At 54.8% G+C, this 57,281-nt stretch carries 56 protein-coding genes, 1 tRNA gene and 1 pseudogene (1 of these 58 running past the window's edge); 38 read left to right on the plus strand and 20 right to left on the minus strand.

Annotated features, from left to right (window positions below):
• The 3 genes from tuf to LUQ43_RS06390 form a co-directional block, all read left to right on the plus strand.
• Positions 1-1,161, plus strand: a 1,161-nt coding sequence (tuf, locus tag LUQ43_RS06380) for a translation elongation factor EF-1 subunit alpha (RefSeq protein ID WP_299965287.1), incomplete at its 5' end; no start/stop codon positions are given.
• Between the two features lie 15 nt (positions 1,162-1,176).
• Complete coding sequence (gene rpsJ / locus LUQ43_RS06385) at positions 1,177-1,485, plus strand: 30S ribosomal protein S10 (RefSeq protein WP_015286469.1); 309 nt, start codon at positions 1,177-1,179, stop codon at positions 1,483-1,485.
• Between the two features lie 9 nt (positions 1,486-1,494).
• A complete protein-coding gene (locus LUQ43_RS06390) occupies positions 1,495-3,156 on the plus strand; it encodes a flippase activity-associated protein Agl23 (RefSeq protein WP_299965294.1) in 1,662 nt (553 codons plus the stop codon).
• Between the two features lie 404 nt (positions 3,157-3,560).
• Here the strand turns inward: LUQ43_RS06390 and LUQ43_RS06395 are convergent, their stop codons facing one another.
• Positions 3,561-4,697, minus strand: coding sequence for a hypothetical protein (locus LUQ43_RS06395; protein WP_299965296.1), 1,137 nt, complete (start codon positions 4,695-4,697; stop codon positions 3,561-3,563).
• Positions 4,698-4,702: 5 nt separating this feature from the next.
• Positions 4,703-5,884, minus strand: coding sequence for a tubulin/FtsZ family protein (locus LUQ43_RS06400; protein WP_299965298.1), 1,182 nt, complete (start codon positions 5,882-5,884; stop codon positions 4,703-4,705).
• A 193-nt stretch (positions 5,885-6,077) separates the two neighbouring features.
• On the opposite strand from LUQ43_RS06400, the gene LUQ43_RS06405 reads away from it, so the two are divergent.
• From LUQ43_RS06405 to LUQ43_RS06475, 15 genes are all read left to right on the plus strand, one after another.
• Positions 6,078-7,319 carry an NAD(P)/FAD-dependent oxidoreductase gene (locus LUQ43_RS06405; RefSeq protein WP_299965300.1) on the plus strand — a complete coding sequence of 414 codons (1,242 nt, stop codon included), beginning with the start codon at positions 6,078-6,080 and terminating at the stop codon, positions 7,317-7,319.
• Entirely contained in the window at positions 7,316-8,032 is a 717-nt protein-coding gene (locus LUQ43_RS06410; RefSeq protein WP_299965303.1) for a dolichyl-phosphate beta-glucosyltransferase, read from the plus strand. Before LUQ43_RS06405 ends, LUQ43_RS06410 begins: the two co-directional genes overlap by 4 nt.
• On the plus strand, positions 8,016-8,990 hold the full coding sequence (locus LUQ43_RS06415) for a lysylphosphatidylglycerol synthase transmembrane domain-containing protein (RefSeq protein WP_299965305.1): 975 nt from the start codon (positions 8,016-8,018) through the stop codon (positions 8,988-8,990). Before LUQ43_RS06410 ends, LUQ43_RS06415 begins: the two co-directional genes overlap by 17 nt.
• A complete protein-coding gene (locus LUQ43_RS06420; protein WP_299965307.1) occupies positions 8,959-10,992 on the plus strand; it encodes a DUF2298 domain-containing protein in 2,034 nt (677 codons plus the stop codon). The genes LUQ43_RS06415 and LUQ43_RS06420 overlap by 32 nt, the downstream gene beginning before the upstream one ends.
• Before the next feature lie 146 nt (positions 10,993-11,138).
• Positions 11,139-11,507, plus strand: coding sequence for a 50S ribosomal protein L7Ae (gene rpl7ae, locus LUQ43_RS06425; protein ID WP_299965310.1), 369 nt, complete (start codon positions 11,139-11,141; stop codon positions 11,505-11,507).
• Between the two features lie 10 nt (positions 11,508-11,517).
• Entirely contained in the window at positions 11,518-11,727 is a 210-nt protein-coding gene (locus LUQ43_RS06430) for a 30S ribosomal protein S28e (RefSeq protein ID WP_299965312.1), read from the plus strand.
• A 3-nt stretch (positions 11,728-11,730) separates the two neighbouring features.
• Positions 11,731-11,922 (plus strand): 50S ribosomal protein L24e, encoded by a 192-nt coding sequence (locus LUQ43_RS06435; protein WP_299965314.1) that lies wholly within the window; start codon positions 11,731-11,733, stop codon positions 11,920-11,922.
• Positions 11,923-11,928: 6 nt separating this feature from the next.
• Positions 11,929-12,381: a nucleoside-diphosphate kinase gene (gene ndk / locus LUQ43_RS06440; protein WP_299965317.1), complete on the plus strand. Its 453-nt coding sequence runs from the start codon at positions 11,929-11,931 to the stop codon at positions 12,379-12,381.
• A gap of 207 nt (positions 12,382-12,588) precedes the next feature.
• Entirely contained in the window at positions 12,589-12,789 is a 201-nt protein-coding gene (locus tag LUQ43_RS06445; RefSeq protein WP_299965320.1) for a hypothetical protein, read from the plus strand.
• A gap of 11 nt (positions 12,790-12,800) precedes the next feature.
• A complete protein-coding gene (locus tag LUQ43_RS06450; protein ID WP_299965322.1) occupies positions 12,801-13,613 on the plus strand; it encodes a nitrilase-related carbon-nitrogen hydrolase in 813 nt (270 codons plus the stop codon).
• Between the two features lie 75 nt (positions 13,614-13,688).
• A complete protein-coding gene (thrC, locus tag LUQ43_RS06455; protein WP_299965324.1) occupies positions 13,689-14,894 on the plus strand; it encodes a threonine synthase in 1,206 nt (401 codons plus the stop codon).
• The gene (locus tag LUQ43_RS06460) at positions 14,831-15,469 is read left to right on the plus strand and encodes a DUF5803 family protein (protein WP_299965326.1); all 639 of its coding nucleotides are present in this window, start codon (positions 14,831-14,833) and stop codon (positions 15,467-15,469) included. Before thrC ends, LUQ43_RS06460 begins: the two co-directional genes overlap by 64 nt.
• A 129-nt stretch (positions 15,470-15,598) precedes the next feature.
• Complete coding sequence (locus tag LUQ43_RS06465) at positions 15,599-16,099, plus strand: DUF350 domain-containing protein (protein ID WP_299965328.1); 501 nt, start codon at positions 15,599-15,601, stop codon at positions 16,097-16,099.
• A gap of 354 nt (positions 16,100-16,453) precedes the next feature.
• On the plus strand, positions 16,454-17,482 hold the full coding sequence (locus LUQ43_RS06470; protein WP_299965330.1) for a DUF5667 domain-containing protein: 1,029 nt from the start codon (positions 16,454-16,456) through the stop codon (positions 17,480-17,482).
• 69 nt (positions 17,483-17,551) lie between these two features.
• A complete protein-coding gene (locus tag LUQ43_RS06475; protein WP_299965332.1) occupies positions 17,552-18,547 on the plus strand; it encodes a helix-turn-helix domain-containing protein in 996 nt (331 codons plus the stop codon).
• Between the two features lie 161 nt (positions 18,548-18,708).
• Here LUQ43_RS06475 and mch read toward each other — a convergent pair whose 3' ends face one another.
• The 4 genes from mch to LUQ43_RS06495 form a co-directional block, all read right to left on the minus strand.
• Positions 18,709-19,653: a methenyltetrahydromethanopterin cyclohydrolase gene (gene mch, locus LUQ43_RS06480; protein ID WP_299965335.1), complete on the minus strand. Its 945-nt coding sequence runs from the start codon at positions 19,651-19,653 to the stop codon at positions 18,709-18,711.
• A gap of 82 nt (positions 19,654-19,735) precedes the next feature.
• Complete coding sequence (locus tag LUQ43_RS06485) at positions 19,736-20,860, minus strand: ORC1-type DNA replication protein (protein ID WP_299965337.1); 1,125 nt, start codon at positions 20,858-20,860, stop codon at positions 19,736-19,738.
• Positions 20,861-21,061: 201 nt separating this feature from the next.
• Entirely contained in the window at positions 21,062-22,213 is a 1,152-nt protein-coding gene (locus LUQ43_RS06490) for a cofactor-independent phosphoglycerate mutase (protein ID WP_299965339.1), read from the minus strand.
• A gap of 1 nt (position 22,214) precedes the next feature.
• Positions 22,215-23,150: an NAD-dependent epimerase/dehydratase family protein gene (locus LUQ43_RS06495; protein WP_299965342.1), complete on the minus strand. Its 936-nt coding sequence runs from the start codon at positions 23,148-23,150 to the stop codon at positions 22,215-22,217.
• A 39-nt stretch (positions 23,151-23,189) separates the two neighbouring features.
• On the opposite strand from LUQ43_RS06495, the gene LUQ43_RS06500 reads away from it, so the two are divergent.
• The 5 genes and pseudogenes from LUQ43_RS06500 to porB all read left to right on the plus strand — a co-directional run bounded on the left by LUQ43_RS06500 (position 23,190) and on the right by porB (position 27,720).
• On the plus strand, positions 23,190-24,062 hold the full coding sequence (locus LUQ43_RS06500; protein WP_299965345.1) for a methanogenesis marker 12 protein: 873 nt from the start codon (positions 23,190-23,192) through the stop codon (positions 24,060-24,062).
• Between the two features lie 780 nt (positions 24,063-24,842).
• The gene (locus LUQ43_RS06505; protein ID WP_299965347.1) at positions 24,843-25,385 is read left to right on the plus strand and encodes a pyruvate ferredoxin oxidoreductase subunit gamma; all 543 of its coding nucleotides are present in this window, start codon (positions 24,843-24,845) and stop codon (positions 25,383-25,385) included.
• Positions 25,385-25,645, plus strand: coding sequence for a pyruvate synthase subunit PorD (porD, locus tag LUQ43_RS06510; protein WP_299965349.1), 261 nt, complete (start codon positions 25,385-25,387; stop codon positions 25,643-25,645). The genes LUQ43_RS06505 and porD overlap by 1 nt, the downstream gene beginning before the upstream one ends.
• Positions 25,646-26,809 (plus strand): annotated as a pseudogene (gene porA / locus LUQ43_RS06515) (pyruvate ferredoxin oxidoreductase).
• 2 nt (positions 26,810-26,811) lie between these two features.
• Entirely contained in the window at positions 26,812-27,720 is a 909-nt protein-coding gene (porB, locus tag LUQ43_RS06520) for a pyruvate synthase subunit PorB (RefSeq protein WP_299965351.1), read from the plus strand.
• Between the two features lie 126 nt (positions 27,721-27,846).
• Here the strand turns inward: porB and LUQ43_RS06525 are convergent, their stop codons facing one another.
• Positions 27,847-28,581, minus strand: coding sequence for a PP2C family serine/threonine-protein phosphatase (locus tag LUQ43_RS06525; RefSeq protein WP_299965353.1), 735 nt, complete (start codon positions 28,579-28,581; stop codon positions 27,847-27,849).
• Between the two features lie 156 nt (positions 28,582-28,737).
• Here LUQ43_RS06525 and LUQ43_RS06530 point away from each other — a divergent pair.
• Positions 28,738-28,811 (plus strand) — tRNA-Val (locus LUQ43_RS06530).
• Positions 28,812-28,837: 26 nt separating this feature from the next.
• On the opposite strand, the gene LUQ43_RS06535 is transcribed toward LUQ43_RS06530, so the two are convergent.
• Positions 28,838-29,404, minus strand: a complete 567-nt coding sequence (locus LUQ43_RS06535; RefSeq protein ID WP_299965356.1) for an FKBP-type peptidyl-prolyl cis-trans isomerase — start codon at positions 29,402-29,404, stop codon at positions 28,838-28,840.
• A gap of 167 nt (positions 29,405-29,571) precedes the next feature.
• Here LUQ43_RS06535 and nifB point away from each other — a divergent pair, with 167 nt between their 5' ends.
• The gene (nifB, locus tag LUQ43_RS06540; RefSeq protein ID WP_299965358.1) at positions 29,572-30,465 is read left to right on the plus strand and encodes a nitrogenase cofactor biosynthesis protein NifB; all 894 of its coding nucleotides are present in this window, start codon (positions 29,572-29,574) and stop codon (positions 30,463-30,465) included.
• A 114-nt stretch (positions 30,466-30,579) separates the two neighbouring features.
• Here the strand turns inward: nifB and LUQ43_RS06545 are convergent, their stop codons facing one another.
• Both LUQ43_RS06545 and LUQ43_RS06550 read right to left on the minus strand, forming a co-directional pair.
• The gene (locus LUQ43_RS06545; RefSeq protein ID WP_299965360.1) at positions 30,580-31,017 is read right to left on the minus strand and encodes a hypothetical protein; all 438 of its coding nucleotides are present in this window, start codon (positions 31,015-31,017) and stop codon (positions 30,580-30,582) included.
• A gap of 83 nt (positions 31,018-31,100) precedes the next feature.
• Positions 31,101-31,430: a hypothetical protein gene (locus LUQ43_RS06550; RefSeq protein ID WP_299965363.1), complete on the minus strand. Its 330-nt coding sequence runs from the start codon at positions 31,428-31,430 to the stop codon at positions 31,101-31,103.
• 180 nt (positions 31,431-31,610) lie between these two features.
• Between LUQ43_RS06550 and LUQ43_RS06555 the strand changes: the two genes are divergently transcribed.
• The gene (locus LUQ43_RS06555; RefSeq protein WP_299965365.1) at positions 31,611-32,459 is read left to right on the plus strand and encodes a DNA glycosylase; all 849 of its coding nucleotides are present in this window, start codon (positions 31,611-31,613) and stop codon (positions 32,457-32,459) included.
• Between the two features lie 17 nt (positions 32,460-32,476).
• On the opposite strand, the gene LUQ43_RS06560 is transcribed toward LUQ43_RS06555, so the two are convergent.
• The gene (locus LUQ43_RS06560) at positions 32,477-33,703 is read right to left on the minus strand and encodes an adenosylhomocysteinase (RefSeq protein WP_299965367.1); all 1,227 of its coding nucleotides are present in this window, start codon (positions 33,701-33,703) and stop codon (positions 32,477-32,479) included.
• Between the two features lie 151 nt (positions 33,704-33,854).
• On the opposite strand from LUQ43_RS06560, the gene hisF reads away from it, so the two are divergent.
• Positions 33,855-34,661, plus strand: coding sequence for an imidazole glycerol phosphate synthase subunit HisF (hisF, locus tag LUQ43_RS06565; protein WP_299965370.1), 807 nt, complete (start codon positions 33,855-33,857; stop codon positions 34,659-34,661).
• Here hisF and pheT read toward each other — a convergent pair.
• Genes pheT through endA form a run of 4 tightly spaced genes read right to left on the minus strand, consistent with a single transcriptional unit; the run spans position 34,630 to position 40,434 of the window.
• Positions 34,630-36,258 carry a phenylalanine--tRNA ligase subunit beta gene (pheT, locus tag LUQ43_RS06570; protein ID WP_299965372.1) on the minus strand — a complete coding sequence of 543 codons (1,629 nt, stop codon included), beginning with the start codon at positions 36,256-36,258 and terminating at the stop codon, positions 34,630-34,632. The genes hisF and pheT overlap by 32 nt on opposite strands.
• Before the next feature lies 1 nt (position 36,259).
• Positions 36,260-38,155 carry a phenylalanine--tRNA ligase subunit alpha gene (locus LUQ43_RS06575; protein ID WP_363318497.1) on the minus strand — a complete coding sequence of 632 codons (1,896 nt, stop codon included), beginning with the start codon at positions 38,153-38,155 and terminating at the stop codon, positions 36,260-36,262.
• 2 nt (positions 38,156-38,157) lie between these two features.
• Positions 38,158-39,414 carry a tryptophan--tRNA ligase gene (locus LUQ43_RS06580; RefSeq protein ID WP_299965375.1) on the minus strand — a complete coding sequence of 419 codons (1,257 nt, stop codon included), beginning with the start codon at positions 39,412-39,414 and terminating at the stop codon, positions 38,158-38,160.
• A gap of 9 nt (positions 39,415-39,423) precedes the next feature.
• Positions 39,424-40,434 carry a tRNA-intron lyase gene (gene endA, locus LUQ43_RS06585; protein ID WP_299965378.1) on the minus strand — a complete coding sequence of 337 codons (1,011 nt, stop codon included), beginning with the start codon at positions 40,432-40,434 and terminating at the stop codon, positions 39,424-39,426.
• Positions 40,435-40,764: 330 nt separating this feature from the next.
• On the opposite strand from endA, the gene LUQ43_RS06590 reads away from it, so the two are divergent.
• The 6 genes from LUQ43_RS06590 to LUQ43_RS06615 are packed head-to-tail and all read left to right on the plus strand — an operon-like array spanning position 40,765 to position 48,006.
• Positions 40,765-41,364, plus strand: coding sequence for a 4Fe-4S single cluster domain-containing protein (locus tag LUQ43_RS06590; protein ID WP_299965380.1), 600 nt, complete (start codon positions 40,765-40,767; stop codon positions 41,362-41,364).
• 4 nt (positions 41,365-41,368) lie between these two features.
• Positions 41,369-41,767 carry a DUF1257 domain-containing protein gene (locus tag LUQ43_RS06595; protein WP_299965384.1) on the plus strand — a complete coding sequence of 133 codons (399 nt, stop codon included), beginning with the start codon at positions 41,369-41,371 and terminating at the stop codon, positions 41,765-41,767.
• Between the two features lie 4 nt (positions 41,768-41,771).
• Positions 41,772-43,334 (plus strand): AAA family ATPase, encoded by a 1,563-nt coding sequence (locus LUQ43_RS06600; RefSeq protein WP_299965386.1) that lies wholly within the window; start codon positions 41,772-41,774, stop codon positions 43,332-43,334.
• Positions 43,335-43,347: 13 nt separating this feature from the next.
• Positions 43,348-46,146, plus strand: coding sequence for a WD40 repeat domain-containing protein (locus tag LUQ43_RS06605; RefSeq protein ID WP_299965389.1), 2,799 nt, complete (start codon positions 43,348-43,350; stop codon positions 46,144-46,146).
• 1 nt (position 46,147) lies between these two features.
• Positions 46,148-47,752 carry a hypothetical protein gene (locus LUQ43_RS06610; protein ID WP_299965392.1) on the plus strand — a complete coding sequence of 535 codons (1,605 nt, stop codon included), beginning with the start codon at positions 46,148-46,150 and terminating at the stop codon, positions 47,750-47,752.
• Between the two features lie 50 nt (positions 47,753-47,802).
• Entirely contained in the window at positions 47,803-48,006 is a 204-nt protein-coding gene (locus LUQ43_RS06615) for a DUF2997 domain-containing protein (protein WP_299965395.1), read from the plus strand.
• A gap of 42 nt (positions 48,007-48,048) precedes the next feature.
• On the opposite strand, the gene LUQ43_RS06620 is transcribed toward LUQ43_RS06615, so the two are convergent.
• From LUQ43_RS06620 to LUQ43_RS06635, 4 genes are all read right to left on the minus strand, one after another.
• Complete coding sequence (locus LUQ43_RS06620; protein ID WP_299965398.1) at positions 48,049-49,071, minus strand: CAP domain-containing protein; 1,023 nt, start codon at positions 49,069-49,071, stop codon at positions 48,049-48,051.
• Between the two features lie 47 nt (positions 49,072-49,118).
• Positions 49,119-49,958 (minus strand): deoxyribonuclease IV, encoded by an 840-nt coding sequence (locus LUQ43_RS06625; protein WP_299965401.1) that lies wholly within the window; start codon positions 49,956-49,958, stop codon positions 49,119-49,121.
• A 96-nt stretch (positions 49,959-50,054) separates the two neighbouring features.
• A complete protein-coding gene (locus LUQ43_RS06630) occupies positions 50,055-50,828 on the minus strand; it encodes a winged helix-turn-helix transcriptional regulator (protein WP_299965404.1) in 774 nt (257 codons plus the stop codon).
• A gap of 8 nt (positions 50,829-50,836) precedes the next feature.
• Positions 50,837-51,508, minus strand: coding sequence for a hypothetical protein (locus tag LUQ43_RS06635; RefSeq protein WP_299965411.1), 672 nt, complete (start codon positions 51,506-51,508; stop codon positions 50,837-50,839).
• A gap of 263 nt (positions 51,509-51,771) precedes the next feature.
• Between LUQ43_RS06635 and LUQ43_RS06640 the strand changes: the two genes are divergently transcribed.
• The 3 genes from LUQ43_RS06640 to LUQ43_RS06650 are packed head-to-tail and all read left to right on the plus strand — an operon-like array spanning position 51,772 to position 55,270.
• The gene (locus tag LUQ43_RS06640; protein ID WP_299965414.1) at positions 51,772-52,689 is read left to right on the plus strand and encodes an ABC transporter ATP-binding protein; all 918 of its coding nucleotides are present in this window, start codon (positions 51,772-51,774) and stop codon (positions 52,687-52,689) included.
• A gap of 5 nt (positions 52,690-52,694) precedes the next feature.
• Positions 52,695-53,798 carry an ABC transporter permease subunit gene (locus LUQ43_RS06645; RefSeq protein WP_299965417.1) on the plus strand — a complete coding sequence of 368 codons (1,104 nt, stop codon included), beginning with the start codon at positions 52,695-52,697 and terminating at the stop codon, positions 53,796-53,798.
• Positions 53,795-55,270, plus strand: a complete 1,476-nt coding sequence (locus LUQ43_RS06650) for an NEW3 domain-containing protein (protein WP_299965420.1) — start codon at positions 53,795-53,797, stop codon at positions 55,268-55,270. Before LUQ43_RS06645 ends, LUQ43_RS06650 begins: the two co-directional genes overlap by 4 nt.
• Before the next feature lie 27 nt (positions 55,271-55,297).
• Here LUQ43_RS06650 and LUQ43_RS06655 read toward each other — a convergent pair whose 3' ends face one another.
• Complete coding sequence (locus LUQ43_RS06655; protein WP_299965423.1) at positions 55,298-56,143, minus strand: hypothetical protein; 846 nt, start codon at positions 56,141-56,143, stop codon at positions 55,298-55,300.
• A 105-nt stretch (positions 56,144-56,248) separates the two neighbouring features.
• Here LUQ43_RS06655 and LUQ43_RS06660 point away from each other — a divergent pair, with 105 nt between their 5' ends.
• Together LUQ43_RS06660 and LUQ43_RS06665 are read left to right on the plus strand one after the other, a co-directional pair.
• Positions 56,249-56,992 (plus strand): ribonuclease Z, encoded by a 744-nt coding sequence (locus LUQ43_RS06660; RefSeq protein ID WP_299965426.1) that lies wholly within the window; start codon positions 56,249-56,251, stop codon positions 56,990-56,992.
• Positions 56,993-57,156: 164 nt separating this feature from the next.
• Positions 57,157-57,281, plus strand: partial view of a HEAT repeat domain-containing protein gene (locus tag LUQ43_RS06665; RefSeq protein WP_299965429.1) — the beginning only. Its footprint extends 3,115 nt past the window's final position; only the first 125 of its 3,240 coding nucleotides appear in the window; it begins with the start codon at positions 57,157-57,159; its stop codon lies beyond the right edge, outside the window.

Genomic DNA, 57,281 nt, shown 5'->3' on the forward strand with positions numbered 1-57,281 from the left:
GAAGGGTACCGCAAGGAGGCTGAATCCAAGGGTAAGGCCACCTTTGAATTTGCATGGGTTATGGATAACCTGAAAGAGGAACGTGAGAGAGGTATCACCATCGATATCGCCCACAAGCGGTTCGACACACCCAAGTTCTATTTCACGGTCGTAGATTGCCCAGGGCACAGAGACTTCGTCAAGAACATGATCACCGGTGCATCCCAGGCCGATGCAGCGATCCTTGTTGTTGCAGCACCCGATGGTGCGATGGAACAGACTAAGGAGCACGTCTTCCTTGCAAGGACCCTTGGCATTTCACAGATCATCATTGCCATCAACAAGATGGACGCAGTAAAGTATGATGAGAAGCGCTTTAACGAAGTCAAGGCTGACATGTCGAATCTCATTAAGATGGTCGGCTACAAGCCCGAAGAGACTCTTTTCATCCCCATCAGCTCCCTGCAGGGAGTCAACATCAAGGCCAACAGCCCTGAAACCCCCTGGTACAAAGGAATTGCACTCATCCCGGCACTCGACACATTCAAGGAACCGGCAAAACCGACCGACAAGCCCATGCGCCTGCCTATTCAGGATGTATACAGCATCAGCGGTATCGGCACTGTGCCAGTCGGCCGTGTAGAAACCGGTATCGTGAAGAAGGGAATGAAAGTATCCTTCATGCCCGCCAACAAGGCTGGGGAAATCAAGTCCATTGAAATGCACCACGAAGAAATCCCTCAGGCAGTCCCCGGGGACAATGTTGGTTTCAACGTCCGTGGTATCGGAAAGGGCGACATCCGCCGCGGCGATGTAATGGGCCCCGCAGAAGCACCACCGACTGTTGCTGATGAATTCACCGCACAGATCGTCGTGCTCCAGCACCCGAGCGCACTGACCGTTGGATATACGCCGGTCTTCCACTGCCACACAACCCAGACCGCCTGCACGTTCATCGAGCTCAAGAAGAAACTCGATCCCCGCTCCGGCCAGACCAAGGAAGAGAACCCGACCTTCCTCAAGTCAGGGGATGCAGCCATTGTTGTCATCAAGCCGACAAAGCCGATGGTCATCGAAAACGTCAAGGAGCTCCCGCAGCTCGGAAGGTTTGCCGTCCGGGATATGGGTCAAACAATTGCCGCCGGCATGTGTATCGCCGTCCAGCCAAAACAGATGCTATAATTTTTTGGTGTTACCATGCAAAAAGCCAGAATTCGCCTGACAGGAACCGACTTTCAGAAAGTAGAGATGGTCTGTGACAGGATAAGAGAGATCGCAGAGCGAACAGGTGTTAATCTGGCCGGTCCAATACCGCTCCCGACCAAACGGCTGGTCGTACCAATCCGCAAGAGTCCTGATGGAGAAGGGACCGCAACCTGGGACCGCTGGCAGCTGCGCGTTCACAAGCGTCTCATTGACATTGATGCAGATGAGCGTGCACTTCGCCAGTTGATGCGCATTCAGGTGCCAAAAGATATCGGCATTGAGATTGTTTTAGAGAGTTGAAGGTGCGGCGTGCAGCAAGCCGCTCATTTTTCCCATAAAATCCGACAAATTTTTACTTTCGAAAGAATTTTTCTTCTTATACTCATCGCTGCATTTATCCTGAGATTCTGGCAGCTTGATCTTAAACTGCTCCATCACGATGAAGCCATCCATTCGTGGTTCTCGTACCAGTTACTGACAAAAAGTACCTGGGCATACGATCCCAGTTATCACGGACCGTTCCTCTATTTCGTCACCGCCGGGATGTTCTCAATATTTGGTGCATCGGATCTTGTCGCACGGCTGCTGCCTGCACTCTTCGGATTCCTGCTGATTCCCCTGGTCTATTGCATCTACCGGCTCAGGTATATTGACAAGACACAGACTCTGTTGGTGAGCCTGTTCATTGCCATATCTCCCGATATGATCTATTTCTCCCGATTCCTCAGGCACGATATTTTCATGCTCTTCTTCACGTTTCTGCTGATCGTTGCCCTCTTCTACTATTTCGAACGGGGACAGGCACGGTTCGCGGTTATCGCTGCCATTGCCGCGGCAGGAGCACTCAGCTGTAAAGAAGAGATGCCGGTTCTTTTGATTATTATCGGATCCTTTTTCCTGATCTCGATCTGGTGGAAACGATTCACCCTGCCCCCTCACTGGAAACGCGATCTCATTGTCAGTATACTTCTGGTTACCGCCCTCTGTATGATCCTGTACACTGGATTCGGCGGCCATACCGAGACAATTATCGGGGAGAATTTCGGTATAAAGGGTGCAGATGGGGCCATCCAATTCAATTATACCACTACCGGGTGGTACCAGGCCATTGATCACTGGATGGCAATGCATAACCAGCAGCGGTTGGGAGGTCCATTGTACTATTATCTCCCACTTAACCTGCTCTATGAACTGCCTATATTCATCCTGGCTCTATTCGGGGCGATCCAGATACTCTTTTCAAGTCCTGGTACCTCAACGTATTACCGACGCCTGAAGAACTGGATCCATAACCATCATTTTCAACTCACCGTAGGCGATCTTGCTGCCGTGAGTGTCAGCCAGCTGAAAAAATCGCAACAGGAGAATTCAAAATCCGAACTGTTCTTCAGGTTCTGTCTCTATTGGATGATCCTCACGATGGCATTTTATGCATACGTTGGAGAGAAAGTCCCGTGGCTTATTATCCCCCAGTTGCTCCCGATGTGTTTTGTTGCCGTGTATAAACTCAACTGGCAGAAACTCATTATTGCACTTGCCGGCTGCATCTTCCTCCTTGTCATGACCTGGCACGTAGCCTTCGTTCCCGTGGATATTAACGAACCAATTGTGCAGGTCCAGAATTCAGAAGAGATGCGCGAAGTAATGCAATTAATGGACGAGTCAGATGCTCTAGTGATTGCATCGAAGGATTATTGGCCGCTCCCATGGTATTTCCGGGGAGACCGTTGGGATAAAATTACACTATACAGTTCAGTACCTGAGGAAAAAGAGCTTATATCGAATGAACCGGGGGTTATTATCCTTCACGACACCGAGAGCCTGCCCTCCATTGATGGATATACAAAAAAGACGTACAAGTTGTCCTACTGGTTCTCATTTTATGACAACAATAATCGTCTTGCGGATTATTATCTCCACCGTGACGGCAAGATGGGCAGTATCAATATTGATGTGTTCACCAGAGGCTGAATACTGAGGGATATCTATCTCATCCCTCATTTTAATATCATCCAACTACTTGGTTTTTTATTCGAATTCCAAAGATCGGGATGTCTGCATCCCAGTCCCTACGATAATCTGGCATAATGGGATAAACCCCAGAATGAATGGATGAAAATAAAAAAGCACGAGAATCCAATTTGCTGATATAATCACTCTCCACTTAAACCATCACTCAACAAAAGGTGACCGGCATAATGTGATCCACAAAATTACCATTACAGGTAATCGCTCTTTTTTACAATACCATAATCACATGTTCAGCCGGGAGAATCACCCTGGCATTCGTTAGAACGTATTAAGGAGTGCCAAATCTACAACAAAAACAGGAATTTAAAGGTAGGGTAAACAAAAAGAGTGTTCTGGTGATGTGATCAACCAAGTTCATCCCAGCGTGAACGTTTACGGTAGATGATTATCCCCACAACAACAAGAACAACAACAATCACACCAATAATCAGGAATATTCCCCCGGGGATTTTAGGAAGTGTGATGTTCGGCAGAAACCCGGATTTCATCAGTTCTTTCTGGCGTACAAGTGCATCCGTGTACGATTCATTGCCTTTGGTAAATGCTTCGGCGGCCTTGGAACGGGCTTGCTCATAATTTTCTGAAGTAACTGCATCTTGCGCATTTGAGATATAGTTCACTGCCACTTCCCGTTTTGCAACAATAGCTGACAATTGAGAATCGCTGGAGGTACTTGAGTTCCCTTTAAACCAGGCAATAATGCCATCGACATTATTAATCGGAACCTGTGCATTTGCAATTTCATTCTCAGCCCATGCCAGTTCAAGTGCTTTTTCACCTGCATCGATTGCAGTCTGTGCAGAAGTCAGATCATTCAGGGCATCAGTATATTGCGTTGCGGGTCGGGATGATGCCGTAGATATTTTTGATTTAGCATCATTATAATAGGATTCGGCGTCGGAGGTATCGATACCCATGGCACTCTTTTCATCAATATGAGACTGAAGGGACTGGAGATTGGTATTTTCTTCTGATACAACCTTTGTTACATCACCAGTATTGATCACCAAAGCGGTTTTATTAACCATGGAACTGGCAACCGTATTCCCATTGGAATCAATCTCCTTGATGTTCACCATGATCTTGTTGGTTGTTGTATCAACCGACGGAGCAGTTCCTTCAAGAGTAACACTGACTTCCTCATCAACGCTTGACGGGTACGAGAGTTCAAATCCGCTCAAATCCAGTGTTTTCCCTCCAGTAGGATTGCGGGGATTTTCAACATCATCAAGAATAATTGTATATGTCCATTTCGGGTCGGTCAGATCGGTTGTCATGACCAAGTCGCTTTCGGAGGGAAACGTCAAATCTGACGATGCAGAAAATGTGACCTTGAATTTGACCGTAACCGCAGTATTTGGCGTGAGTGACCCGGAGGGGTCAATCGACATCTCTCCAACAGAAAATGCAGATACTAATGGTATGCATAAAATAGACACAACCACTGCAAGAATAACCAGTCTTGTTAATCCCTTCATCATCAACCTCACTCAAACAAGGGATCTATCCCTTCTTCAAACATACTCGTTTTTTTCTCCTTTGACTTTATAACATCTTCTTTTGTTTCTTTTGCAATATCAAGGAGTTCTTTGATTCGAGGGGCATTCCCGACAGTTGCCAGCATCACAACAGCCGCAACATACTCACTGTTGACCGGGTAATCACCGCCACGCACTTCCACACCGGCGATGTTCTCTTCCACCCAGCTCTTTGCCTTCTCTACACCTTTTCGGTCCATCTCATCTGGTGGCCCTGCAAGAAGAACCAGTGCACGCTCCGCCGTTGAGTAATCGCAGGGGAGAGTCAGTCGCCCGAGCATTGCCCTGCGCACAAGGGCAACGATCTTGGCCGAACGATCCTCACCCATCAGGACCTCGACGTTAGCATCCTTCTTGCCTCCGAATTTATCCTTTAATCCACCTAAAAGGCCACGCTTGTCTCTTGTTTGTTTGCTTACTACTTCACTGACCGCATACCCCACAGAGGTGATGCCGCCACCACGGAGCGTATTGATGATCTCACTTGAGTCGACCACCATCTCACCGACTCCCATACCCTTATTCACTTCACCGGCACGGAAGAGAACTGCAAACCGTCTCACAACCTCATTATTCAAGCGTGTGAATGCGGTTTTTACACTCTCCCCTTCGTTCTTCCAGGCACTGTTATCGAAAATAAAAGTATTATCGGCTTCATTAACAAGGGTGGTCAGGCTGCGGGCGGCATTATAGGAATAGAGCCTCCCTTCTTCCGGAGCGGGAATAATTCCGAGAGCATATACCGGCTCCCGGTAGATACGCTTGAGATGGCGGCAAAGAACCGGTGAACCCCCGGAACCTGTACCCCCCCCAAGCCCTGCTACCACGACAAATGCATCAACATCATGAGTGCCACGCATATCAATCGCACTGATGATGCTGTCAATTTCTTCAGCGGTAACCCGGGCACCGGTCACGTTGTCGGTGCCTACACCGTGACCCTTGACCATCGTCTGGCCGATAAGAATCCTATCCTTCATCTCAATATTTTGCAATCCCATCAGGTCCGTTCGCGCGGTATTGACGGCAATGCCTCTAAAACTGTGTGTTCCGAGCTTCTTATCCTGCTCAATGAACATATCAACAATTTTGCCGCCCGCCTGGCCAAATCCTATAAAAAATACCCGCATCCGGTGACACCATCCAATGGGCTAACAGATATGTAATTTCTTTTAATTCTTTTAAGTCCTTTTGCTGATATGAACCTTTATTTCAGCAGTACAAAAACCTTCTTATGAGATCTTCGAGGTAACATAGAAAATTCCAGCGTTTTTTCCGGAGCCTTTTTCATTTCGCCCCCAAAAGTACTATAGATTAACTGCCATGAAGATCGGGATTATCGGGGGTGGATTGACCGGGCTTGTTGCCGCCCATACCCTTGCGGGAGAACATGAGATTCAGCTCTTTGAAAAAATGCCCTATCTCGGGGGTTGCCTCTCCTCATATAACATGCATGATTACTGGATTGAGCGGTACTATCACCACTGTTTTTCATCGGATACATCCCTGTTTGCACTCTTGAAAGAGACCGGTCTTTTTGAAAAACTGGAATGGATTAACGGGACAACGGGATATTTCGCGAGAAATCATATCTATCCGCTGAATACCCCCAGAGAGATCCTTTCCTACCCGGAACTGACCCTTATCGACAAAGCAAAACTGGCATGGCTTACCCTGCGTGCAAACAAAATTGATCTCAAAGCGCTCGATGGTATCCCAGCGGACCAGTATATTATCGAGAAACTCGGGACCAATGTTTATTCATCGTTCTTTGAGCCTCTCTTAAAAAGCAAATTCGGCGAGCGGAGAAATGAGGTCTCCGCAGCATGGCTCATCAGCCGCATCGCTATTCGGTCCAATCGCGGCGTATCCGGGGAACGATTGGGATACCTGAATGGCGGGTTCCACCAGATTATCGGGTCACTTGAAACTGCGGTTGCCAGAAAAGGGGGATGTATTGAGAAACAGACCCCAGTCTCATCACTTTCACGCGAGGGAAATGCATGGATGCTCAACGGCACCCGGTTCGATGCCGTAATCTCCACCATCCCACCCCAGGAACTGGAACGGATCGGAGGCCCCGCCCAGCCACATATACCCTACCAGGGTGCTGCCTGCATGACTCTTGCACTGGACCGCCAGGTTACTGATGGGATTTACTGGCTGAACATGAAAGACTCTGCACCGTACGGTGCTGTTGTTTCCCATACGAATTTTATCCCCCAGGAGAGATATGGGGAGCATATCGTCTATCTTGCATCATATTTCTCCGGTACCATCCCCTGCCAGCTTGATGAGCGGATGATATTGGATTTCTGCCGTAGATTCAACGTATCCGAGCGGGAGATCCACTGGCACCGGATGGCAGTTGATCCGTGGGCAGGACCTGTCTATACAACGGGATACCGTTCCCTTATCCCGGGTTACGGACATGCCGGCCTTTTTATGGCAGGGATGTTTACATCAACGAATTATCCCGAGCGCAGTATGGAGGGATCCATCCGGGCAGGACACGAGGTAGCAGAATGTGTCAGAACTGTAGCAAAGGCTGCGGGGGATACATGATAAAAGCCGAAGTTACCGCAATTATTCCGGTGTATAACGATCGACCCTCCCTGGAGACCGCACTCCCCATTTCGGTGGACTCTCTGTCCGCGATCACACCAGATTTTGAGATACTCATAGCCGAGGATGGGAGTACCGACGGGAGTGCTGAATTTGTGCGGGAATATACCATAAAAGATCCACGGGTACGTCTCCTTCATAGTGATGCACGCCAGGGAAGAGGACGGGCACTGAACCGGGCAATAGGGGAGGCACAAGGGTCAATCGTCTGCTACTATGACGTTGATCTGGCAACAAATATGCAGCACCTCCCGACATTGATAGGTGCCATCCGCGAGGGATATGATATTGCCACCGGTTCACGACTCCTTCCCGACAGTGACATCATCAGGACCGGCGGACGCGAGTTCGCCAGCCGGTCCTACAATTTTCTGGTGAGGCTCTTCCTTGGAAGCAGGATCTTCGATCATCAGTGCGGCTTCAAGGCATTCAACCGAGGACGTATTGAGACTATCCTGCCTTCCATCCGGGATAACCACTGGTTCTGGGATACCGAGATCCTTGTCCGTGCCCAGAGACAGGGATTCCGGGTCAGCGAATTTGCCGTGCACTGGCGTGCGGGAAAAGGGACAACGGTCAAAGTAAAGGATATATTCTCCATGGGCGAGGCAATCCTGCGGTTATGGTGGCAGATTCATGTATCGAAAGATTAGCGCTATTGTCATACCAACGATCATTGCCTTTGGCATCATCGGCTATATGCTCTATAGTGTTTGGGATGAACTCCTTGTCGCGCTCCAGCATATTATACCGGCATACCTTCTCCTCGGAGTTCTCATCTGCCTTTTTGCGTGGTGGCTTCGCGGGTGGAGGTATCATTCGATTCTTAAAAGCCTGCATTATAACGTCGGGGTCACCGTCTCAACAGCATGCATCTTCGTCAGCCAGACCGTCAATCTCATTGTCCCGGCCCGGCTCGGCGATTTTGTCCGGGTCTTCATCCTGAAGCACGAATATAATACGACCTATTCTGAGGGTGTTTCTTCAATCGTTGTCGAGCGTGTCTTTGACATCTTCACAGTAGCCCTGCTGGGTGCTGTATCGATCTTTTTTGTCATCAACGCACCCGCGTGGTTCACCACCCTCATTATAATCCCGCTTGTTGCGGGCGTACTCTTCTTTGCTTTCCTTCTCTTTGTCGGGAAATTCTCTTCGAAGAATAAGTATATCGTCATCATCCTGAACATGCTTCACGAGATCAAGCGGGCCTCACTCTCCCTTCGTTCAATTATTGTCCTTGGTGCATCATCCATTGTTATCTGGTTACTGGACATCCTGGTCTGCCTTGCCGTTGTCCTGATGTTCGAACAACAGATCCCGGTTGCCATTATCGTGCTGGCAGTCGTTATTGGTAATCTCGTGAAGGCGGTCCCGCTGACTCCCGGGGGGATGGGAACCTACGAGCTCGCCCTTGCTCTCACTTTCGGGCTGGCTGGCGTTGATCCCGCGGTTGCAACCTTGATTGCGGTGATCGACCACCTTATCAAGAACCTTGTTACCCTTGGAGGGGGTATCGTCTCGATCTACTACTTTGGCGACTGGGTAATCCCAAGTATCAAAGAAGCATTCAATACCAAATTTGGCGGAGGGAAGAAACCTGACAGCACCTGAATCGCAGATTATTGCCGTACTCAGCTGGCTCGTTATCCTGACCCTTCTCCAGCTTTCAGTATATCCCTCACTGAAAAAGACCTTCGGCAGGTTTGCCTTTCCGGTTGCTTTTCCCGCGTCATTACTCTTGTTTACTCTCATAACCTGGTACTGCGGCCTTGCCCGGATCCCCATCCAGCTGGCACTCATTCCATTCATAGGTCTGGCTGTATGGCACGTGTACCATCAGGATTACCGTATCGATGAACTGAAAGATGAGTGGCGCTGGGAGGCGCTCTTCCTTGCAGCGTTCCTCATCATGCTGGATATCCGGTTTGTCAATCCGACGATATCCTATGCAGAGAAATTCATGGACCATGGGTTTCTCGCATCGGTGATCCTGAATCCTGTCGTTCCTCCGCTTGACCCATGGTTTGCAGGAGGTACACTGAATGTCTATTACTATCTGGGATACTGGATGCTCGGGTGCCTTGCCATTGTCAGCGGAGTCTCCTCAAACATAGCGTTCAACCTCTCCCTGCCCACAGTCTTTGCACTCTCGGCAGTCAGCCTTTACGCTATCGGGACACTGGTTCTCGACCGTTTCCGGTGGCTGCCCCTCATCATCCTGATCCTGCCGAATCCGTCGCTCATATACCAACTGATTACCGGGACCACGGTGAACCCGGCGTATGATGCATCGCTGTCCTGGCTGGGTACACGGACAATCACCAACACCATCAACGAGTTTCCGCTCTTCTCATTTGTCTGGGGAGATGTCCATCCCCACGTTATTTCAATCTTCAACCAGATCTTCCTCATCTTCCTCCTCCTCTTTGCCTACAAGCGCTGGGAGACCCTGGACAGGACTGCAAAAGTCATCGTCATGGCCCTTATCGCCGTCAGCCTTGGCTCGATGCCGGCCTTCAACACGTGGGATGTACTCATCTATGCCCCCATTGTCCTGATCATCGCGTTCCTGATCCTCTGGAGAAAACGCATGGCATTGGACCGGTCCGCGTGGGCATTCCTGCTTGCCGTTCCACCTGTATCGATCCTCTGTTACCTGCCATTCTACCTGCAACTGCAGACGCAGACCGGGGCAATTGCCCTTGTCAGGACACCGTCGGACCCCCTTGAATTCCTCTGGGTGAACGGGATCTTCATTGCCATCTTCTTTGCCCTGCTTGTCCCGGAGTTCAGGAAACGGCCGTGGCTCCTTCTGGCATGCTTGCCATTCGTCCTTGCAGGATATGCTGCAGCAGCGATCGCCATTATCCCGCTGGTCTATTTCGCTGCAAAAGCCAACCGTAATTTCCCCGATCTCCTCGCAGTATTCGGCCTTGCAATCCTCGTTGTCTGTGAACTCGTCTACATGAAGGACAATATGGGGGAGACGTACTTCCGGATGAACACGATCTTCAAATGCTACCTCCCCGCATGGCTGATGCTGAGCACTGCCGCCATGATCATGGTGGGGCAGTGGCTCACAACGTGGGGTCGGATCCCGGTCCTCTCATCCCGGCATGCCGCAGTTGTATCCGTGGGACTGCTCTGCCTGCTTCTTGCAGTCCCGTTCTTCGCAGGATATAACATGGGATACGGAACCGGCACCCTTGACGGCCTGGCCTATCTTTCCACCACCCACAAAGGTGATGCAGGTGCAGTCGCGTACCTCCGGACACTCCCCACCGGGGAGATCCTTGTTGAAGCCGAGAACGGGGATTACTCCTACTATTCCCGCGTTGCATCGTTCACGGGCATTCCCGCCATCATTGGCCAGCCCTTCCACGAGTTCATGTGGCGAGGAGATCCAGACGGCTGGTTCTCAACAAGAAAAGCGGATATTCGGGACATTTACGAAACGCCGGATAAGACCATCGAGCTCATAAAAAAATATAACGCCACCCTATTGTATGTCGGCGATTCAGAGCGTGATCGGTATAATGTCTCCCTCCCGAATGCCGGTCTCACGAAAGTATATTCCGCGGATAACACGGATATTTATCGCCTTTCAGGGTAACCTTTCCCCATTACACAGGGGGTATTTACCCCTGTCAATCACGTCGTGGCACAAACCTTTATTTCCATTCCTGACGAACTGGTATGGCTACATCATTATTTACTGATGAGTAATGAAGGAGCAGATTCTCCTGAATGAGGTGAGTTATGGCAAAAGGCTACGTTAAGACAGAAGCTCCCGAAGAGCTCCAGAACAAGGCGCTTGAAGCCCTTGAAGTTGCAAGAGATACCGGTAAGATCAAGAAAGGATCCAACGAGGCAACAAAAGCCATTGAACGCGGTATTGCCGCACTTGTTGTTATTGGTGCCGATGTCGAGCCCGCAGAGATCGTCATGCACCTTGCCCCGCTCTGTGATGAGAAGAAGGTTCCCTATATCTTCATCAACAAGCAGAATGACATCGGAGCCGCAAGCGGCCTTGATGTCGGCTCAGCCGCGGCAGCAATCGTCAAGCCCGGTAAGGCAAAAGAGACGATCGATGACCTTGCCAAGCAGCTTGCCGCGCTGAAGGCGTGAGGAGTCCAGCATGGCAGATGATGCAACGCCAGCCGAAGTTATCGAGGTCGTCGGTTCGACCGGCATGCACGGTGAGGCAATGCAGGTCAAGTGCCGAATTCTCGACGGCAGCAACAAGGGACGGATCATCACCCGCAACACCGTGGGTCCGATCCGGGAAGGGGATGTCATCATGCTCCTTGAAACCGAGCGTGAAGCAAAGAAACTTTCGAGGCGGTAAACCATGGTAGAACAGCATGTCTGTAATTTCTGTGGCCACCAGCTCGAACCCGGTACCGGCAAGATGTTCGTGAAGAAGGACGGTACCATCTTCTACTTCTGCAGCTCTAAGTGCGAGAACAACCAGAAACTCGGCCGCGTACCGCGCCGTGTCGAATGGACGAACGCCGGCAGGAAAGCAGCAAACAAGGAGTGATCCCTCATGGAGCGCTCCTTTGTAATGGTCAAGCCTGACGGGGTCCAGCGTGGCCTTGTGGGTGAGATTGTCTCCCGGCTTGAAGCAAAAGGGCTCAAACTCGTTGCAGCACGGTTCGAAAAATTACCGGAAGCCCGGGTGACAGAACAGTACAAGGAACACCTTTCAAAACCATTCTTCCCGTCACTGAAGAAGTATATCATGGGAGACCCGTGTTTCCTCATGGTCTGGGAGGGCAGGAACGTGGTCGCAATCGTCCGTAAGGTGATTGGCTCCACCAACCCCCAGGAAGCAGCACCCGGCACAATCCGGGGCGACTTCGGGATTGACATTGGCAGGAATGTGATCCATGCTTCCGATTCACCGGAGAGTGCAGCCCGGGAGATCGGTATCCACTTCAAAAACAACGAAGTATTCGCTTATACTCGGATCGATGAATCCGTGATATACGAATACTGATCTTTCTTTTTTTGAATGGTATTGTCTCCAGTCAGAGCAGTGCTGATTTTCCTATGACCTGAGGTCATCTCTGCGGCCATCACCGGCATAATTTTAGTTGGATAAATGTCCCGAAAAATACAGAACAATTCTGTATACGATCGGAACCACAGACTATATGATGCTGCATTCAGAACATATCATGAGACACAGAGTCGGGAGATCGTGATGGGAGACTGGGATTTTACATCGGTCGGTCTGGTGCTGATCGGCAGCAGTATCACCGTGGCAGGCATCATCATTGCAGCGCTTCTTATGGGCATCACCATTACGCTGGCCCCGTTCCTCCTCCTGACGACAGCAGTGCTTATTGTGATAAGCGCGGTACTCATCGTATACCATACACCGCGAAGCCTGCCCCCGATCTGAACGGATAAAACATGGATAATTCGCATATAGTCAGGATATGCAGTGCCCAGATCACCAGTGTCTGGGACGATCCGGATAAAACACTCCAGAAAGCCGGACTTTTTGTTCATCATGCCGCTGTTTCTGGGGCAGCACTGATCTGCTTTCCCGAACAGTTCGCTACCGGGTGGGATCCCTGTTCGGATTCCCATGCTGAAGAGCGTGACGGGACAATTGTATCCACCCTCCGCAACCTTGCAACAGAGAACAATATCGGTATCCTCGGCTCATTCCGGGAGAAGGCCGGTTCTCATCCAAAAAATACCGCGGTTGCTGTTGGCAGTGACGGCAGTATCCATGCAACCTACGCAAAGATGCATCTCTTCAGTCCCGGTGGAGAGGACACGATATTTGCACCGGGTTCGGACCTGGGAATCTTCACGCTGGGTCCGCTTACCTGTGGGATCGCCCTATGCTACGATCTGAGGTTCCCGGAACTCTTCCGGCTTTATGCAAAAAAAGGGGTGCAGGCAGTATTCGTTCCTGCGGCCTGGCCTGAAAGCCGCATGAAACACTGGGAACTTTTCATCACCGCACGGGCCTGTGAGAACCAGATGTATGTATGCGGCATAAACACCACCGGGAGGACACCGGTTGATACCTATGTCGGAGGTTCGATGACGGTTGACCCGCAGGGATCGATCGTATGCCGGGCAAACGATGCTGAACAACTGCTCTTCTGCGATCTTGACCCGGAGATCGTGACCACTGCACGGGAAACATTCCCAGTAGCACGCGATCGCCGGGAGGAACTCTACCATACACTCGCGGGCAGACGTATCTGATACCGGGCATGCATATCATCGGACACCTCCGGAAAACCGCACGCCTATATGTAATCAGAAATCCTATACTATGCCATGTACCATCTCGCTTGCGTCAACTGTGGAGCCACCTATCCCGCTGACGAGATCCTGTATAACTGCAAAAAATGCGGTCACCTTCTTACCGTCAAATATCCGCTTGATGAGATACACGTTACCCGCGCTGCATGGGACAAGCGGCCTATCTCCGTCTGGAGATACAAGGAACTCCTGCCGGTGCATGGAGATCCGGTCACCCTGCAGGAAGGCGGAACCCCCCTCTACCACCTGAAGAGACTTGGCGAGGAGATGGGCATTCCCCACCTCTATGCAAAACACGAGGGCATGAATCCCTCCGGTTCATTCAAGGACCGGGGCATGACCGTCGGGGTCTCGATGGCACTCCAGCTCGGGAAGAAGAGTGTTGCCTGTGCAAGCACCGGAAACACGTCCGCCAGCCTTGCGGTCTATGCAGCAAAGGCGGGAATCCCCGCAGTCGTCCTGTTACCGGCCGGCAAAGTTGCAGTCGGGAAGATCGCCCAGGCGCTGATGCACGGGGCAAAGGTCATCTCCATCCGGGGGAACTTCGATAAGGCCCTTGAGATGGTCCACGACCTCTGCCTCACCCATGGGCTGTACCTGCTCAATTCCATCAACCCCTACCGGCTTGAAGGACAGAAAACAATCGGCTTTGAGGCGATCGATCAGTTGGGCGATGTTCCCGACCGCATCGTTCTCCCGGTGGGAAATGCCGGCAATATCTCCGCAGTGTATAAAGGGCTGCTGGAATGGCAGGAACTGGGATTCATCGACAGGCTCCCGATGATGACCGGTATCCAGGCTCAGGGATCAAGCCCCATCGTCCGTGCAATGCGTGAGAACCTTCCGGTGGTAGTACCGGAACAGCAACCCGAGACCATTGCAACAGCAATCCGTATCGGGGCACCGGTCAATGCGGAGAAAGCCCTGATCGCAATCCGGAAGACCGGAGGCCTTGCTGAATCGGTGACCGACGATGAAATTCTCCGGATGCAGCGCGATCTGGCGCGAAAAGAGGGTATCGGTGTTGAACCGGCATCCGCTGCTTCAGTTGCCGGCATCCGCAAACTGGCGGAGAGCGGCATGATCGACCGGAACGAACGGATTGTCTGTGTTGTCACCGGCCATCTCCTGAAAGACCCGGAAACGGTGATCAAACAATGCGAACCCCCAACCGAGATCGACGCGGACCTGCCTTCGCTGCTCTCTGCGCTGCACTTGTAATCCTGCTCGCGGCCATCCCCGCAGCGGCAGCGCTCTCGGCAGAGTATGTTGTGCTACCGAATGGTACAACATACCGGGCTGCAATCGATGTAACGGATGTCTCCCGATATGAATTTGCTGAAATCGGCATCATGGGAGAGAATGTCCCGCTCCAGGTTGCGGATGTGCAGCTGACCGTTAACGGTTCCGCGTATCAGTACAACTGGAGCCGCCCGTGGGGAGCTCCATCATCAATTGAATTCCCCAAAGGAAATTATACCATCTCCTATCTCGCTCCGCTCCGGAACAACAACCTTCAGGCGACATTCACCCGCCCCTACCAGGTGAACGTGACCCTCCCGCAGGAGTTCGCTGTAAGTAATCCGCTTCTTGCTGGCATCAGCCAGGGTGCAAATATCACCAGGCAGACGGATAATACGACCATAGTCCAGTGGAACAAGACTGCTGGGTTCAATGTCCGGTTCTATGATCCCTGGCATGAGGAACTTCTCTGGTTCTTCCTGCAGTTCATGGGTATCCTTGTCCTGATCCTGGTAATCATCCCCTATATGCTCTCGTTCAAAAAAGCGGAATGAGTCCCGAACCCTCCCTACTTTTAATTAAACCGACAGCATTTTTCAAAGGTTTTTTCAGGTTCCCACTTGGATAAAAGAAACGTATATACGGCACTATAGCCAAGAAATGAGAGGAAAAGAGGTTTATTCATGCTTCTTGAAAATGCAGCAGTTGGACTTATTCAGTTGGTCGTTGCGATTATTTTTGCCGTCGTTGCCCTCTATATCGGCTTCGCGGTACTCGGCAAGATCACCAAGGGTATTGATGAGGAAAAAGAACTTGCAAAGGGGAATGCAGCGGTCGGTATCATTGTCGCAGCAGTCTTTGTTGCTATCGCTCTCGTAGTCGAATCCGGTGTCAGCGGACTCTCCGCCGGTATCAGCAAAGCACTCGCAGTCGGGATCTTTTCAACCGATGGTCTGATTGCAGTGGGTCTCTCGTTCTTCCAGCTTCTCGCGGGCATTGTCCTTGCAGTTGGAGCAATCTATCTTGCACTCAACATCCTTGACAAGTTAACCTCAGGGGTTGAGGAATTCGAGGAACTTAAGAAGGGCAACGTTGCCGTTGCGCTCGAGATGGGCGGTGTGATCATTGCCGTCGCCTGGATCATCCAGTCCGGTGTAATCGGCATCACCGCTGCCCTCGTATAATTCTTTTTTTGATCAAATTATCCGTTCATGATCCCTGCGGTTTACAACAAATCCGTCAGGTACTCCATGAATCCCGGCAGGATAGATCGTATCAGTCGGTAATGCAGTGTTTCCGCGCCCTGCCGCATACGGACCCGTTCCTTTTGCTTAATTCCCAAAGAAAATCGCAGATTGTAAAACGTTCAAATCACACCCTGATTTGAAATTTGAACGATCCTGAACCGTTCCTTGCCATTTCATACGAACCTGAACAACCGGAATCCACCCGAACACTCGCGACCCTTAATGCAACGCATTTCCAACAGGCATTACGGCAAAACAGAGCCGACCATGAAAATACGATACGGAGAACCGATGATGAAGACAAGATTCAACATTCTATTCAGCCTGGTGGCGCTGGCCATGCTTGGCGGGGTGGGTATCGCCGCAGCAGCACCGGCCGTTTCAACTGGAACACAGGACGGAGATAACAGCTCATACTCCTACGGACCCCTGGGTCCGGGCAATGCACTGTACGGCATCAGGATCGCTTTTGAAAACCTTGATGAGTCGTTCACGTTCAACCAGAGCGAGAAACTGGAGAAACAGGTCAGCCATGCAGGCATCAGGCTTGCTGAAGTCCAAAACGGACTCAGAGATAATGTAATGGGTGCCGCGGATATTGCACTTGAGCAGTACTGGTTGAAGATGAACCAGACTGAAGCGGCTCTTGAACCCATGTCGCTCAACGGTACCGGAGATCTACAGGGTGTGAACGATACCGGCCTGCGGCATGCGCAGGAAATGATCGCCAGACACCAGCAGGTGCTTGAGGATCTTCTCCAATCCCATCCGGACAACAAGGGACTTGAACGGGCATACAACAATAGTGTAGAACTGGAACAGAAGTTTGCAAACAAAATAGAGAACCACCAGAAGGTCCGTCAACAGGAACGAGAGAACCTCACAGACGTATCTTCCGGCAATATGACAACGGTCATGGACAAAAACCAGTCATGGAACAGGGGCCCCGGAAACAATAGCTGGGAACTCCCGTCCGACATGAACCAGACCCAGGGGTTGGGAACTATGAACAGGAACGGGCATGATACAAACCTTACTGTCCAGGACCAGCGCCAGAAGCAGGGTAACAGTACGCAGGAGAATCTCATTCCCGGCCAGAGTGAGAAACAGCAGGGTAGTAACGGGAAGAATACAGGGAATGCAGGCACTACCCAGAACGGGAATACCAACAACAATCAGAATAGCATTACCAACAATGCAAACCGGAACAATACCATCGTGAACCAACCCGGCAATACCAATAACCAGAATGCCGGGAAGGGAACCAGCGGCGCCAGTAACAAGGTGAACACTGGGGATACGAGGTCGTCTGGCAGGTAATCCCTGCCATTCTACATGAAGCGGAGATACCGGGAAGATCCAAGCCGGTAACATTTTTTTGTACCAGACATGATACTGATCAGCAACAGGTGTGTCATGAAGCGCCCGTCAGGAATTAGGATATCTGTTATTGTAGCACTCATTCTGCTCTGCCTCCTGCCAACCGCACAGGCAGCGTCCGACACGGACTATTCAACAACCTATACAATCGCCGTAACAGGCGACGGCACGGCACTCTGGAAGATAGAGTACCGCACGCCACTCCTGACAGAAGCTGATATGACTGCTTTTGAGAACTACTCTTCTGGCATGAACAGCGTTTACCTGCCGGAACTTGAGGACCTGATGCAGCACTCCGTTGCACAGGCCGCCCTTGGGACGTCCCGTGAGATGACGACAAAGGACTTCACCGGCAATGCCCTTGTCCAGACCTCCCCCACCGGCAGGTTCGGGGTTGTGACCTACACGTTCTCCTGGACGAACTTCGCCGGGGTTAACGGGGAAGAACTCACCATCGGCGACGCATTTGTCGGCGGAATGTACCTTGCACGGGACACTACCCTCATCATCCGGTACCCGACGGGATTCGCGATAACCTCGGTCACCCCGGCACCCGACCGGACAGGCAGCGATGGCCTGACCTGGTATGGCCTGCGTTCCCTGGGGCCCGGGCAGCCGTCGGTCACCCTGAACAGATCCTCCTTCCCGATCCTGCCTTGTATAGGTGTCGGATTGCTCATCCTGATCTTCGCCATTGTCGGGATCGTGCTTCTCCGGAGGAGAAAGGCAGATCCCGCAGAGGATACTGCACCGGGGGAACCGGATGCCCCCGAAGGGCCTGCAGCCCCGCTTTCGAAGGCCGACCTCGAGAGCCTTGAGGAGAAGATCCTCCAGGTGCTTGTTGCCCATAACGGCGAACAGTTCCAGTCGGAGATTGTCAGGGAACTGGGCATGCCCAAATCATCCGTGAGCACCACCCTCAACGAACTCCACCACCGGGGAATCATCCAGAAAGTGAAGAAGGGCCGGGAGAACCTGATCCGGCTCGTTAAAAATCAGCAATAACACTCCTTTTTACAGATCGTTCAGCCCCCGGGATTCTCACTGCTCCCGTTCAACCAGATGGCAGGGAATATCGAAACAATACACTCACAGCGTACTATCTGCAGGAATCAGTGCCTGTAAAAAAAGAACCACAACTTCGGGAAAGAAAAAATATAAAAAAATTACTGGTATCCGAATGACTTCATGACAACATCGGGATTGACCGCACCAACGTGATAGACAGCACCGTCGGTAAGCTCGTTGATGGTAACTTCCGCGGGGGAGAAGAGCGACGTGTCGATCTTGTAGAAATCATAACCGGCTTCCTTGAAGATATCGTTGAATGGTTTCCCATAGCCCTTGGACTTGTTGCTCGGGATCTTGTCAAGGTAGTCCTTGATCTCGGGTGCCTTCATGGTCAGGGAGATCCTGCCATAATAGATGGTGGCGTCATTTGTGACACCCATTGCAAGCTTGGCTCCGCGAACCGGTGGAACGGGTGCGCTTCCCATCGCGGCAATGATCTTCCGGGTATCGAACCCGAGCTCGTTGAGCTTGTAGATTGCCGTCTCAACGCAGCGTCCCGAGACCTGGATTGAACCAACCATGGAGGACGTCGGTGCAACAACAGCACAGACATTTGCCACATCGATATGGCACTCCTCGGCGATCTTATTCATGACTTCTGCATTGGGGAGGTGGTCGCTCTCAAGACAGATGACGGCACAGTCATAGTCATCCTCGTACTCGATGACCTCGAAGGTGTGCTTCGGCTTGAGCGAGAGAGCCCGGGCCGGGCCGCTGCCCATTGCAAAATAGTTGCCGACCTTCACGGTCCAGCCTGCCTTCTGTGAGCCAAGGCAGGAGATGGACGGGAAATCCGTGTTGACGTCGATGAACGGCATCGGGACGCCCTTGATCTCTCCATTCCGGAAGTTAACTTCCCCAAGTCCGCCCATGCAGATCTCGGTGAATGCCCTGCCGGCAGCATAACCGCCGCGTACACTCACACCACAATCAACAATACGTGCGCCATTATCCAGTTCGTGGTATGCGCAGTTGAATTCCTCGGCAAGATCTGCCAGATTGTCAAAAATTTCCAGTGCCAGTTCGTTAACACTCAGCATTAGAGAAAACCCCTGTATTATTACCAAGGGTCTGGGAATAGATAATATTTTTCAAACCCGTTACCGTCACCGGCAAAAAATTTCAGGTGAGATATTCGAGCACCCTGGCCGGGTCGTAACGGAGGGTGATGATCCGCGTCCGTCCCTTGCCTTCGCGGTACTGTAAATTGATGAGGCGCATGGCATCCAGTTTTTTGACGATCTCGTAGAACCGGGTGTAGCCGATGGAGAGCGATGGGGGGAGTGCCTTATGCACGTCCCCGGCGTTCATCTCCTGCTCCTTTGTGCTCTGCTCCGCGATCGATTTGAGGATCTGCCGCTCCTCACCCTTGAGGGTCTTGACCGTATAAGACAGATGGAGATACCGGGAGATCTCGTAGGCACCGCAGATATCCTCCCGGTCGATACTGCGCCGGGCCGCCCGCTCTGCCGAGAGCGTGGCACGCTTGAGAAGGTCGATACCCACCCGGAGGTCTCCGCTTGCCAGCGTCTGTTCCACGACGAGGTCCAGTAATTCATCAGACAGGACGCCGGAGAACAAGCCCTGCATCACGCGGGCCTGCATGATCTCCCGCACCTCTGCAGTCCCATAGGGGGGGAAGTAAATGTCGGTCGGGCGGAAGACCGATGCAACCCTGGCGTCAACCGCACGGGAGAGATCCACGTCCATGTCACTGATGATGACGATCACGCCGATCCGGGTGCCCTCGTACGTCTCGTGCGAGCGGAGCAGCGTGTAGAGCACCTTGTTGATCTCGTTCTCATAGAGAAGGTAGTTTGCATCGTCGAGTGCAACAAGGAGGACAATCTCCTCCTTCACCAGATGCCGGGCAACTGCGTCGAAAACCTGTTTGAACGAAGTGCCAGAGGACGGGGGGAGGTGCCCGACAAGTTTCTTGTAGATCTGGGAGATGATGGCAAATTTCGTGTTGTCGATCTGGCAGTTGATGTACACCGGCACGAGTTTCTTGGTCGTCTCTTCGATCTCCTGGAAGAGCTTCCGGATGCTCGTGGTCTTTCCCGTACCGGGGAGACCCTTGCAGACACTGTTCATGGGCCTGCCGCCACGGATCCCGGGTTTGATCTGGAACGCCAGTTCCCGCATCTGGTCGTCGCGGAACTCGAACTGCTCGGGAACGTAATCGATCTCCAGGACCTCGGGGTCCCGGAACAGCGTCTCGTCCCACATCAGCAGGTTCTTTTTCATCTTACTACACCTCTACGCGGGGGGTATTAACTGCATTGATTATTGTCCCCGTGAAGTTGGGTTTTTTACAAAAAGTGTTTTGTGGTGCGGACAAACCTATATCGCCCTGCACACGAAACAAAAAACGAGCCTTGTGCCGGCAGATGATGAAAGTTACCCCCACTGATTCATGATGACGCACGGGATCTGATGCCGCACTGCTCATGAAAAGAGGAAGTCGAGGAAATCCACCGCGTTTTTCATCCCGAGACCTCCTGTGCGTGCAGCCTTCTCTGAAAATACCTGCGTATTATCCGTTCCTTTGCCACGGACAACGAACGGTACCGGGTCGCGGGTATGGGTCTTGGCGCGGATCGGCGTCGGGTGGTCTGGTAACACAGCAACAACACCATCGAATCCGTTGAGGATCGTGCCCACGACTTCATCGACCTTCTCGATCGCCTTCACCTTCTCCTCAATACTCCCCATGTGGCCTGCCTCGTCCGGCGCCTCGATGTGGACATAGACAAAGTCCAGCCGCTTGATAGCATCCAGCGCGTACCGTGCCTTTGCCGCATAGTCCGTATCGAGATAGCCGGTAGCACCCGGTACCGTGATGACCTCCATGCCGGCACAGCGGGCAATGCCGTTGAGGAGGTCCACTGCCGAGATCATCCCGCCCTTCTTCCCGTACTTATCCGCAAACAGGGGAAACGCCGGCTTCTTCCCCCCGCTCCACGGCCATATCTGGGTTGCCGGACGTTTACCGGCAGCGGCACGGGCCTTGTTCACCGGGTGGTGGGCGAACACACTCCTGCTCTTCTCCATGCACCGCAGGAGCAGCTCCGCATCCTTCCCTTTCGGAAGGTACCCGGCAATTCCCTGCCCGACAATATCGTGCGGGGGCGTGGAGGTGGACCCGTGGCCGCCATGGACAACCAGCAGGTTACGGTAGCTGACACCTGCCTGGACCATCACTTCAGGGATCGCTGGCTGGAGCGCGGCAAAGAGATCCTTTCCCTCCCCGCTTGAGATGTGGCCGGCGGAGAAATCGGCCATCGTCTCATTTTCCACATCCACAAGATTGCAGCGGTAGGCGACATCCCCGGGGGAAAGATCTATACCCATGCTCAATGCTTCGAGCGGGCCGCGACCGGTATAATACTTCTCCGGGGCATACCCGAGAACCGACATGTTGGCAATATCGCTGCCGGCCTCAAAACCGTCAGGGACCGTCCGCAGCCTCCCGCAGGCACCCTCGCGGGCCATCCGGTCCAGGTTGGGGGTCTTTGCGTATTCGAGGGGCGTCTTTCCCTCAAGTGATGCGATCGGCTCGTCCGCCATCCCATCACCAAGGACAATGATATACTTCATGTTATTGCCCCTGGACAGCAGCCTGTGCCGCGATCCTGACACTCTCGCGGGAACCCCGCTCCGGGTTCCAGCCCAGCCCCTTGAGTTTCCCGATCGAGAGCTGCATCTTCGGCACATCGCCAACCCAGCCCAGTTCCCCGCCGGTGAACCGGTAGGTTACCTTCTTCAGGCCCATTGCTTCCGTTACGATATCCGCAATGGCCACCACATCGATCCAGTCCTCGGAGCCGATATTGAAGGTGTTCACCGGCTGCTTTGTGTGGGCAATGACAAACTCCACGGCCCGGATACATTCATGGACCTCGAGGTACGACTTGGTCTGCTTCCCGTTGCCAAGGATCTCCAGTTCCCCGGGGTTTTCCTTGAGTTTCCTGATAAAATCCGTGATAACGCCGTGGCCGCTGCGCGAGCCGATGATATTGGCGAACCGGAACTGCCAGGACCGCATCTCAAACGAGTGACAGTATGCCGAGATGAGCGCCTCGCAGGCAAGCTTGCTGGCGCCGTAGACCGAGACCGGCTCGAACGGCGCATAGGTCTCGGGGGTCGGGATAACCGTGGCATTCCCGTATACTGTCGAGGTTGACGTGAAGACCAGTTCCGGCACGGCATGCGCCCGCATGGCCTTGAGCACACGATACGTGGCAACGATATTGTTCCGGAATGTCGGGTCCGGCGTCATCGCGCTCTGGCGGACATCCGGGTCAGCGGCAAGGTGGTACACCCGGTCTGCTCCTTTGAGGGAGTCCTGCCAGCCGTCACCAAGGAGGTCTGCCTTTACGAGCCGCGCCTTTCCGGACCTGATATGGCCGGCAATCGTCTCCTCGTGCCCTGCAACAAGGGAGTCAATAACAACAACGCTGTCGCCCCGCGCCACGAGGGCATCCACCACGTGCGAGCCGATGAACCCGGCACCGCCTGTCACGACATCAAACATCAATACCTATTATGTCATCCATGCTATAGGATTACTGCTATGTTCATAGGGATTGATCACGGCACAAGCGCCATGCGGTTCGCCGGTGAGGGCCGCGAATTCAAGCTCTCGCGCGAGGCCGCAAAGGACTTCCATATTGCCGACCTTTCCCATATCTGTCCCGTTGACGAGATCGAGGGTATCGCGGTCTGTTACTCGATGGGCGACAACTTCTCGAAGATCACCCGTACCGGAAAAATCCGGAACCGGGGGCTTGTCAGCCGCGAAGGTGCCGGCAAGCATATCGGTGGCGGAACCCGGGTCTTTGATGAGGTAGCTGCAAGCGGCATTCCCGCGATCGCTATTCCGGGACTCCACCGGGGATCCCCCACCGATCCCCGGTTCAAGGCTTACTCCCACCAGACAAGCCCCGAGAAGATCGGTATTGCCTACGAGGTCTGCCATGATCTCGGGAACGATGCGATCATTTCCGATATCAGCTCCAACACCGTCACCCTGCTTGTCACGGGGGGGAAACTGGTCGGCGCATTCGATGCCTGCATCTTTGCCCCGGGCACGCTCCACGGCGCCCTTGACGTTGACGCGATCCGGAGGGTAGACGAAGGGACATGCACTGCCAACGATGCATTCCAGCATGCGGGCGTGAACTTCTCCGTGCCCGAACCCGAGCGCATGCGCACGGTTGCCATGTTCGCTGCCATGGAATGCGCAGCAATGCGTCTCCTGAATCCTCATGCTCCGGTAGCCCTGGCCGGCAGCCTTGCACCCATTGTTGCACCGGAAGTCGAATCGCTCCTGGGCTCAAAAGCAGCAGTATACGATGAATGGTGCGCCTCCCGCGGCTGTGCACGGATTGCAAAGGATGTATTTTCAGGTCGTCGCGAGATCCTGGGGATCGAAACGGATCTTTAATCCTGTTTTCGTTTTAACATCATCGACATCGTCCATAATTCACGAAAACCGGTAACCGGGGGGTTTCTGCGTTTTGAAATCCAATTGAAGGGGGGGTATGCCGGATACCCCCCTCCCATGCAGTCCCCATCACAGTCCCCCCCCACGCACCCAATTCCCGACGTAAAACCCCATCCTGACAAATGTCCGGCACGTTCTTTTTTCACGCAGGTTCCGGCCCGACAGGGGGTATACCGGACACCCCCCCTGCCCCATGGTGGGGGGGTATGATCGATTTGAAACGCAATGGGGTGGGGGGGTCTCATGGATACCCCCCTCCTCAAAACTGGGATGTACGCATTATTGCACGCGTTTTTGCATCACTACCCAGGGCAGGGTTCCGGCGGAATGGCCGTTATTGTGACTTACTCAAAACTGATCAGGGGGGTATGATCCGGCCAAAAGGGGGGAGGGGTATACCGGATACCCCCCCACCCCCATGCAGGGGGGGTATGATCGATTTGAAACGCAAAAGGGGGAGGGGGTATGGCACAGACCCCCCCTCAATGTAATTTGCCAGTTCACGGCTCACGCGAAAACCTGATTGCACTGCGGATAGGGATTATTATTTTTTAGGTATCATTAATCGACGTGAAAATAAGATCAACATCATTAATAGTGTTAAATTCCCACTATAATGCGCAATAATTGCGGGTAGAGCCAGATGACTGCCGCGTGTAAAGTCATGATAATTTACACTGCCGGTTGTTCCTTATCATGTAAAACAAAAAAGGGATTTCCTTGAGAGAACTTCGCATCCACGGCAGGGGTGGCCAGGGGTCGGTCACTGCTGCTGAACTCATTGCTGTCGCCGCGTTCGAAGGCGGCGTTTACTCCCAGGCCTTTCCGGCATTCGGTGTCGAGCGGCGGGGGGCCCCGGTACAGGCCTTTGTTCGGTTCAATGATAAAAAGATCCGGCTCCGCGGCCAGATCTACGAACCCGATTACATCATCGTGCAGGACAGCACCCTGATCCATGACGTTAACGTCTTTTTAGGGGTCAAGAAGGGCGGCATCGTCATTGTCAATACGGAGAAGAAGCCGGACTTCAAGGTACCCGAAGGCGTTAAGCTGATCACGATCGATGCAACATCCATTGCTCTCAAGACACTCGGGCTCCCGATCACCAACACAACCCTCATGGGAGCCTTTGCGGCAGCAACCGGGGAGATCCAGTTTGGCGCACTCGAGAATGCGCTGAAACACCGGTTCCCCGGAGAAATGGCAACCAAGAACATTGCCGCGGCAAAGACCGCGTTCGACTTCGTGAAGGGGGCAGCATAATGGCGCTTGCCGTAGGCTGCCGGGCACGACCCGGAAATTCACGGGACAACAAGACCGGTTCATGGCGTGTCTTCAAGCCCGTCTTCGACCATGAGAAATGCTCGAAGTGCGGGATGTGCCAGACCCTCTGTCCCGAGGGCTGTATCAACGAGGATGCAGAAGGCACGTTCATTCCCGATTATGACTACTGCAAGGGATGCGGGATCTGCGCAGCGGAATGCCCGAAAGAGGCAATTGCCATGAAAAAGGAGGAGAAGTAGATGATGGAAATTACCGAGGGCTCACACGCGGTCGCAGAGGCAGTCCGGCTCTGCCGCCCGCAGGTGGTCTCTGCCTACCCGATCACCCCCCAGACCCATATCGTCGAGGCGCTGGCGGATTTTGTCGCCAACGGCAAACTTGATGCCGATTACATCAATGTGGAGAACGAATTCTCCGCACTATCTGCCTGTGTCGGTGCCAGTGCAGCGGGCTCACGAACCTACTCCGCCACAACCTCGCAGGGGCTTGCCCTCATGTTCGAGGTCTGCTTCAACGCGGCCGGTATGCGCCTGCCGATCGTCATGTCCATCGCGAACCGTGCGCTGGGTGCGCCTCTCTCGATCTGGAACGACATGCAGGACTCCATCTCGCTCCGTGATGCAGGCTGGCTCCAGTTCTATGCTGAAGACAACCAGGAAGCAACCGACCTCCACTACATCGCTTACCGCGTTGCCTAGGATAACAAGGTTCTCCTCCCCGCGTTCGTCTGCTTCGACGGGTTCATCCTCTCCCACACCTACGAACCGGTCGAGATGCTGACCCAGGCAGATGTTGACAAATACCTGCCAGCGTTCCATCCCCTCGAACGGCTGGATGCGGCCGACCCGATCAGTTTCGGCATGTATGCAACCCCCGAATACTATCTTGAGTTCCGGTACGAGCACGACAAGGCTCTCAAGGATGCAAAAAATGTCATCGCAAAGGCGGGCAAGGAGTTCGCAGCGCTCTTCGGCAGGGACTACAGTGCAATGGTCGAAGGGTATAAACTGGAAGATGCCGAGACCGTCATCGTCGGGATGGGATCGATCTGCGGCACGGTCAAGGATGCAATCGACGATATGCGGGCCGACGGGAAGAAAGTCGGGCTCCTGAGGATCCGTGTCTTCCGCCCGTTCCCCTCGGATGATGTAGCGAAGTTCATCAAGGGGGCAGCACAGGTAAAACGCATCGTTGTGCTGGACAAGAACATCTCGCTCGGGGCAAAAGGCGCAACTGCCCTTGAAGTGAAGGATGCCCTCTACGGCTCCACCATTCCCGTATGGAACTATATCCTCGGCCTTGGGGGAAGGGATGTGAGAAAGAAGGACATCAGGGAGATCGTTGCACTGGCCGAGAAGGGGAAGGGCGACCAGTTCTATGGCCTGCGAAAGGAGGTGCTCTGATCATGGCAGAGAAATGCAAGGCCTGCGAGCTCTTCGATGCCGGCCACCGCGCCTGCGGGGGCTGCGGTGCGTCACTCGCAGCACGCCTCGTAACAAAGGCTGCCGGTCCGAATACCATCGTCGTCTCCGCGACCGGGTGCATGGAAGTCTTCTCCACGCCCTACCCGGAGACTGCGTGGAAGGTCCCGTGGATCCACTCGCTCTTCGAGAACGCCTCTGCGGTGGCCTCGGGTATCGAGGCATCGCTGAAACGGCAGGGGCGCAAGGAGAAGATCGTCATCATGGCCGGTGACGGGGCAACGTTCGATATCGGTATGATCTGTATCAGCGGCGCGTTCGAGCGCGGCCACGATTTCACCTATATCTGCTACGACAACGAGGCCTACATGAACACCGGCATCCAGCGGTCCGGTGCAACGCCCTACGATGCGAGCACGACAACGAGCCCCGCGGGTTCACAGTCGTTTGGCAACAACCGGCCCAAGAAGGACATGCCCACGATCCTTGCCGCACACGGTGCCCCGTATGTGGCAACTGCATCCATTGCCTATCCGACGGACTTCATGCAGAAAGTCGAGAAAGCCATCAACACCCCCGGGCCGTGCTATATCCAGGTCCATACACCCTGCTGCACAGGATGGGGATTCGAGGGCGAGCAGACCATTGCCATAGCAAAACTCGCCATAGAGACCGGCCTCTGGCCGAACTTCGAGATGGTCGACGGCAAGGTGACCAAGGTCAAGAAGGTTGTCAGGAAACCGGTCACGGAATACTTAAAGACCCAGAAGCGGTTCCGCCACCTCTTCAAACCCAAACTGCAGGAAGCCGAGCTCGCCCACATCCAGGCAATAGCCGACCGGAACGCGGAAAAATACGGGCTCGATATCAAGCTCCCGCCCAAGAAGGAATAAGGTCATTCCCTCTTTTTTTAGTTTTTCAGATTAAACGGCCATGGAACCATTCAGGTCCGTTTCGGCAGATCTGACATGAGGCAATGAACAGGAATAGTTATTCTTGCTGCTTCGTCACTGCAATTCTCATGAAGGAGAACCTGCCCCGTATGCCAGTACAACCGTGATATTATCCTCGCTTCCGGCAGACAATGCCTCTGCTGCCAGGTCCCTGCATGACTTCTCAATGTTCTCTCCATTCGCCCGAACGATCTCGCAGATCCGTTCTTTCCGGACATAGTCATGCATACCATCGGACGATAACAAAAGGAACGTATCCCGGAGATTCACTTCGTAAAAATCGGGTTTGACATCGCCATCCGGATCGCCGAGCGCCTGACTGAGGACATGCGATAAGGGATGCTGCCAGGCCTCGTCCGGAGTAATCTTCCCCAGTTCCACGAGGTCATTCACTACCGAATGGTCTTTTGTGGTGATTACCTCATCCTGCGAAATGATGTGGGCCCGGCTGTCGCCGACGTTTATGATCGTGCAATGCAGGTCATCGCCAACACACGCGGCGATCAGGGTGGTTGCCATCCCCTGTTTTTCGGGAGATTTTTCAGCCTGCGCGAGGATTTGTTCATCCGCGTCGGAAACCGCATCCCGTAATATCGTTGTGAAATCGCCATCATAAAATTTCACGGCGTTTTTCAGACATGCGATAGCGATGCTGCTTGCAACCTCCCCACAGGCATTACCTCCCAGTCCGTCTGCTACAGCGAAAACAAAGCAATCACCGATCCTTTCGGCGCAACACGAGTCTTCGTTATTGTCACGTAATCCTTTTTCCGATACGGTAAAGAAAGACACGCGGGACATGGTATGAAAGGGAGATACGTGATTTGACAATTTATAGACCGCCCCGAGATGATGGGGCAGGGTCATTGTCAGGGAGGGCATGGAATGATCGCCCGTTTTTTTTAGACAAGGGCGACAATGTTAATAATCCCAAAGGTCGACATTAGTAAGTTACCGGGGCCCGTGGTCTAGTCGGTTATGACGTCGCCCTTACACGGCGAAGATCGCCGGTTCGAATCCGGCCGAGCCCATCTTCTTTTTAAAAAAGAGTTGTTGATCAGGAGTTCACGATCCCAACAAGGGTGATCGTGTAGGTCAGGTCTTTTCCCGCAAGCTCGTGATTCTCGTCCCAGGTCACATTTGTCGCAGTGATATTGAGGATCTTCACGTGAGCAACCGCATTGTCGGTGGTCCGCGTGATCGAGTACCGCTCTCCGACAACAGGATTAATATCGGCCGGCAGGGTCGAGCGGTTCACCGTGTGCACCAGCGAGGCATCGTACGAACCAAACGCTTTGGCCATGGGAATCTTCACGGTCTTTGTCGTGTTGACTGCCATACCGGTCACGGCATCATCCAGACCCTGGATCACGGCGCCCTTCCCAAGGGTGAAGACCATGGGCGTCTCATTGAGATTGGTGTAAAAAACCGTCCCGTCATCCAGTGAACCCGTGCAATAAATGGATACCGTTTGCCCGGTTCTGGCATAATACGGGTTGAAAAAATAAAATGCAATACCTGCTGCAACCACCATGACAGCGATGATGGCAATGGCGTACTGCTTTATCTTCTTCTGGTGGGCAGCAACCGCCTCTTTCCCCTTCACTTTCTCAGATTTCTTCATGATGTCGTCAGTACTTTGATCTCACAACCATTATACAATTGTCTCTCGCCTGCCCGGGACCCTCAGCATTCCCCGCCACTGAACCTGCATCAGACGATATATCCCCGTCGCAGGTATCACAATTGCACGGTATTTATACCCGAAGAACGAATGTAGTGGTGTTCAATATGCCGGACGAAGTGAGAGTTGCAGAGGTTCAGGGAAGGAAGGTCCAGTGGGACCCGGCACAGATGCGCAAGATCCAGGAGCATCCCTGTTTTTCCGAGAAGGCATGCCACAATTTCGGGCGCTGTCACATCCCGGTTGCGCCGAAGTGCAACATCCAGTGCAACTACTGTATCCGTGACTTCGACTGCGTCAACGAGAGCCGGCCCGGTGTTACAACCCGTGTGCTCAATCCCGACGAATCCATGGATATGGTCAAGAAAGTCGTGGAGAAGTACAATTACATCAAGGTCGTCGGCATTGCAGGCCCCGGCGACCCGCTGGCAAACGAGGAGACGTTCGAGACCCTGAAGCGGCTTCACGAACAGTATCCGAATGTCATCAAGTGCATCAGTACCAACGGCCTCCTGCTTCCCGATAAGATCGACCTCCTGCAGAAATACGATGTCGGGAACATCACCGTAACCCTTAACGCCATCGACCCGGCGATCGGCGCGAAGATCTACCAGTTCGTCGATTACAAAGGCAAGCGCTACGAAGGGCTTGAAGCGGCAAAACTCCTCCTCTCCCAGCAGATGAAAGGCATCGAAGAAGCGGTGAAGCGCAACATGATCGTCAAGATCAACACCGTTTATATCCCCGGCATCAATGAGGATCACATCCCGGCCATTGCAAAGAAGGTCGGCGAGATGGGTGTCTATACCTTCAACCTGATCCCGCTCATTGCCCAGTACAAGTTTGCCAATATTACCCCGCCCACTCCCGAGATGAAGCGAAAGATGCAGGACGAATGCGGGAAATACGTCAAGCAGATGCGGCACTGCCAGCGCTGCCGGGCCGATGCCATTGGTAAACTCGGCCACGATGTCCAGTCGTGCATGTATAACGAGAAATAACAGTATTCACTCATTCTCCTTTTCAGAGAGGGTGCTTTTCTTCAATCATGGTTCCTGTACGTCCCGATCCGAAAAAAAGCCAAAAAGGAAAATGAGTGCCCAATTTCAAAAGGTTCAGCTCTTTATTATGGGGAGCACCCCGGATACCGGGTCTTGTGAGAGGCCTTGCGTGACAATCGCATTGAGCTCCCGGACAACCGGCTGGAGGGAATAGGGGATGACCGTATCTTCTGTCATCACGGTCTTGTTCTGGTAGGAGATGCTGTACTGCAGAAAATCCGCGCCATTATAGGGGGAGGTGTAGTTCTCTTCCAGTGATGCAAATTCAGCCTGGCTGAAGATCCGGTGAATTCGTTCGATCTCCGACTGGTTTATCTGGAACTCACGGTTAACGGATTTCGTTGAGATGAGCGCAGCCCCGTTATCAAAGATCACCAGCCGGTCGTCAACACCAGCGATGCCCCCGGTGCGCTGGTAGTCCAGCACCAGTGTCGGGGGTGGAGTTGTAACTACCACCGGTGTCTTTGTTCCAAGACACCCTGAGGTGAGCACAACAATGACGATGGTGATAAGAACGCAGAGGATTATCCGGTTCCTTATAGATATCCCTCCTTCACGGGAGATTCCGATGCGTCTCAGAGCTGGAGAACGTCCGACTTTGCCGTCTTCCCCGCGGTCTTCCGGTCGGGAAGGACGTCCTCAAGCGCGGCGATGAGACCGTCGACTTTCTCGTTGTTGAACGTTGTCCTGAACGCTGCCATCTCGGCGGCGTTCATGATCATGATGCCCTTCTTCTTCATGGGCAGGCCGTTTACACCGACCGGGTTGATATCGATGGCAAGGGAGGGGGCGCGGTTTTTGGTTGCCGGAAGCCGGATGATGGAGACGCCTTTAACCGAGGTCTGCCTGCGTTCCCAGTCTGCCCCTTCTTCAATAAATGTCCTGAGAGTATCTGTCAGTTCCATATGAAGAACTATTAATTTATATATTAAAATGCTATTCGTTCTTTCGCTGGCAGTCCTGCTCTTTTCCTGTGAGAATATTTGTGGACACGTAATCCATATCATCCGCTGTGCCGCAATCGGTGCATTAAAACACGACACATCCCAACATCTCTGTGCACAGTGCCAGACAGGAGTCACCAGATGCCGGTCATTACTCTTCCATTGAGCCAGCCATTCTCTCTTGACCAGACGCTCGGGTGCGGACAGGTTTTCAGGTGGGACCGGGCTCCTGACGGGACATGGATGGGCATCGTGGACAGCCACATAATCCGGATTCGGCAGGAGGGGCAAAAACTCCGGTTCAGCGGCGCCCCCACGGACTTCATCCGCCACTACTTCTCCCTTGATGTGGACCTGGCTCCCATCCTTGCCTCGATTGATAACGATCCCGTAATCCATACGGCAATCGCGCAGTGCCAAGGTCTCCGCCTCGTTCGGCAGCCGCCGTGGGAGTGCACAATCTCCTACATCTGCTCAACAAACTCCAACATCCCGACCATCCGACGCAGGATTGCATCCCTTGCGGAACAATTCGGGCAGCCGGTTGAATCGGCAGGAGGGACCTTTTACACATTCCCCGAACCGTCATGTATCACCTGCAAAGGGCATGACGGGCTCACGGTCTGCCGGCTCGGGTACCGCCAGCCCTATGTCTACGGCACTTCCTGCACCGTCACCGATGTGGAGTGCTGGGAGGATACGATCCGCCGGCTCCCGCATGAGGATGCACGAAAGGAACTCATGAAACTTCACGGTATCGGCCCGAAAGCCGCTGACTGCATCCTCCTCTTCGCGTTCCAGAAGTATGAAGCGTTCCCCGTGGATGTCTGGATCCGGCGAATCATGCAGGAGCACTACCTGCCGGAACTTGCCACCGGGGCACCGCTGACCACCCGGGAGTATGATACGATCCGTACCTTCGCACGCGAACACTTCGGAGGATACTGCGGGTGGGCGCAGGAGTACCTCTACGCAGGAAGACTGGTCTAAAAAAGTGAGCCGGGGATTTACGTCCCGATATCCCAGCTGCAACTGTATTTTTTCTGCTCTTTGCTCATCGAATCGATCGAGAGCCCGAGCGAACTGAGCTTCAGGTTCGCCACCTGCTCATCGATCTCGTTGGGCACGTCATATACGCCGCCCTTCATCTTCTTCCCGTTCTTTGCGATATGAAGGGTGCAGAGCGCCTGGAGGCCGAAGCTTAAGTCCATGACTTCTATGGGGTGACCCATGCCCTTGGGGGTAGCGAGGTTCACGAGCCGGCCTTCTGCAAGCACGTGGACGGCTTTTCCCTTGAGCATGAAGGTCTCGATGCCGTCACGCTGGATCACTTTGTCGGCATTCTTCCGAAGCCAGTCGATGTCGATCTCGACATTGAAGTGACCTGCATTGGCAAGGATGGCACCGTTCTTCAGTTTCCTGAAGTGCTTTGCCGCAATGACACCAAGGTTACCGGTCGTGGTGACGAAGATGTCACCGATGGCTGCTGCATCCTCCATGGACATGACCATGAACCCGTCCATGTGCGCTTCAAGGGCACGGCGGGGATCGATCTCAGTGACTACGACTTTTGCACCAAGCCCGTGAGCCTTCCGTGCAAGCCCGCGGCCGCAGTAGCCGTAGCCGGCAACGACGAAGTATTTCCCGGCGATGAGCGTGTTGGTCGTGATCATGAGGGACGAGAGAACACTCTCCCCGGTTCCATGGACATTATCGAAGAAGTGCTTCATGGGCGTGTCGTTGACAGCGACTACGGGGAACTCCAGCTTGCCCTCGGCAGCCATTGCCCTGAGGCGGTGGATACCGGTCGTGGTCTCCTCGCACCCGCCGATGACCTTCTTGATCAGGTTGCGGCGCTTGGTGTGGATATAGTGAATCAGGTCCATCCCGTCATCGATGGTGATGACCGGCTTCGCATCCAGCACCTGGTCGATGGCCGCATAGTACTCGTCGACCGTGCAGGCACGTTTCGCATAGCAGTGAACGTTCTTCACCCGGCCAAGCGCCTCGGCAACATCATCCTGCGTGGAGAGCGGGTTGCAGCCGGTGATGTGCACCTCTGCGCCGCCCGCCGCGAGGGTTGAGACAAGGTTCGCGGTCTTGGCCTCGACATGGAGTGCCATACCGATGGTCATGCCTTCGAACGGTTTTTCCTTGACGAACTGTTTCTTTATGGCAGCCAGTACTGGCATGTACTGACCTGCCCATTCAATCTTCAGCTTTCCTGAGCTCATGGACATCCTCGAACGGGGGATAGCCGCTAAAATGCAGGCCTGCCCGGATTCTGACTACCCTATAAATAGGGTTGGCAGGGCTCATAAATCCGCGCTGCTGCCCGGGCACTTTGGAAATGTAGATAGTATCCGCCGACCAAGTCTGTAACCAATGGTGCTGACGCGACGGATCATCCCCTGCCTTGACCTGAAAGACGGCAGGGTCGTGAAAGGGACAAACTTCGTAGGACTCCGCGATGCCGGTGACCCGGTCGAGCTGGCCAACCGCTACAACGAACAGGGTGCAGATGAGGTTGTCTTCCTCGATATCACGGCTTCCAAGGAGAAACGGGGGATCATCATTGAGGTAATCAAGCGTGCCGCTGACCAGCTCTTCCTCCCGCTCACGGTCGGGGGCGGCCTCAAGTCCCTTGACGACATCCAGCAGATCCTCAGGGCCGGTGCTGACAAGGTGAGCCTCAACACAAGCGCTGTCCACGATCCGACGCTGCTCACCCAGGGCGCCGAGGCGTTCGGCACCCAGTGCATTGTCTGTGCCATGGACGTGCGCCGGAACTATACGCTCAACGAGAAGGCGATCCCGGTCCAGCTCGATGACGGGCGTACCTGCTGGTACGAGGTGGTCATCTACGGCGGGAGCAAGCCAACCGGCGTCGACGCTGTTGCCTGGGCAAGGGAGGCAGAGGAGCGGGGCGCTGGCGAGATCCTCTTGACGAGCATGGAGACCGATGGCACCAAGAACGGCTTTGACCTTGCCGTCACCGCCGCGATCTCTGATGCTGCAGGAATCCCGGTCATCGCAAGCGGCGGCGTAGGTACGCTCGAGCATTTCTATGACGGGTTCACGAGAGGAAAGGCGGACGCCTGTCTTGCCGCAAGCGTCTTCCACTATGGCGAGTTCACCGTAAAAGAAGTAAAAGAGTATCTCAGAGGACGGGGAATCCCGGTACGGCTCTGAGGTCGAACTCGAACGCAGCAACAGAGTGCTCGAGCTCGAACGCAACCAGCACGGCGGGATGGATCTCGCCAAAGACACCCACTTTTTTCCCGTTTACCATGATGTCGGCACGGCGCCCGTCAATGAATGCCAGGTCGCTGGATTCCTTCACGGTATAATCGATGGAGAGCTCGTGCAGCACGGCATCGGCCGCTGCATAGGCTTCCGAGAAGTCCGCATCGGGATGCGTGCTGACACCCGCTGCCTGCTGATGCGTTTTGCAGTCCAGCACCACATCGCCCACGGTGAAGAGGCGCTGGGGCAGTTCGCGGTGCCGGTTTAACGTCAGAAATTCGAGGAGAAGGGGGAGGAGCTCGGTCCTGACCACCGTGTTTTCGATGCTGATCGGGTGCATCACGTGGAGGACGCCTGTTGTCTCCTCCCGCTGCATCCGCCTGTACAGCACATCCTCGTTTGTCAGGGTGAAGGGCATCACTTCAAGGTAGCCAAGGCCCGTGAACACCCCGCGGGCAAGAGCCATATTGACCTGCACCGGGTGGGGTTTTCCCACGGTGAAGGTTTTGGGGGGCAGGGATTCGAGCTTGTCATAGCCATAGGCAATCGCCACATCCTCGAAGAGATCCCAGTCATGCATGATATCGGCCCGGTAGCAGGGCACCTGTACCTTCACGTTATCCGCACCCACCGGTTCAGCGCCAAAGCGCATCTGCCGGAGGTACCCGGCCATGGATGCCGGCGTCAGTTCGACACCGAGAATCCGTGAACACTCAGAAACGCTGACAATCCGCTCAGCAGGGGCGAGTGTCGGGGTCTGCACACCACCGATCTCTACGCTCTCGATAGTAGCTCCGGCTTCAGCCATCGCCGTGCAGATAATGTTCACCGCAACGCTGACTGCCCGCTTGTCGGTGCCGGTCGTGTCAAGGAGGATGTTCTTCGTGTCGATGGTCACCCGGGTCCGCTCGCCGTTGATGATCGGAGGGAACGAGAGGACATGATCGTCGTCGTCCACGATGAGCGGGTAGAGCGGGAAGCCTTTGACAAGCTTCGCGTAGTCCCTGCCCTTCGGGTGTTTCTCGAGGATCTCGTCCATCGTCATCTTCTCCTTGAAATCTAGGGGGATGAATCCCCGGCTCGGCCGGGATGCGATGTAGTGGAACGGGGGCTTGACCGTATCCATGTCGTGGATACCGATCGCGACCTTGCTCCGGCCCCTGCCGACCGCCCAGTGGAGCGATTCCTGGAGGGACATGATGGCCTGGATCGACTCGTCATCGAAACTGACACCACGGATGACTGCCGCTCCCAGAATAGGGCGTATCTCCGCAAGAGCCGGATCGACCGTGAACTTTATTCCCGACGGCTTTACCGGGTAGGACGGCAGGCCGGTCTCGATCCCGAGATAGCCCCGCATAGCCCGCGCAACACCCTCAGGGCTGAAGAGGTCCGGCCGATCAGGAAAGAACTCTACGTCCACGTGATCTTCCTCTATCCGCTCCACATCCGAGCCGATGAGGGGGACTTTCTCGATGATTGTCTTCCGGTCGGTGCGGGTGAGCCGTTCAAGATACTTGTAGGGGAGCGTGATGACTGCCATTTCAGATCCCTCCCTTTATCTCGCGCAGCGAGGGAGTCTCGCGCAGGAACGCGACATCGCTCTTGTGCAGAAGGCGAAGATCCTTGAGCCCCAGCCGGAGCATCGCGATCCGGCTCACGCCAAGTCCCCATGCAAGGACGGGATATTTGACGCCGAGCGGGGCGGTGACCTCCTCGCGGAAGACACCGGCGCCACCCATCTCGATCCAGCCAATCCCGTCAACATATACCTCTGCATCGAGGCTTGGCTCAGTGTAAGGATAGAAGGAGGGTTTGAACCGTACACTCTCGAAACCCATGCGGTTGTAGAACTCGCGGAGGATCCCCAGCAGGTTCCCGAACGTGACGTTCTCGTCCATCACGATCCCCTCAAGCTGCTCGAACTCCGCAAGGTGCGTGGTGTCAATGGTCTCGCGCCGGTATACCCTGCCGACAGCGAATGCCTTGACGGGGGGATTGGGGTTCCGGGCAAGGTACTGGATGGACAGGCTCGTGGTGTGGGTGCGCAGCACGCACTGCTCGGCCTTCTCCTCTTTCCATACGCCACCCCAGCCGGTGGACGAAGTGTCCCCGCCTGAGATGTGCATGGCCTTGACCTTCTCGTACCCTTTCGGGAGCGGGAGGGTCTCTTTGAGGTAGAAGGTGTCCTGCATCTCGCGGGCCGGGTGATCCTGCGGCTGGAAGAGGGCGTCGAAGTTCCAGAAGGACTGCTGGACGATGCCGCCGTAGAGTTCGGTGAAGCCCATCTCAAGCAGGATCTCGCGCATCTCGCCGATGATCCGCTGGTAGGGGTGGATCTTGCCGGCGTACGCCTTCTTCGGGAGCTTGGTGACATCGTACCGTCGGAGGTTGGCATTCTTCCATGCACCCGAGATGATCTGCTTGCGGGTGAGCGTGCCGATTTTATTTTGAGACTCTATATCGAGTTCCTCAAAAGTTTCATTCTGATAGTGATCTTGTAATGAAAGAACATTTTTTACGGTCGGTTCATCTTTTACTAAACCACGTTTTATTAATCCAATAACTGTATCTTTATCAAATATTGAATCCCCATCGTTGATTTGCTTAAGAACCGTTTCATCAGTTCCCACGGGAGGATTTTCGTTTAATTTATAAATAATTCCATCTTTTACAGTTACCCATCCTTTTTTTCGCAGCCATCCGATACCAACATTTGATAGGTCAAATTTTTTCAGTTGTTTTATGTCAATCTTTTCATCAAAGCGATTCAAGAGTTGACGTTCTGGAAGACCATTATTTAGGTACTCTTTTCCTTCGTCTGTAAGTGTGTAATGTGAAGTCTGGATTCGCTCAACCTTCGCTATTTTTTTTTCTTCAAGTAAATGTGCTTGTTGAACCCAAAAATCTGTTATCATTTTTTGACTGACAGATAAATCATTCAATGTCTTTGTAAGTTCTTGAGTATCTACTGTGGAAATAATATTCTCCAAATCGAGTTTTATATCAGGAATTGATGATTTTAAATGATTTTTTCGGATATTTTCCATTGCTTTTAGTATCGGAGCATTCAGTTTTTGAAAATTTTCCATTGCTTTTAGTGTCGGAGCATTCAGTTTTTGTAAATTCTCAATTGCTTTTAGTGTCGGAGCATTCAGTTTTTGTAAATTCTCAATTGCTTTTAGTGTCGGAGCATTCAGTTTTTGTAAATTCTCAAATATTTTTTGATTTGATTCATTTAAAACCGAGAAATCGGATAGAATTGCAGTTGTTTTATCTTTTGGTAAAGGATTTTCACATGCTTTGCGTGTAGGATTATGACTAATCGCAAGATTTGTCGTTAATCCCGCAAGTGTTTCTGCATCGATTTTTTTATTTTCTCCAAGAATTTTTAATAATTTTTTTTCCTTATTTGACAATTCATCAATTTTTTCTGCCATCGTCACACCGTAATCCTGTCCTGTACCGCGTCCATCTTCTCCCGGAAATCTTTCAGGAACGCGACAACCCGCTCGGCCGTATCCTTCTTGCACTGCCCGCAGGTGATCTCCCCTGCCGTGCACTTCCGCTTGATCTCCGCGAGTTCTGCATCGTCTGTCACCATGTGGAAGAGGTTGAGGAGGAAGAGCGAGCACTTGTCCGGCTCGCCGCCAAGCCGTTTCTGCTCTTCGAGGGTCATCCTCCCGCCGGTGATCCCGCTCATCACCTTCTTTCTTACCGTAGCCTCGGGCTCGTAGAAGGAGATGAAACTCTCCGGCACACTTGACGACATCTTCCCGCCGGTCAACCCGGGCATGAAGATATGGTACGTGGAGGAGGGGGTGAAGAAGGCAAATCCTCCGTTAGCCCGCTCGATCTCCCGGACTTTCCCTTTCACATCGGCGCATACAGCACCTTTGATGTCAACGTGCCCCTCGTACTTCTTTGCATGCGGGAAGGCTTTCTTCACTGCTTCCAGCGCCACCTCGGGTGCATTCTTGGACCGTACACTGATGTACCCGTCACGTTCCTCCACCGTGAACATCCGCATTTTGTGAGCAATTCCGCGGGTGAGGCGGATGTGCGGGTCCTGGTCAACCCCGACCGGAACGACCGTTGGTGCCGGTTCGCGATCGATCTGGGGGTAGAGGATGTCAGCCACCTGCGTGATCACACTGTCTGCGTGTGCAAGGTCGGTGTCAGGACCAAAACCGTAAATTGCCGAGAGCTCCGAGAAATTAACCTTGGTCGCCGCCTCGAACGCAAGATCCTTGAGCCGGTTGTTCCTGCTCTGGAAGAATGTCTCTCCTTCAAACCCAAGGGCATACAGGCACGAGAGGTACTCTTTTCCGTACTCGTTACACTTCTCCCAGGACAGACCGCGAACCGCGTGCGCCTCGCGATCGGCGATGGTAATGTACCCGTTACCGCCCTGCTGCACGTGCCAGACCACCTCTTTCATCACCATCAGGTGGCCGAGATGCGGGTGGCCGCTCGGCATGAACCCGGTGAGAATATGAAACGGAGTCTTGTTCCGGATTGCCTGCGCAATAGGGTGGTAGTCCCGGTGACCTACCACAATACCCCGACGCATGAAATAGGGGATCTCCGGCAGTTCGGCCATGACCGGTGCACTGGGGTCGATGCCGAACTCGGCAAATGTCTTCTCGATGTCAAGGGACGGTGTGCTTGACCAGGGGTTGATCTGCGGTTCCTGCATGATAAAAGCTCACAGTTTGATTCGTGCGAATTCGACGAACTGGATTCCGGAGGAGTGTACGGCGCCAAACAACATCTTCTTTTTGACGCTGTGGGCCATGCGGACAGAGCGCGAGATGACGCTCATGGCAAGCGATGCCTCCTTCTCGACGGCGTGGACCAGGAGGTCTGAGTGAGCGGACGTGCCGCAGTACACCCGGAAGTGGTGGCCGAACTTGTATCCGGTGCGGGGTGTGAACCCGTGACCACGAAGATCGGTGTAGACCGTATGCTTCAGGGTGAGTTCGGTATCCACATCGCATGCAAGGGCAAGGTATTCGGAGGCGCTTATTGTCTTATTACCCCGCGAAAGCCGGATTGTCCCCTGGTTCATGAGATAGAGGAGCTCAACCGGAGAGATCATGAGGCGCTCGGAATCAAGCCGCTTGCCATAGCCGGCCTGCTCAAGGGGGGAACCAGCCTGCACCCGCACCATCGCAGACTTCCCGGTCAGAATTGCATCGGTGGGAGAGAGGGCTGTGATGGCACATGCTGAATCCACCAGTTTCTGGAGTTTGATCTCGTAATAGGTGAGCTCCTGCTCGTCGTCGACAACTGCAAGGATGTACTGCTTGCGCATGTTGCGCGAGGCCATCACTTCCTCGATCAGCTTGTCGAACCGGATGGGGTCGCGCTCCGAGAGGACCCGCACAAGATAGAGCGACTCGCCCTTGCCGGGTTTCTCGCCGCGCCGGAAGACCCGGAAGTCGTGCGGTCCGGTCTGGACCACGTAGCCGCGTTCCCGCAGGTCGCGGTACACGAGGAAACTGCGCATCACATTGGGCTGGTCGGCAAACTCGGCAAAGAGTGTGTCAAACGAGTGCCCCGGCACCTCAATCTTCTGCCGGTGGAGCAGATAGAGGGCTTCCTGCGGCGAGAGCCGGAGACCGTCGCTCTCGGGCCTGCCGTACCCGCTCTGATCGTACAGGGATCGCCCGTCATTCCCAACGCGGATGGTCGTACCATCAAATGTAGCCTTCACTGCCGGATCTATTTCTCACAGAGGATTATAAGGTCGCCTGACGCGCGGGATCCGGTGCCGCGGGAACCCGGCAGCCAAACTGTTTGAAATCCTTATGAATTACAATATCTGCATCAATGCTTATAAAAAGGGGAAAAACGAACTTTGTTAGTCCAAACGTATCTCATAAGTATGCTTATTTGCACGTCCCCGCGGATGAACACCATTCCGGGAAAACCTGGGTAATACTATAGGATACACTGGTCCCCACACCGGAAATTTTTTCTCGAAGCCATAAGAAGCGGCGGAAAAAAGATGGTGCACAAATACAACGACCCCGGATGCCGACGCATGTGCAGACTCAACCTCTCAGGTTTTCTCCTGCGTTCAGCCGTAAATGGCCCCGGCATCCGGACCGTTGTCTGGGTACAGGGGTGCCCGATCCGGTGCAGGGGTTGCTTCAACACAGCGACCTGGTCCTTTTCTTCCCAGCATATCGTTTCCACACGCAAGCTTACGGCACGCATCCTCGGCATTGAGGGAACCGACGGCGTCACCTTCTCCGGAGGCGAGCCATTTGAGCAGGCCGGGCCGCTCGCAGAGGTGGCAGAGCAGGTATGTGAGGCGGGGCTCACCGTTGTCACCTATTCCGGGTATACGTACGAACAACTGACCGCGCGCAATAACCCTGCGTGGGACCGGCTCCTTGCAACAACAGATCTCCTCATCGCCGGACCATATAAGGAAGATATGGCCTGCACAACCCCATTCGTGGGATCGGCAAACCAGCGGGTAATCCCCCTGACCGGAAGGGTCGTTCCGGAGCCTGCGTCTCCACAGCAGGGAGAGACCGTCGAGTTCACCATTGCACCAGACGGCACGGTCACGACCACAGGGTTCCCGGATGCAACCATGGTCCGGCAGATCGCTGCACGGTGCCGGGGAGAGTGAAAACATGTCGCATTTCAGCCGCATCAAAACCACGTTCCGACACCGCGAGGCGCTGGTGCAGTGCATGCAGGAACTCGGTTACACGGTAGAAACCAACACCACTATCAAGGGATACCATGGCCTGCACAATGTGGACATTGCCGCCAGGAAGTCCAACGGGTACGCGCTGGGTTTTGTAAAGAATGCCGACGGGTCGTATGACCTGGTGGCAGACTGGTGGGGTGTTTCCGGCAAGGGTGAGCAGAAGATAGCCGATGAACTGAAGCGGCAGGCCGAATCCATCCAGCAGGAGTATGCGAAGAAGATGGTGCTCGAACAGGTAAAGAAGGACGGGTTTGAACTGGTTTCCGAGAAGAACGAACAGAACGGTACGGTTCGGCTGGTTGTCCGGAGATGGAGATAGGACCATGCAACTGATCGAACCCGATTTCTCCCGTCGGCTCAACATCTCCCTCCGTGCCCGTGTCACCCTGATCGTCGTCATCACGCCCGAAGAAGAAAGAGCAGTCTCGCAGATCCGGGAGGTGTGCGAGACCTGGGACCCTCCCCGCCAGTGTATTGCCTGGGACAGTGTTGACGGTTTCTCTGTGATTGCCGGCACCAAGAACTTTCCCAGCCAGTCGCGGGACCCTCTTACTGCGCTCGATGACATTGTCAAGACCAGCGATGACGCAGTTATCATCCTCAAGGATTTCCATGAGTACTGGAACAACCCGCAGGTCAAGCGCCGGATCCGGAACTTCTCGCAGGCGTTCCGGTACAACCGCCGGACTATCATGATCGTAACCCCGACTCCCCGGGTCCCGGACGAGATCCGCGACGAGGCCGTGATCATCCACTTCCCCCCTCCGAATGCAACCGAACTCTCAGACGACCTCGACACACTCATTGCCACAAGCGGCATCCCCTGCTCTCTCTCTCCCGGAGGGAGAGAGAAGATTATCCAGGCAGCCCTTGGAATGACCCTGAACCAGGCACGACGGGCATTTTCCAAGGCAATTGTCACAAGGGGCACGCTCGATGACCAGGATATCGATGCCATCATTGCCGACAAGAAGGACATCCTGAATGCATCGGATGCGCTGGAGTTCTACAGTTACACCGAGACTCCCGAGAATGTGGGCGGCCTTCTCGTCCTCAAGGAGTGGCTTGGCCTGCGCGAGCGGGCGTTCACGCAGGAGGCCCGGGACTTTGGCCTTCCTGCCCCCAAAGGTATCGCCCTCATCGGCATCCCGGGGACCGGCAAGAGCCTGACAGCCAAGATGATCGCCGATATCTGGCACCTGCCGCTCCTTCGCCTCGATGTGGGAGCGCTCTTCGGGAGCCTGGTGGGTGAGTCCGAGGAACGGACACGCCGGGCCCTTGCACTTGCCGAGACGATCAGTCCGTGCATCCTCTGGGTGGACGAAATCGAGAAGGCGTTTGCGTTTGGCAGTGGTGATGCCGGCACCAGCCAGCGGGTCTTTGCCCACCTCCTTACGTGGATGCAGGATAAGACCTCCCCCTGTTTTGTCGTAGCAACCGCCAACAACATCGCGGCACTCCCACCGGAACTCTTAAGGAAAGGGCGCTTTGACGAGATCTTCTTCCTTGACCTGCCGACAAGAGAGGAGCGGCGCGAGATCTTCACCGTACACCTCCGGAAACGCAAGTGTATCCCCGCGGAGTTCGACCTCGATACCCTTGCCCGGGAGAGCGAGGGGTACGTGGGCGCCGAGATCGAACAGACCATTATCGACGCCATGTACCGGGCGTTCAATGAGAAGATGCGCCGGGTCACGACAGACGACATCCTCTCCTGCATGCAGGCACAGGTACCCCTCTCGGTATCGCAGAGGGAAACCGTTGCAGCACTCCGGGCATGGCTTGCCGAGGGGAGAGCACAGTCGGCATCGCGGACCGCCCCGGCCCGGGCTCCGATTAACGGCAAGACGATCGCGCTGGAGACATTTGCAAACGGGCACCCGTGAGGCATGAGAACACATGAGGAACGCCTTTATCCTCCCTCTCATCGGCTCCCTGCTTCTGCGGCGTGATGTATGGAGACTGGCCGGTGCGGTAAAGAGCGGAGATATTACTGCTGTCTGCGACCTTGCTGCCATTGCTGCAACATCACCCGATACAGTTGCACGGGCGATTGCACGGGAAGGCCTTTCCGCCATCCCTTCCCAGGAGGCTGTCGATGCCTTGTGCAGGGAAGTGCTGATGCGGGAAGACCCTGCCCTCCGGGAACTGGCCATGAAGCAGGGGTACGCTCCCAGCGAACCGGGGGCGCGTGCGATCTTTCTATACCTGACCGGGCAGGATGATGCACTCTTCAAACTCGATCCCGAACCCCATCACCCGATCCTTGCACAGGGATATGCAGAGGCACCGGGCCGAATACAGGCAATGGCTCTCCGCAGTGCCAGAGATCACGGCAGGGCTCTTGCACATGCTCTCCTGGAAACCGACCCGAACCATGCTGCCCGGGCATGGTCGTATGACGAATGGGAGGTTGTTCTTGAAACACTTGCAGGAGAGAAATCATGGGATACGCTCTGGATGCTCATCGGCCAGGCACCTCCGGCTCTTTCCGTTTCTGCCCTGCACCGGATGAACAATGCAGGCTGGTACCCGGGTGGCGATGCCCGACAGGTCTTCGAAGAAATGATCCGCAACCTTCCGAAGATATGGACTGCCCCGGTACCAGAGAGACCACTTGTTACCCGGGAGATACAGGAGAAACGGAGCCTGCGGATTTCCTTCTCGAGAGATGGTTCGCTCCTTGCTTCCGGTACCTGTGATGGCCAGGTCACGGTCTGGCAGGTTGCTTCCTCCCGGCTTGTGGCGTCCTGCTCAACCGGCACCGGTTCCGTCCGTTTCCTTGCCTTAACTCCTGACAACACTATCCTGATCACCGGGGGGGACCGTGGGACCCTGCACGCCACCAGTATCTCCAATAGTGAAACGATCTGGACATGGGATGATCCCTGCCACCCTATTACAACCGCAATCCTGTCCGCCAATGGCGATGAGATATTAGCCGGGGATACAAACGGCGTGTGCCTCCGCATCGGGTGCGCAACCGGAACAGTCCACCATATTGATCCCGGCTGTACATCTCCGGTCACCGCCATTGCCACAACACCGGACGGACTGTCAATTGCAACCGGTCATGCAGACGGTGCGGTATGCAGCCGTGATACACTCACTGGGGCCGTGAAGTGGATGGTTCCGGGTACCGGCGATCCGGTCAGGGCGCTTGCATTCCCGACCCCGACCGAAACCGATACTCGTTGCCTGATAGTTATTCGTGGACAGACCCCACCGGTACTTCTTTCGGCAGAGAATGGCGAACCGGTGCGGATATACACGGGATATACCGGCCATATCTCCTGCCACGCGATATCACCCGATGGCAGGTCGATTGGTATTGGAGGTGACGACAACGTGCTCCTCATCTGGCAGGATCGCGAGTATCCGGCAGCGGAGATCCCGCTTTACAACCGCTCGGCAACCTGCTGCGCCTTTGTGCCCGAAGGCACGTACCTCGCAACCTGCTGCAATGACGGTACCATCTATTACCTGAACGTTCCCGACGGCGGGAAAGTAAAGGAATTTCGGGCATACCGTCGCCCGGTCACTACCTGTGCCATCTCCCCGGATGGCAGGTTCCTTGCTACTACAGGATGGGACGGAATGATCGCACTGCGGAGTATTCCTTCGGGTGAACTTCTCCGCACCCTCAAACGCCCCACCGGTGCCGTCACTGCTCTTGCTCTTGTGGGTGATGGGGGGATTCTTGCCGGTACCGCGGACGGGACCGCATGGATCTTTCCCCACGGAGATGCCTCCGCGGGTCGGTCCATCGATATGTACACACCATCAATCCGGGCCCTTGCAGCCAGCCCTGACGGAGCGTTCCTTGCCTGTGCCGGGAAAGAACCGAATCTTCGCATCTGGGATATGATGACCGGCAGTCTTGTTGCTTCCTGCGAGGGCCTGAAGACCACTGTGCGGTGTCTTGCCTTCCTGCCGAATGGGAAAACCTGCATTTCCGGTGGCTGGGACGGTGTTGTGCGGCTCTGGGACGTACCGTCAGGCACTGCTGTAGGAACCCGTACCGGACACACGAGCATCATCAACTGCTGTGCGGTGGATCCGTCTGGAGTACTGTTTGTTACAGGCAGTAATGACACGACCGTGCGGATCTGGAACCACGCCAGCGGGAAGGAACCGGTTATACTCCGGGATGCAGCAAAAGAGGTGAACTGCTGTACGATCTCCCCGGATAGTATGCTCCTTGCGGCAGCCGGGCTGGAGCCGGTCATCTGGTTGTATTCCCTTCCTGAAGGGATGTTAATCGGAACCATCCCATCGGTCCCGGGGAAACTCACAGCCTTATCCTTCACAACCGACGGCCTTGCCCTTGCAGCAGGCTACGCGAGTGGGACGCTGGCATTCTACTCAATTCATGACCGCTCCCTGATCCGTACCCTGTACGCCCATGCCGGGACAGTAACCGGGATCGTGCCCGTGTCAGGGAAAGACTACATTGTTACCAGCGGGGAGGATGGCAGGATCCACACATTCGGGGTCCCTTACCAACATTCCCTCTCGCTTGCCACACTCGACGATCTCATGAGAGCACAGGAGCAAGAGAAGACGTGCGGCAACAGTGGGATGGCGGAGCAATGGCGGTTTCTCTGCGAACTGCTTGCCCTCCGGTTCCAGAACGAGATAGAACTCTGCCCGGTCTTCCGCGATGCCGGGGTCTATGATATCCAGATTGTCGGGTGATATGATGGACCGGTATGCACAAGATTCTAAACCAGCCACCTGCATCGGGATAGACTTTGGGACGGGATCACTTGTCTGCGGCTGTGCACTGCAAGACGGTGATTATAAGACGCTCTCGTTCCCCGGATGGTCGCAGGAGATCCCTGACCTGAATGGTTCCGGGCCGGTCCACCGCATACCGGTCCTGGTCCATTACCCGGACAGCGGAGACCATGCCATTGGTGACGAGGTGTTACGCGCCGGCTGTAGGGATCACCCCGCAACGGCCCGGTGGATCCGTAATTACCTGCTCAAGGAGAGTACAGCACAGATATCCACCGGCACAGGTCGCCGGATCACCTTCCGCGATGCTGCTGCCGATCTCCTCGGAACTGTGTTTGCACGGGCTGTACAGGAATGCCCGGATACGGGATACGTTGTCTTCGCCATCCCTGACGATGCACCATCCTGGTATGCAGTCTGGCTCAGCAGTATCGCTCATACCGCCGGGATTGAGTCATGCCATACAATAGATGAGTGTGCTGCGGTACCTGCCGGGTACGGCCTTACGGTGGAGGAGGGGCAGTCGTGTATACTCGTCAGTATCGATGAGAACGACCTTGCCATCTCCCTTGTCCGGAACAATGGCTCCCGGGGGCTTGGGGTTGCCGGAACTTCCCGAGAAGATACGGGGTGCCGGGCACTGGACGGCTGGATTGCACAGGAGATTGTGGCAAAGAGCCGGGTGAGGTATACCGGCACCCGGGCGCAGAAGCTGTACGATGCGGCCCTCGCGAGCGTCGGCGATGTATATTATCAACTTGCTCGCGGCGATGAAGTATCGATCGACTTCACGGACCCGGTTACCTCACTAATCATCTCCGTCCGGCTGACCACGGATGATATCACCCATTGTATCGCAGAATGCGGCCTGCCGTTCATCCTTGATCAGGCTCTCGGGCATGCACGGGCAGTTGCACGGACACAGGGGTACCCGAATGATCCCCCGATCGCGGTCCTGATGACCGGACGGGGCTCGGTTATCCCAGCGGTTCAGGCGCTGGTGCAACAACAGTTCCCGGGTATTCCTGTCCGGTGCGACCACCCATTCGATGCCATTGCACGGGGAGCAGCCACATCCTCTCCCAGGACACCCAGAGCAGACCGCATCAAAAACCACTACGCGCTCCAGTACTGGGACCCGACTGAAAGAGAGCACCGGTACCGTTTCCTTGTGCGGAGCGGGGCACGTTACCCGAGCGCCGGACAGGTTGCCCGGATCACCATCAGCGCGGCGTATGATGGCCAGACCCGGCTTGGAATCCCGTTGTACGAGCTCCGCACCGCACCGGAGGCAACCGCACCAGATCTTGAACTGGTCTCGGATCCTGCCGGGGGTATCCGGCTTGCCGGGCCACCGGAGGATACAAACGGGGGGAGCAGGCCGGTGCTGATGAACGGCAGAACACCAACACTGCTCACTGCCGACCCACCTGCCCTGAAAGGCGAGCCGAGGTTTGAGCTGACCTTTGTCCTTGACCGGGAGCGGCGCCTCTGCGTCACGGCCCGCGATCTTATGACGGGGCTGCTGGTAAAACGGGAAGCGCCGGTGCACCAGCTGACGTGAGAACCGAATGCGCGCGATTGCGTGAGAACTAAAAAACAAGGAGGATTATCATGGAGATGCAGGAACTGGAAATCACGATCGATCACGAAGGAAAGATACAGGTAAAGGTGAACGGTGCGCACGGGGCAGACTGCCTAGCGCTCACGAAGAATATCGAGGATGTCGTGGGGGTTGTCGAGGACCGGGTCTACTCACCGGAGTACTACGAGCAACCGGTGACCACCAGCGAACACCAGCGGCTCGCCTTCCGATAACCTTACCCGCGAATAATATCCTGATAACTCGTCTCGGTGAGGTCAGCAGAAATTCTCGGTCACGTAGATCTTGTCATCGGACGAGAAGGCAACCCCGATCCCTTCCTGCTGCAATTTCTCATTGAGGATATTCTCGCGGTGTCCTTCGCTGTTCATCCACCCGATCACTGCCTGCTTCGCAATAAAATCGAGGGAACTCCAGTTATAGGAGACAATTGTCCCGTTTGGTGCCGTCAGGTAGGTCTGATACCTGTAGCCCTGATACAGGTTCTCGGATATGCCCTCGGTATAGTATGTCCCGTAGTATCGGATACACGGATACCCGGCCCAATTCCCCCGGGCATGGGCATCCCTTCCATCAGGGGTTGTGTGATCAAAGAAGTTCCGAAGCGACATGTCGTAACTGTGCCCCCTGGCGATATCGGCGAGGAACGAATCATACGACAGGGGAGAGAGTCCATTGTACTGCCGCTCGATGTTGATCAGTTCATGGATCCGTGTCTCCAGGGCAGAGGGGTCGATGTAGGGCGCATCGGGATGGGAGCTGGTATACGAGCTCGAGTCTGGCTGGGAAGGTACCTGGGTGACGGCAAGCGTGATCTGCGAGGTTCCTGTTGCCACGGGAGATTGTGTGGTCACGGTGTATGTCGGGCTTGGGGTACCCGTCACCTGCGTCTGCTTCGTAGTAACCGTAGTGGCGGCAGTTGTCGGCACCGTTGTGGGAACCATTGTTTTTGTGGTGACCGGTATTTCCGGCGTGGTGGGGAGGGGGGTTGTCGTGGGCAGGGAGGGCAAAGAAGTCGTGGCCTCAACCTGTGCCTGGCCGGTTGTAGCAGAACCTGCAGATGGTGAGCTGAAAAACACTGTGAGGAGACCCGAAGCGGCGACTACAGCAATAACGATGATGACAACAAGAACTAAGGCTCCGACAAGAGCCCGGACCGGGATGCCCCCGATCTTCGTTACAGGAAGCAGGTCCGGCAGTTTTACGCCGCACCGGGTACAGAACTTCTGGGTGGAGTCATCCGTTATCGCTCCGCAGTGCGTACAGGTCTTGCGCGCCATGGTTGATGTGCATGGCACCTGCAAGGGAAAAAACGTATCTTTGGATGTTACCGTGCAAGATCCCGCACGGCCTGGATATTGCCCCGGTCATCCCGCCGGTCGTCCATGGGAGTCTCGCAGATAAGGGGGAGGGAGGAGAATACGGTGTTGTGGAGGATACTTCGGAAGCCGCTTTCGCCAATGAACCCGAGACCGATATGTTCGTGCCGGTCAAGACCGCTGCCCCGGTCACCCTTGGTATCATTGAGGTGGATGACCCGGAGGTTTCTTTTACCCACCGATTCATCGAGCTGTCCCAGCGTCTCTGCAATCGCGTCTTCTGTCCGAAGATCGTACCCGGCCGCAAACGCGTGACAGGTGTCAAAGCAGATCCCCACCCGGTTCTTCGCTTCGATCCCGTCCAAGATCCCCCGGATATGCTCGAAACGGGAACCAACGCTGTTCTTCTCCCCCGCGGTGTTCTCAAGGAGAAGCATCGTGGGGCTCCCCGATGCCGCAAGGGCATGATTGATGGCATCGATCACGCGGACACGCCCGCCCGCAATCCCGTCGCCGAGGTGGTGACCGAGATGAGTGACAAGATACGGGATACCAAGCGTCCCGCACCGGTCGATCTCGGCGGTGAGGGTTGCTACAGACTTCTCGTAAACATCCGGTTTCGGTGAGGCAAGGTTTGGCAGGTATGGCATATGATCGACCGGGAGGAGACCGGTTGTTTTGATCTTTGACCGGAATGTTTCGGCTGTTTCCGGGCTGACGGGCTGGTAGCCCCATCCCCGGGGATTGCGCGAGAACATCTGGAACACGTCGCACCCGGCATCCCTTGCACGGTCCACTGCAAGGTCGAGGGACCCGGCGATCGATACATGGACCCCAACCTTCACCATGCCGATCTCTGCTCCTGCTGCTGTGTCATCGTAACAGGGATCGGATGCAGGGGTATTTGGGGATTGTGATTGGGGCAGATGAAAAAAGATGACTGCTTACGCCTGTCCGATGGCCCGGGAATAATCCTGAGGGCCTGTGGGGGCCGGGGGCCGGATCTGCTGGTTGAGGTAGCCTGCCACCGGCCCTGGGATCTCGTACGCGGTCAATCGTCCTTCACGCCGGGAAAGGACGATATGATCCTCTTCGAGCCGTTTCATGTGCCACGAGACGGATGGGCCCGAGACGCCGACCGCGTCCGCAATATCCTGTCGGGTTACCATCGGCCGGTCGAGCAACACCCCAAGGATCTTCTTCGTGGTCTCGTTCCGCAAGTGTTTCAGGATCTGCTGCTCCTCAGTCGAGTACGTACCGCTGTTCTCGTAGAAGCGGATCGAGGCATTATCACCGCTGACGGCGATCTTGTGGGTGTGCTGCAGCACCGAAAGGTGGTAGCGCAGGGTCCCGAGCTTCACCTGCATCTCGGTCGAGAGCCCCCGCAGGTGGATGCCCGGGTTCTGGCAGATATACCCGTAGATCCGGGCCCGGACATCCTGATCGAGCACGTTGCCCCCAGAAACGCGCCGGATCCCCATGTATGCCCAGAGCTTGATCGCAACAAGGATCTCTGGCGGGACCAGCACCAGCTGGGCGAGCATCAGCCAGAGGGGCAGGGACCAGAACGGGACGGGCACCGGAACCCGGGCATCGGCCCCGGCCGGTACCGGGCTGTCGTAGCCTGAGGTCACGGTGTATTCCTGTGCTGCCACAGCACTCACGGCACCAAGACAGGAGATGACCACCAGAACGAACAGGAATCGGGAGTACTTCATTTAGGGCCTCAGGCAGAGTAGGTGTTCAGGAGATAGTTCGCAGGATCCGGGTATTCGTTCTGGACCCGGAAGAACCAGTGGCCGGCGGTCACGTTCAGCCGGCTTGCGATATCGAGGAAGATCCGACCATCCTTTTTGCCATCAGCGATATCGGAGTACGGACCGAGGGTGGCATCCGGGGTATAGATCATCAGTTTCAGATCTTTTGAGGGATTTTTCCAGTCAAGGTCCACCCACTCGTGCTGCTTTCCATTGGGAACAACATCATTGTAATAATTGGCAACCGAAGAGGGGGCGACAAAGGAATAATTATTGACCAGCAGGGCCGGGCTTCCCTCCATCACCGTGACGCTATTGATCGCATAGGTGCTTCCTCCGGTGGGGGACTCACTAAGGGTAAATTCATGAGGGACACCTCCCTCCATGGACGTGATCACAACCATTCCGGTCATGTCCTCCGATACGTATTGAGTCGGGATTTCGCTGACCTCCCCTATTATGTACGACACTGCGACCGGTCCGGTCGTATCCGTACTGTTGGTACTGGCGAACGTTATCCAGGCGGTGCCGGTTTTAGTAGTAGTGGTGAGACATCCCACCTCCGGCAGGGCGGCTGATGCGGGCAGCAGGATGAGGAGCGAGAGGATGAGTCCCATCCCCAGAATGACCCGGATATTCATGAGTAATTATCCGGTCCGGGCGGTAAATAAGATATCTGGCACAAGTGTCTACACATCGCAGTGCGGCGGGTGAGGATCAGGGCCTGAAAAATCCACGGGCAGTCCGGGCGCGGGCGGTCATGGGTATTTGAATGATTCGGCACATCCCTTTTCCGGTTGCCGGACCGGTAGAGAACTGTGCGACAACTCCTTTTTAAGCGGGCATTGATTTCACGTGCATCATCCAATGGCCGGGCCCGCAATGGTCCGGCCCGGAGCAGACCATGATACTACTCGAACACCTCACAAAGGAATACAACGGCGTCCGGGCCGTCAACGACCTGACAGCGGAGGTCCCCGACGGGGAGATCTTCGGCCTGCTGGGCCCAAACGGTTCCGGGAAGAGTACCACCATCCTGATGCTGGTGGGCCTGATCGAACCAACCGACGGCCGCTGCCTGATCAACGGGCTTGACGTGGCCCGAAACCCGATCACGGTCAGGAACCGGATCGGGTACATGCCCGAGGATGTCGGATTCTATCCGACCCTTACCGCAGGGGAGAACCTCACCTACTTCGGGCAACTCTACGGGATGGACGCTAAAATTCTTACCCCAAAAATTGCCGGCCTGCTCGAGCGTGTCGGACTCGATGGCGTGACCAAACCGGTTGGCGGGTACTCAAAAGGCATGCGCCAGCGCCTTGGCCTGGCAAAGGCGCTCTTGAACGACCCGTCCGTGATTATTTTAGACGAACCGACCGCAAACCTCGACCCACAGGGAGTGGCCGATTACCGCCGGATCATCCGGGAGGTGGCCACAAGCGGCACCACAGTGGTCGTCTCTTCGCATATCCTCGAAGAGATCAGCCGGGTCAGCACCTCGGTCGGGATCCTCTCGGCCGGCCGGCTCGTTGCACAGGGCTCGTGGAGGGATCTCGCCAGCAGCGTGGGGAACCGGTCCGCAGCGCACATCACGATCCGGGTGGAGACTCTCGATCCGATGCCGGCATTCTCGCATCCCGATCTTATCAGCGCAGAGTACGAACAGGACCGACGCGAAGCCGTGATCGTTGCCCGCTCCGATATCCGGGACGATCTCGCCGCCACACTATCAGAACAGGGCATCCGGCTCCGGGGCCTCTCCCGCGAAGGGCTCTCGCTTGAAGAGACGTTCCTTTCGTATTACCAGGTGGCGGGGTGAAGACGATGGCTGCATCACGACTCATGATCATTGCAAAAAAAGAGTTCTTCGATCATATCCGGAGCCGCAAGTTCCTTTTAATCTTCGGCATCCTGCTCGTTGTCGCTATCGTTGGCATGATTGGCGGGCTTTCTGACTACAACAAGAACCTGGACGACTACAACAAGCACTTAAGCACCATCCAGTCGCCGCTTTCCAGTTACATGGCGGAGAAACCCTCCATCCTCTCGGTCTTCTCCGCGGTCGCCACCTACCTCGTCTTCGTGGGAGGGATACTCGGAATAGCGATGGGATTCGATCTCGTTTCAAAAGAGAAGGAGAGCAAGTCTCTCAAGATCCTGCTCTCGCACCCGGTGTACCGCGACGAGGTGATCAACGGCAAGGCGCTGGGCGGGATTGCCGCACTCGGCTGCGCCCTTTTGGTGGTACTCATCATCGCACTTGCCACCCTGCTCGTGTACGGGATCGTACCGGACGGCAACGAACTGATCCTTATTATGATCTTCGGGCTCGTCTCGTTCCTTCTCATCTTCTCGTACTTCGCCGTCGCACTCTTCCTCTCGACCGCACTGGACGAGAGCGGATCGGCCCTGATCTACACGATGATCATCTTCATCGCACTCTCGGCACTCGTCCCGACGCTGGCCAACAACACCGTGACCGAATTTGTCGTTGGCAGCCAGCCGGAACTCCCGCAGGAGCTCGTTGACCAGATGCAGCAATCGGTCAACAAGAGCGACGTATCAGGAATCTCCGTCACCTTCTCGAACAAAGGAAACAACGGGGCATGGGATGCGTTCAACGAAAAGATGCAGACCTACTGGGAGAAGCGGCAGATGGTACATGACACGCTGGCACTCTTCTCGCCAACCATGAACTACGAGTCGGTCACCGCCGCAGTCACTAAACAGTATACTAGCAGTGGGATGGTGGTCGGGGCCAGTGGAAGTACCAGCATTGTCTCCTCATTCAACGTTGTCTCGGCGGGTGATGCCGGGATCGACGGAATCATCTCGACGATCACCGCGAACTTAATCGCCCTCCTGCTCTTCCCGGCCGTTTTCTTCGGGCTCGCGTACCTCTGGTTCATGCGGCTTGATGTGCGATGACTTCCCTGTTCCCGCGGGGAAGAACAGGGACAAATCCCCTTTTTATCCTCGCGCTTCTCACCTGCGCTGCGATCCTCATCCTCCTGCCGCAGCCGGCAGCCGCTGACCTGACGAAATCCCCGGATACGTACGTTGTGATCAGCTGCGATCTGCCGGGCCAGATCATCGAGGCCGGGGAGACTGCGAAGTTCCAGTTGAACGTGGTCAACTACGGGCAGGAGAACAACAAGAAACTCTGGTACGAATCGTTCGATTCCGCAAAAAACGACTGGGAGATCCGGTTCATGGAGGGGGATATCGAGATCAACAAACTCAGTCTGCCCCCGAACGGATCGAAGACCATCATCCTCGAGGTGGAGACGAGTTCCGATACGCCGGTGGGGGAGTACGCGGTCCGTGTCCATATCGGCGACGGCTGGTACTGGGCGTACGTGACTATCTCGGATACCCATAAGGGCGAGAAGGGAACCCTGAAACTCAGCATTGTCGACAAGGATGGCGAGAAGATCAAAGGGGCAAAGGTCGCGTTTGTCCGCGACGCCGATCACGTGACAGTCGACCAGGTGATGAGCTCAGCCGACGGGAAAGTCGCAACCGATGTGGAGCCCGGGAGGTATACCCTGAAAATCGGGCGCGATGGGTACAAGGAGATCGAGAAGAAGGATATCCGGATCAAGGGTGGGATCACTACCGATGCGGGAACGGTGATGCTGGAGAAGTCACTGTTTGCCGCGGAGATCACCATCAACTCGCCGGTCCTTACGACTACGTCCGACAAGAAACCCCGCTTCGACCTGGCCATCAAGAACATCGGGAAGAGCGACGATACCTTCCGACTCTCCACCGAAAACCTTCCCCCGGGATGGTACGTCCGGTTCGAGGCAAAGGCCGTACCCGGCACGGACATCACCGAGATCTACGTAAAGAGCGGCGAAGAGAAGGCGCTCGTGGTGGAAGCCATCCCGCCGCACGATGTGGCCGTGGGCGATTACCGGATCCCGCTTGTGATCGATTCATCGGCTGAAGCATATCCCGAGAACCTGACGGCCAAGATCAAGGGGACGTACGATCTCAGAGTCTATGCCGAGAAGTACCAGTACCCGGTGAACAAGGGCGACCCCCTGACCTTCAGCATCAAGCTGACCAATGCCGGCAATGCCGGACCGCTGACCAACGTGAAGACGGTGGTATCGGCACCGGACGGCTGGAGCGCAGAGATCACACCCGAGATCATTGCCGGGATCGCTGATGGCGAGTCGGCAACCGTGAACCTGCGGATCGTCCCCCCGGGCAATATCGTGGCAAGCGAGTACAAGATCTCCGTGAAGGTGACCTCCGACCAGACCGAGAAGAGTGATGATTTCCGGGTAGTGGTAAAAGAGCAATCGATGGTGGCAGTCTTCGGGGTGCTCCTGCTTGCCCTGATCGCAGGCGGGGTATATTATATGTTCCGGAAGTACAGCCGTCGGTAAATACCTGAAACTTTTTTAAAAAGGAGATTACTGCCTGCGATATGCAAGCAGTGCAGCACCGAGGCCGATTGCCCCGATCACGATAAACGGCAGGCTCGCAGCCTTCGTAGTCGGGACTGTAGTCGGGACCGCGGTGGAGAGGGCGGTTGGGGTTTCAGCGGGCTGACTGGTGAAGCCGAGAGGTGGCACGACATTGACGATATAGACCGAGATCGGCTGGGGGCCGGTCATGCCGGATTCTCCTCCCGCACAGGTCACGGATGGCGCCTCACCCTTGACAAACGTCACCGCAACACTGGATGCGTCATTGCGTTCATTGAACAGGAGTGCCTGGCGGGGTTCCAGGGTTTTCACGATGACCCGGTTCCCATCAGAGAGCACGTTCACCGTAGCAGTTGCCGCTGTACAGGTGGTCCCAAAACAGGTGTTGCAGTCGGGTGCGGTGGAGATATCCAGCGCATAGTTACCAACAAGGGGGGTCGGGATGACGGAGGGTTCTCCGACAAGATCGGTCACGTACTGCCCGCTTGGGAGATCGTTGTACAGTTTCGCAATGGCGATCCATTCCCCACCGGCGCCACCGACACTCGTGGCAACAACGGTATCACCGTTCTTAAAGATCGTGAACGCACTGGCGCTGGGTACGCTCCCTGTCAGGGAGGCGATACTCATGGAGGTGTACGAACAGACCGGGTCACCGCTGGCTGGATACGCGCACCCGTACTGGAGCGGATTTGCGATGGTTACGGTGTTCTTATCCTGACTCATTCCCGATACCGTACCTTTCACCGTGACTTCCTGGATCACTGCCGTAGCCGGCAGCACGCACAGGAGAAGGACAGCGAGAAATGATATGATTGCAGCGTATTTCATCCTTACATGCCTCTATTTACTCTGGTATAACGAAAATCGCCGCGAGAGCATAAAAGACCGTCGCGTGGCACGTACCTTTTTTACCGGCACGCCAACCCACTTAGTATGAAGGTGACCTTCCTTGGGACCAATGGCTGGTACGATACCCCCACCGGCAATACGGTCTCTGTCCTGATCCAGTCGGAGGATTATGATATCATACTCGATGGTGGCAATGGTATTGCCAAAGCCGATCGGTACATCACGCAGGAGAAGCCGGCGTTCCTGTTCCTCAGCCACATGCACATCGACCATATTGCCGGCCTGCATACGCTCTGTAAATTCCGGTTCAAACAGGAACTGAAGATCTTCACGCAAAAAGGGACCCGGCAGCAGCTGGAGACGTTTGTTAACGAGCCCTACACGGTGCCGTTTGCGATCCTGCCCTTTAAAAACGAGGTGCGGGAACTGTCGGCAGGGACTCACCACGTACCATTCACCGTCACCTGCCTCCCGCTCGTCCATCCGGCACCATGCTTTGGGTATCGGCTGGAGCTTGACGGGAAGGTGATTACGTACTGCACGGATACCGGCGCCTGCGAGAATGCAGTCATGCTCGCCAGGGATGCCGACCTGCTGATCACCGAATGCGGCCTGAAGCCCGGGGAGACAAGCCCCGACTGGCCACATATGAACCCGGATGATGCGATCGGAATTGCGAAAAAGAGCGGGGCGAAACGGCTCGCCCTCACGCACTTCGGATCTGGGGTGTACCAGACGATTAAAGAGCGGAGGGATCTTGTCCCACTGTTCGCAAAAGAGTGGCCGGGACTGATTGCTGCAACCGATGATCTCACAATCATGATCTGACATTGTTCTTTTTGTAATTGCGATGATATAAGGCGAATTTTAATACTATTTTTCTTTTTAATTCCAGCATGTAGCCATATTTCAAAAAGGCAATGTTAATATACTGAAATAGGTAAAAAAGTAAATACCCGAGGCGAGAAGGGTTTTAGCACACGGAGCGGAGCATGGGTGTATTTGATCTCTTCAGGCAGGAGGAACCGGACCGAATCGGCCGCACGGGCATCGAGAACCTGATCCGTGATCTCCAGTCCAATGACCCTGACCGTGTAAAGGTGGCAACCACCAGTCT

The sequence above is a fragment of the Methanoregula sp. genome (assembly GCF_028679125.1).
In the GTDB taxonomy this organism is placed as follows: Archaea; Halobacteriota; Methanomicrobia; order Methanomicrobiales; family Methanospirillaceae; genus Methanoregula.

What these genes read in the sequence shown, in the direction of transcription:
- LUQ43_RS06625 (WP_299965401.1), bottom strand. Translation starts at nt 49,958, where the DNA reads ATGGTGAAGGTTGGGGTCCATGTATCGATCGCCGGGTCCCTCGACCTT.
- hisF (WP_299965370.1), top strand. Translation starts at nt 33,855, where the DNA reads ATGGTGCTGACGCGACGGATCATCCCCTGCCTTGACCTGAAAGACGGC.
- nifB (WP_299965358.1), top strand. Translation starts at nt 29,572, where the DNA reads ATGCCGGACGAAGTGAGAGTTGCAGAGGTTCAGGGAAGGAAGGTCCAG.
- LUQ43_RS06395 (WP_299965296.1), bottom strand. Translation starts at nt 4,697, where the DNA reads ATGATGAAGGGATTAACAAGACTGGTTATTCTTGCAGTGGTTGTGTCT.
- LUQ43_RS06550 (WP_299965363.1), bottom strand. Translation starts at nt 31,430, where the DNA reads ATGGAACTGACAGATACTCTCAGGACATTTATTGAAGAAGGGGCAGAC.
- LUQ43_RS06650 (WP_299965420.1), top strand. Translation starts at nt 53,795, where the DNA reads ATGACTTCCCTGTTCCCGCGGGGAAGAACAGGGACAAATCCCCTTTTT.
- LUQ43_RS06460 (WP_299965326.1), top strand. Translation starts at nt 14,831, where the DNA reads ATGCGAACCCCCAACCGAGATCGACGCGGACCTGCCTTCGCTGCTCTC.
- LUQ43_RS06600 (WP_299965386.1), top strand. Translation starts at nt 41,772, where the DNA reads ATGCAACTGATCGAACCCGATTTCTCCCGTCGGCTCAACATCTCCCTC.
- mch (WP_299965335.1), bottom strand. Translation starts at nt 19,653, where the DNA reads ATGCTGAGTGTTAACGAACTGGCACTGGAAATTTTTGACAATCTGGCA.
- rpsJ (WP_015286469.1), top strand. Translation starts at nt 1,177, where the DNA reads ATGCAAAAAGCCAGAATTCGCCTGACAGGAACCGACTTTCAGAAAGTA.
- LUQ43_RS06590 (WP_299965380.1), top strand. Translation starts at nt 40,765, where the DNA reads ATGTGCAGACTCAACCTCTCAGGTTTTCTCCTGCGTTCAGCCGTAAAT.
- LUQ43_RS06495 (WP_299965342.1), bottom strand. Translation starts at nt 23,150, where the DNA reads ATGTTTGATGTCGTGACAGGCGGTGCCGGGTTCATCGGCTCGCACGTG.
- LUQ43_RS06605 (WP_299965389.1), top strand. Translation starts at nt 43,348, where the DNA reads ATGAGGAACGCCTTTATCCTCCCTCTCATCGGCTCCCTGCTTCTGCGG.
- LUQ43_RS06465 (WP_299965328.1), top strand. Translation starts at nt 15,599, where the DNA reads ATGCTTCTTGAAAATGCAGCAGTTGGACTTATTCAGTTGGTCGTTGCG.
- LUQ43_RS06450 (WP_299965322.1), top strand. Translation starts at nt 12,801, where the DNA reads ATGGATAATTCGCATATAGTCAGGATATGCAGTGCCCAGATCACCAGT.
- LUQ43_RS06535 (WP_299965356.1), bottom strand. Translation starts at nt 29,404, where the DNA reads ATGAAGAAATCTGAGAAAGTGAAGGGGAAAGAGGCGGTTGCTGCCCAC.
- LUQ43_RS06475 (WP_299965332.1), top strand. Translation starts at nt 17,552, where the DNA reads ATGATACTGATCAGCAACAGGTGTGTCATGAAGCGCCCGTCAGGAATT.
- rpl7ae (WP_299965310.1), top strand. Translation starts at nt 11,139, where the DNA reads ATGGCAAAAGGCTACGTTAAGACAGAAGCTCCCGAAGAGCTCCAGAAC.
- LUQ43_RS06660 (WP_299965426.1), top strand. Translation starts at nt 56,249, where the DNA reads ATGAAGGTGACCTTCCTTGGGACCAATGGCTGGTACGATACCCCCACC.
- LUQ43_RS06580 (WP_299965375.1), bottom strand. Translation starts at nt 39,414, where the DNA reads ATGCAGGAACCGCAGATCAACCCCTGGTCAAGCACACCGTCCCTTGAC.
- LUQ43_RS06500 (WP_299965345.1), top strand. Translation starts at nt 23,190, where the DNA reads ATGTTCATAGGGATTGATCACGGCACAAGCGCCATGCGGTTCGCCGGT.
- porD (WP_299965349.1), top strand. Translation starts at nt 25,385, where the DNA reads ATGGCGCTTGCCGTAGGCTGCCGGGCACGACCCGGAAATTCACGGGAC.
- ndk (WP_299965317.1), top strand. Translation starts at nt 11,929, where the DNA reads ATGGAGCGCTCCTTTGTAATGGTCAAGCCTGACGGGGTCCAGCGTGGC.
- LUQ43_RS06655 (WP_299965423.1), bottom strand. Translation starts at nt 56,143, where the DNA reads ATGAAATACGCTGCAATCATATCATTTCTCGCTGTCCTTCTCCTGTGC.
- LUQ43_RS06575 (WP_363318497.1), bottom strand. Translation starts at nt 38,155, where the DNA reads ATGGCAGAAAAAATTGATGAATTGTCAAATAAGGAAAAAAAATTATTA.
- LUQ43_RS06640 (WP_299965414.1), top strand. Translation starts at nt 51,772, where the DNA reads ATGATACTACTCGAACACCTCACAAAGGAATACAACGGCGTCCGGGCC.
- LUQ43_RS06525 (WP_299965353.1), bottom strand. Translation starts at nt 28,581, where the DNA reads ATGTCCCGCGTGTCTTTCTTTACCGTATCGGAAAAAGGATTACGTGAC.
- LUQ43_RS06645 (WP_299965417.1), top strand. Translation starts at nt 52,695, where the DNA reads ATGGCTGCATCACGACTCATGATCATTGCAAAAAAAGAGTTCTTCGAT.
- LUQ43_RS06435 (WP_299965314.1), top strand. Translation starts at nt 11,731, where the DNA reads ATGGTAGAACAGCATGTCTGTAATTTCTGTGGCCACCAGCTCGAACCC.
- LUQ43_RS06555 (WP_299965365.1), top strand. Translation starts at nt 31,611, where the DNA reads ATGCCGGTCATTACTCTTCCATTGAGCCAGCCATTCTCTCTTGACCAG.
- LUQ43_RS06410 (WP_299965303.1), top strand. Translation starts at nt 7,316, where the DNA reads ATGATAAAAGCCGAAGTTACCGCAATTATTCCGGTGTATAACGATCGA.
- porB (WP_299965351.1), top strand. Translation starts at nt 26,812, where the DNA reads ATGGCAGAGAAATGCAAGGCCTGCGAGCTCTTCGATGCCGGCCACCGC.
- LUQ43_RS06400 (WP_299965298.1), bottom strand. Translation starts at nt 5,884, where the DNA reads ATGCGGGTATTTTTTATAGGATTTGGCCAGGCGGGCGGCAAAATTGTT.
- LUQ43_RS06470 (WP_299965330.1), top strand. Translation starts at nt 16,454, where the DNA reads ATGATGAAGACAAGATTCAACATTCTATTCAGCCTGGTGGCGCTGGCC.
- LUQ43_RS06430 (WP_299965312.1), top strand. Translation starts at nt 11,518, where the DNA reads ATGGCAGATGATGCAACGCCAGCCGAAGTTATCGAGGTCGTCGGTTCG.
- LUQ43_RS06595 (WP_299965384.1), top strand. Translation starts at nt 41,369, where the DNA reads ATGTCGCATTTCAGCCGCATCAAAACCACGTTCCGACACCGCGAGGCG.
- LUQ43_RS06610 (WP_299965392.1), top strand. Translation starts at nt 46,148, where the DNA reads ATGATGGACCGGTATGCACAAGATTCTAAACCAGCCACCTGCATCGGG.
- LUQ43_RS06485 (WP_299965337.1), bottom strand. Translation starts at nt 20,860, where the DNA reads ATGAAAAAGAACCTGCTGATGTGGGACGAGACGCTGTTCCGGGACCCC.
- LUQ43_RS06620 (WP_299965398.1), bottom strand. Translation starts at nt 49,071, where the DNA reads ATGGCGCGCAAGACCTGTACGCACTGCGGAGCGATAACGGATGACTCC.
- LUQ43_RS06490 (WP_299965339.1), bottom strand. Translation starts at nt 22,213, where the DNA reads ATGAAGTATATCATTGTCCTTGGTGATGGGATGGCGGACGAGCCGATC.
- LUQ43_RS06415 (WP_299965305.1), top strand. Translation starts at nt 8,016, where the DNA reads ATGTATCGAAAGATTAGCGCTATTGTCATACCAACGATCATTGCCTTT.
- LUQ43_RS06630 (WP_299965404.1), bottom strand. Translation starts at nt 50,828, where the DNA reads ATGAAGTACTCCCGATTCCTGTTCGTTCTGGTGGTCATCTCCTGTCTT.
- LUQ43_RS06635 (WP_299965411.1), bottom strand. Translation starts at nt 51,508, where the DNA reads ATGAATATCCGGGTCATTCTGGGGATGGGACTCATCCTCTCGCTCCTC.
- LUQ43_RS06445 (WP_299965320.1), top strand. Translation starts at nt 12,589, where the DNA reads ATGGGAGACTGGGATTTTACATCGGTCGGTCTGGTGCTGATCGGCAGC.
- pheT (WP_299965372.1), bottom strand. Translation starts at nt 36,258, where the DNA reads ATGGCAGTCATCACGCTCCCCTACAAGTATCTTGAACGGCTCACCCGC.
- LUQ43_RS06615 (WP_299965395.1), top strand. Translation starts at nt 47,803, where the DNA reads ATGGAGATGCAGGAACTGGAAATCACGATCGATCACGAAGGAAAGATA.
- LUQ43_RS06560 (WP_299965367.1), bottom strand. Translation starts at nt 33,703, where the DNA reads ATGAGCTCAGGAAAGCTGAAGATTGAATGGGCAGGTCAGTACATGCCA.
- thrC (WP_299965324.1), top strand. Translation starts at nt 13,689, where the DNA reads ATGTACCATCTCGCTTGCGTCAACTGTGGAGCCACCTATCCCGCTGAC.
- LUQ43_RS06405 (WP_299965300.1), top strand. Translation starts at nt 6,078, where the DNA reads ATGAAGATCGGGATTATCGGGGGTGGATTGACCGGGCTTGTTGCCGCC.